At 67.4% G+C, this 52,654-nt stretch carries 42 protein-coding genes, 1 tRNA gene, 1 rRNA gene and 4 pseudogenes; 29 read left to right on the top strand and 19 right to left on the bottom strand.

The features are described from left to right. Window positions 1-1,104: Gfo/Idh/MocA family protein (locus CK240_RS15035; RefSeq protein WP_205957865.1), on the bottom strand; the 1,104-nt coding region annotated here is incomplete at its 3' end. A gap of 180 nt (window positions 1,105-1,284) precedes the next feature. Here CK240_RS15035 and CK240_RS15030 point away from each other — a divergent pair. Further along, the gene (locus CK240_RS15030) at window positions 1,285-3,156 is read left to right on the top strand and encodes a YbhB/YbcL family Raf kinase inhibitor-like protein (RefSeq protein ID WP_095641148.1); all 1,872 of its coding nucleotides are present in this window, start codon (window positions 1,285-1,287) and stop codon (window positions 3,154-3,156) included. A gap of 168 nt (window positions 3,157-3,324) precedes the next feature. Here CK240_RS15030 and CK240_RS15025 read toward each other — a convergent pair whose 3' ends face one another. From CK240_RS15025 to CK240_RS15015, 3 genes are all read right to left on the bottom strand, one after another. Beyond that, the gene (locus CK240_RS15025; RefSeq protein WP_095641147.1) at window positions 3,325-4,440 is read right to left on the bottom strand and encodes a flavodoxin family protein; all 1,116 of its coding nucleotides are present in this window, start codon (window positions 4,438-4,440) and stop codon (window positions 3,325-3,327) included. A 287-nt stretch (window positions 4,441-4,727) separates the two neighbouring features. Continuing rightward, the gene (locus CK240_RS15020) at window positions 4,728-5,060 is read right to left on the bottom strand and encodes a four-helix bundle copper-binding protein (protein WP_095641146.1); all 333 of its coding nucleotides are present in this window, start codon (window positions 5,058-5,060) and stop codon (window positions 4,728-4,730) included. A 142-nt stretch (window positions 5,061-5,202) separates the two neighbouring features. Then, window positions 5,203-7,818 (bottom strand): membrane-bound PQQ-dependent dehydrogenase, glucose/quinate/shikimate family, encoded by a 2,616-nt coding sequence (locus tag CK240_RS15015; protein WP_240517474.1) that lies wholly within the window; start codon window positions 7,816-7,818, stop codon window positions 5,203-5,205. Window positions 7,819-8,002: 184 nt separating this feature from the next. Here CK240_RS15015 and CK240_RS15010 point away from each other — a divergent pair, with 184 nt between their 5' ends. Genes CK240_RS15010 through CK240_RS15000 form a run of 3 tightly spaced genes read left to right on the top strand, consistent with a single transcriptional unit; the run spans window position 8,003 to window position 11,567 of the window. Then, entirely contained in the window at window positions 8,003-10,330 is a 2,328-nt protein-coding gene (locus tag CK240_RS15010; protein ID WP_095641145.1) for an FdhF/YdeP family oxidoreductase, read from the top strand. After that, a complete protein-coding gene (locus CK240_RS15005; RefSeq protein ID WP_095641144.1) occupies window positions 10,327-11,055 on the top strand; it encodes a cytochrome c oxidase assembly protein in 729 nt (242 codons plus the stop codon). Before CK240_RS15010 ends, CK240_RS15005 begins: the two co-directional genes overlap by 4 nt. After that, the gene (locus CK240_RS15000) at window positions 11,052-11,567 is read left to right on the top strand and encodes a CopD family protein (protein ID WP_095641143.1); all 516 of its coding nucleotides are present in this window, start codon (window positions 11,052-11,054) and stop codon (window positions 11,565-11,567) included. Before CK240_RS15005 ends, CK240_RS15000 begins: the two co-directional genes overlap by 4 nt. Here CK240_RS15000 and CK240_RS14995 read toward each other — a convergent pair. Further along, window positions 11,534-12,151: a DUF2231 domain-containing protein gene (locus CK240_RS14995; RefSeq protein ID WP_095641142.1), complete on the bottom strand. Its 618-nt coding sequence runs from the start codon at window positions 12,149-12,151 to the stop codon at window positions 11,534-11,536. The two genes, CK240_RS15000 and CK240_RS14995, sit on opposite strands and share 34 nt — an antisense overlap. A gap of 21 nt (window positions 12,152-12,172) precedes the next feature. Between CK240_RS14995 and CK240_RS14990 the strand changes: the two genes are divergently transcribed. Genes CK240_RS14990 through CK240_RS14980 form a run of 3 tightly spaced genes read left to right on the top strand, consistent with a single transcriptional unit; the run spans window position 12,173 to window position 15,659 of the window. Continuing rightward, window positions 12,173-12,847 carry a cytochrome c oxidase subunit II gene (locus CK240_RS14990; protein ID WP_095641141.1) on the top strand — a complete coding sequence of 225 codons (675 nt, stop codon included), beginning with the start codon at window positions 12,173-12,175 and terminating at the stop codon, window positions 12,845-12,847. A gap of 14 nt (window positions 12,848-12,861) precedes the next feature. Next, complete coding sequence (locus tag CK240_RS14985; protein ID WP_095641151.1) at window positions 12,862-15,342, top strand: cbb3-type cytochrome c oxidase subunit I; 2,481 nt, start codon at window positions 12,862-12,864, stop codon at window positions 15,340-15,342. After that, window positions 15,339-15,659, top strand: coding sequence for a hypothetical protein (locus CK240_RS14980; RefSeq protein WP_095641140.1), 321 nt, complete (start codon window positions 15,339-15,341; stop codon window positions 15,657-15,659). Before CK240_RS14985 ends, CK240_RS14980 begins: the two co-directional genes overlap by 4 nt. A 102-nt stretch (window positions 15,660-15,761) precedes the next feature. Here CK240_RS14980 and CK240_RS14975 read toward each other — a convergent pair whose 3' ends face one another. Both CK240_RS14975 and CK240_RS14970 read right to left on the bottom strand, forming a co-directional pair. Further along, entirely contained in the window at window positions 15,762-16,934 is a 1,173-nt protein-coding gene (locus CK240_RS14975; RefSeq protein WP_095641139.1) for an osmoprotectant NAGGN system M42 family peptidase, read from the bottom strand. 3 nt (window positions 16,935-16,937) lie between these two features. Continuing rightward, window positions 16,938-18,713, bottom strand: a complete 1,776-nt coding sequence (locus tag CK240_RS14970) for an N-acetylglutaminylglutamine amidotransferase (RefSeq protein ID WP_095641138.1) — start codon at window positions 18,711-18,713, stop codon at window positions 16,938-16,940. A 209-nt stretch (window positions 18,714-18,922) separates the two neighbouring features. On the opposite strand from CK240_RS14970, the gene ngg reads away from it, so the two are divergent. Further along, window positions 18,923-20,665, top strand: coding sequence for an N-acetylglutaminylglutamine synthetase (gene ngg, locus CK240_RS14965; RefSeq protein ID WP_240517467.1), 1,743 nt, complete (start codon window positions 18,923-18,925; stop codon window positions 20,663-20,665). A 305-nt stretch (window positions 20,666-20,970) separates the two neighbouring features. Here the strand turns inward: ngg and CK240_RS14960 are convergent, their stop codons facing one another. Next, window positions 20,971-21,639: a GntR family transcriptional regulator gene (locus CK240_RS14960; RefSeq protein WP_095641136.1), complete on the bottom strand. Its 669-nt coding sequence runs from the start codon at window positions 21,637-21,639 to the stop codon at window positions 20,971-20,973. A gap of 202 nt (window positions 21,640-21,841) precedes the next feature. On the opposite strand from CK240_RS14960, the gene CK240_RS14955 reads away from it, so the two are divergent. The 4 genes from CK240_RS14955 (at window position 21,842) to CK240_RS14940 (ending at window position 26,962) form a co-directional block, all read left to right on the top strand. Further along, window positions 21,842-22,885, top strand: a complete 1,044-nt coding sequence (locus CK240_RS14955; protein WP_420818632.1) for an ornithine cyclodeaminase — start codon at window positions 21,842-21,844, stop codon at window positions 22,883-22,885. 5 nt (window positions 22,886-22,890) lie between these two features. After that, window positions 22,891-24,048: an amidohydrolase gene (locus CK240_RS14950; RefSeq protein WP_095641135.1), complete on the top strand. Its 1,158-nt coding sequence runs from the start codon at window positions 22,891-22,893 to the stop codon at window positions 24,046-24,048. 46 nt (window positions 24,049-24,094) lie between these two features. Then, window positions 24,095-25,450: a branched-chain amino acid transport system II carrier protein gene (gene brnQ, locus CK240_RS14945; protein ID WP_095641134.1), complete on the top strand. Its 1,356-nt coding sequence runs from the start codon at window positions 24,095-24,097 to the stop codon at window positions 25,448-25,450. Window positions 25,451-25,600: 150 nt separating this feature from the next. Then, the gene (locus CK240_RS14940; protein ID WP_205957864.1) at window positions 25,601-26,962 is read left to right on the top strand and encodes a metal-dependent hydrolase family protein; all 1,362 of its coding nucleotides are present in this window, start codon (window positions 25,601-25,603) and stop codon (window positions 26,960-26,962) included. Between the two features lie 27 nt (window positions 26,963-26,989). Here CK240_RS14940 and CK240_RS19595 read toward each other — a convergent pair. Beyond that, window positions 26,990-27,289: pseudogene (locus CK240_RS19595) on the bottom strand (transposase); the annotation flags it as partial. A 187-nt stretch (window positions 27,290-27,476) separates the two neighbouring features. On the opposite strand from CK240_RS19595, the gene CK240_RS14930 reads away from it, so the two are divergent. Further along, a protein-coding gene (locus tag CK240_RS14930; protein ID WP_095641133.1) for an IS3 family transposase occupies window positions 27,477-28,831 on the top strand; the annotation gives its coding sequence in 2 pieces (ribosomal slippage) (window positions 27,477-27,816 and window positions 27,816-28,831; 1,356 coding nt in all). Window positions 28,832-28,905: 74 nt separating this feature from the next. Here the strand turns inward: CK240_RS14930 and CK240_RS14925 are convergent. Beyond that, window positions 28,906-29,160 (bottom strand): annotated as a pseudogene (locus CK240_RS14925) (transposase); the annotation flags it as partial. A gap of 391 nt (window positions 29,161-29,551) precedes the next feature. Here CK240_RS14925 and CK240_RS14920 point away from each other — a divergent pair. The 5 genes from CK240_RS14920 to CK240_RS14900 all read left to right on the top strand — a co-directional run bounded on the left by CK240_RS14920 (window position 29,552) and on the right by CK240_RS14900 (window position 33,816). Then, window positions 29,552-30,166, top strand: a complete 615-nt coding sequence (locus tag CK240_RS14920; RefSeq protein ID WP_095641132.1) for a hypothetical protein — start codon at window positions 29,552-29,554, stop codon at window positions 30,164-30,166. 222 nt (window positions 30,167-30,388) lie between these two features. Next, a complete protein-coding gene (locus tag CK240_RS14915; RefSeq protein WP_205957863.1) occupies window positions 30,389-30,859 on the top strand; it encodes a four-helix bundle copper-binding protein in 471 nt (156 codons plus the stop codon). 305 nt (window positions 30,860-31,164) lie between these two features. Next, window positions 31,165-31,524, top strand: coding sequence for a hypothetical protein (locus CK240_RS19010; protein ID WP_095641130.1), 360 nt, complete (start codon window positions 31,165-31,167; stop codon window positions 31,522-31,524). A gap of 135 nt (window positions 31,525-31,659) precedes the next feature. Continuing rightward, window positions 31,660-32,361, top strand: coding sequence for a haloacid dehalogenase type II (locus CK240_RS14905; RefSeq protein WP_095641129.1), 702 nt, complete (start codon window positions 31,660-31,662; stop codon window positions 32,359-32,361). Between the two features lie 27 nt (window positions 32,362-32,388). Beyond that, window positions 32,389-33,816, top strand: a complete 1,428-nt coding sequence (locus CK240_RS14900; protein ID WP_338048975.1) for a DUF2254 domain-containing protein — start codon at window positions 32,389-32,391, stop codon at window positions 33,814-33,816. 38 nt (window positions 33,817-33,854) lie between these two features. Here CK240_RS14900 and CK240_RS14895 read toward each other — a convergent pair whose 3' ends face one another. The 3 genes from CK240_RS14895 to CK240_RS14885 form a co-directional block, all read right to left on the bottom strand. Next, the gene (locus CK240_RS14895; protein ID WP_095641127.1) at window positions 33,855-34,298 is read right to left on the bottom strand and encodes a DUF2238 domain-containing protein; all 444 of its coding nucleotides are present in this window, start codon (window positions 34,296-34,298) and stop codon (window positions 33,855-33,857) included. Next, complete coding sequence (locus CK240_RS14890; protein WP_135058853.1) at window positions 34,295-34,864, bottom strand: DUF421 domain-containing protein; 570 nt, start codon at window positions 34,862-34,864, stop codon at window positions 34,295-34,297. The genes CK240_RS14895 and CK240_RS14890 overlap by 4 nt, the downstream gene beginning before the upstream one ends. A gap of 251 nt (window positions 34,865-35,115) precedes the next feature. Continuing rightward, window positions 35,116-35,592, bottom strand: a complete 477-nt coding sequence (locus CK240_RS14885) for an MgtC/SapB family protein (RefSeq protein WP_095641126.1) — start codon at window positions 35,590-35,592, stop codon at window positions 35,116-35,118. Between the two features lie 380 nt (window positions 35,593-35,972). Between CK240_RS14885 and CK240_RS14880 the strand changes: the two genes are divergently transcribed. Then, the gene (locus CK240_RS14880; protein WP_095641125.1) at window positions 35,973-37,982 is read left to right on the top strand and encodes a BCCT family transporter; all 2,010 of its coding nucleotides are present in this window, start codon (window positions 35,973-35,975) and stop codon (window positions 37,980-37,982) included. A gap of 257 nt (window positions 37,983-38,239) precedes the next feature. Next, window positions 38,240-39,400 (top strand): annotated as a pseudogene (locus tag CK240_RS14875) (IS3 family transposase). 331 nt (window positions 39,401-39,731) lie between these two features. Here the strand turns inward: CK240_RS14875 and CK240_RS14870 are convergent. Together CK240_RS14870 and CK240_RS14865 are read right to left on the bottom strand one after the other, a co-directional pair. Next, window positions 39,732-40,436, bottom strand: a complete 705-nt coding sequence (locus CK240_RS14870) for a GntR family transcriptional regulator (RefSeq protein WP_095641124.1) — start codon at window positions 40,434-40,436, stop codon at window positions 39,732-39,734. Continuing rightward, window positions 40,433-41,101: a GntR family transcriptional regulator gene (locus CK240_RS14865; RefSeq protein ID WP_205957862.1), complete on the bottom strand. Its 669-nt coding sequence runs from the start codon at window positions 41,099-41,101 to the stop codon at window positions 40,433-40,435. Before CK240_RS14865 ends, CK240_RS14870 begins: the two co-directional genes overlap by 4 nt. Before the next feature lie 162 nt (window positions 41,102-41,263). On the opposite strand from CK240_RS14865, the gene CK240_RS14860 reads away from it, so the two are divergent. The 7 genes from CK240_RS14860 to CK240_RS14830 all read left to right on the top strand — a co-directional run bounded on the left by CK240_RS14860 (window position 41,264) and on the right by CK240_RS14830 (window position 49,300). Beyond that, window positions 41,264-42,217, top strand: coding sequence for a tripartite tricarboxylate transporter substrate binding protein (locus tag CK240_RS14860; RefSeq protein WP_205957861.1), 954 nt, complete (start codon window positions 41,264-41,266; stop codon window positions 42,215-42,217). Window positions 42,218-42,281: 64 nt separating this feature from the next. Beyond that, on the top strand, window positions 42,282-42,854 hold the full coding sequence (locus tag CK240_RS14855) for a tripartite tricarboxylate transporter TctB family protein (RefSeq protein WP_095641121.1): 573 nt from the start codon (window positions 42,282-42,284) through the stop codon (window positions 42,852-42,854). Window positions 42,855-42,864: 10 nt separating this feature from the next. Then, window positions 42,865-44,388: a tripartite tricarboxylate transporter permease gene (locus CK240_RS14850; protein WP_095641120.1), complete on the top strand. Its 1,524-nt coding sequence runs from the start codon at window positions 42,865-42,867 to the stop codon at window positions 44,386-44,388. Further along, window positions 44,385-46,148: an L-arabinonate dehydratase gene (gene araD / locus CK240_RS14845; RefSeq protein ID WP_240517461.1), complete on the top strand. Its 1,764-nt coding sequence runs from the start codon at window positions 44,385-44,387 to the stop codon at window positions 46,146-46,148. The genes CK240_RS14850 and araD overlap by 4 nt, the downstream gene beginning before the upstream one ends. Continuing rightward, window positions 46,148-47,062, top strand: a complete 915-nt coding sequence (locus CK240_RS14840; protein ID WP_095641118.1) for a dihydrodipicolinate synthase family protein — start codon at window positions 46,148-46,150, stop codon at window positions 47,060-47,062. The genes araD and CK240_RS14840 overlap by 1 nt, the downstream gene beginning before the upstream one ends. Further along, window positions 47,059-47,784 (top strand): ribonuclease activity regulator RraA, encoded by a 726-nt coding sequence (locus tag CK240_RS14835; RefSeq protein ID WP_095641117.1) that lies wholly within the window; start codon window positions 47,059-47,061, stop codon window positions 47,782-47,784. Before CK240_RS14840 ends, CK240_RS14835 begins: the two co-directional genes overlap by 4 nt. Window position 47,785: 1 nt before the next feature. Further along, window positions 47,786-49,300 (top strand): aldehyde dehydrogenase (NADP(+)), encoded by a 1,515-nt coding sequence (locus CK240_RS14830; protein ID WP_095641116.1) that lies wholly within the window; start codon window positions 47,786-47,788, stop codon window positions 49,298-49,300. Window positions 49,301-49,486: 186 nt separating this feature from the next. On the opposite strand, the gene CK240_RS19590 is transcribed toward CK240_RS14830, so the two are convergent. Both CK240_RS19590 and CK240_RS19280 read right to left on the bottom strand, forming a co-directional pair. Then, window positions 49,487-49,684 carry a helix-turn-helix domain-containing protein gene (locus CK240_RS19590; RefSeq protein WP_420818633.1) on the bottom strand — a complete coding sequence of 66 codons (198 nt, stop codon included), beginning with the start codon at window positions 49,682-49,684 and terminating at the stop codon, window positions 49,487-49,489. A gap of 41 nt (window positions 49,685-49,725) precedes the next feature. Beyond that, a pseudogene (locus CK240_RS19280) lies at window positions 49,726-50,066 on the bottom strand (recombinase family protein); the annotation flags it as partial. Window positions 50,067-50,507: 441 nt separating this feature from the next. On the opposite strand from CK240_RS19280, the gene CK240_RS14820 reads away from it, so the two are divergent. Both CK240_RS14820 and CK240_RS18315 read left to right on the top strand, forming a co-directional pair. Beyond that, window positions 50,508-50,873: a transposase gene (locus CK240_RS14820; RefSeq protein WP_095641115.1), complete on the top strand. Its 366-nt coding sequence runs from the start codon at window positions 50,508-50,510 to the stop codon at window positions 50,871-50,873. After that, the gene (locus CK240_RS18315; protein WP_135058852.1) at window positions 50,870-52,006 is read left to right on the top strand and encodes a glycosyltransferase; all 1,137 of its coding nucleotides are present in this window, start codon (window positions 50,870-50,872) and stop codon (window positions 52,004-52,006) included. Before CK240_RS14820 ends, CK240_RS18315 begins: the two co-directional genes overlap by 4 nt. A gap of 399 nt (window positions 52,007-52,405) precedes the next feature. On the opposite strand, the gene CK240_RS14815 is transcribed toward CK240_RS18315, so the two are convergent. Beyond that, window positions 52,406-52,482: transfer RNA gene (locus CK240_RS14815), tRNA-Met, on the bottom strand. 90 nt (window positions 52,483-52,572) lie between these two features. Next, window positions 52,573-52,654: ribosomal RNA gene (gene rrf / locus CK240_RS14810) — 5S ribosomal RNA — on the bottom strand; the annotation flags it as partial.

The following is a 52,654-nucleotide window of genomic DNA, read 5'->3' as shown; positions in this document are numbered from 1 at the left end:
GCTGGGTTTCGACGGGGTGGGCATCTCGTCCCCTTCGGCGGTGCTCAGCGTCAGGCGGTTGCCGAAGTATTCGGTCGCCGGGTCCAGCACGGCCACGGCCTTCGACCCCCACAGGTCGATCCGCTTCTTGTTGGCGACATAGCCCGACGAGATGCTGGCCCGCCGCCCCGAGGGGAAGACCAGCTGCACCTGCCCGATGGCCTCGATCTCGCCGAAGCGGCCGTCGGGGGTTTCGGGCGAGAAGGTGGTGGCGACCAGGCGCTCGGGCACCTCGTCCAGAAGCCAGATCAGCCCGTTCAGCGAATAGATCCCGATGTCCATCAGCGACCCGCCGCCCGCGAGGGCGCGCACCATCCGCCACTGGTCGCGCTCGACCTCAGGGTCCAGCGGGCGGTGGTGGTCCGAGGTCGCATACCAGATGTCGCCCAGTTCGCCCTTCTGCACCATCTCCTTCAGGGCGGTGTTGTTCGGCTCGAAATGGGCGCGGTAGGCGATCATGATCCTGCGGTCGGCGGCGTTGGCCGCGTCCATCATCCGCTGCGCCGCAGCCGAGTTGTGGGCGAAGGGCTTTTCGCAGAAGACATGCTTGCCCGCCTCGAGTGCGGCGATCACGTTCTCCTCGTGGATGGCGTTGGGGGTGATGACGTAGACCACGTCCACGTCGTCGTTGTCGGCCAGCCCCTGCATCCCGTAGTCGTAGACCGAGGCTTCCGACACGCCCCAGGCCCCGGCCACCGCCAGCGCCTTGTCGCGGCTGCCCGAGATGAGCCCGGTCAGCTTGGCCTCGGCCGAGCGGCCGATGGCGGGAATGGCGTAGTTCTGCGCGAAATGCCCCAGCCCGCAGACGGCCCAGCCCACGCGCCGTTCGGGCGGCGAGGGGCGCGGGGTCGCGTCCAGTTCCGGCTCGGGCCGCCCGGCCGCCCGGCGTTCCAAGGGATCGGCGGGCGGGGTCTGCCCGCTGCCGATGGCGCGCCCGGCGGTCTCGGGCCCGGCGGTCTGGGCCAGGGCCTCCAGCCCGCCGAGGCCCAGCCCCATCCCGGCCCCGAGGCCGAGGGCCGAGGTCCGCATGAAGCCGCGGCGCGAGAAATCTGGCAGGTCGTTCATGGAAAGATCCACTTCCGCTGAGGGACCGAGAGGCAACTCGCCCTGCCGCCGAATGTTCCCGGGGCCCGAGGCTTCCACGCGCGCGCGGAACCGGACGGGGCCGCGGCGGGTTGCCCGAAGGCGCGCCCGCCGGCGTTCCGGCCCCGGGGTTGCGTCCCCTTCTGTTCCGCGAGGTTCCCTATGCCGAAGACCCGTCTGGCCGCCTCGGCTGCCGTTCTTGCCCTCGCCGCCGGGGGCGCCGCCCTGGCCCAGACGGCCGAGCCGCCGCCCCCGGTGTCCGAGCAGCTGAAGGATCCCAAGGCCGCCGACGTGACGGTCATGGGCAGCATCCTCGAACCCGCCCAGCTTGCCCCCACGCCCGAGCGGCTGGACCGCCTGTCCCTGCCCGAGGGCTTCGAAATCTCGGTCTTCGCCGAGAACCTGGTGAACCCGCGCATGATCGCCGTCGCGGATGACGGCACGCTGTACGTCTCGCGCCGCGAGGTGGGCGACCTTCTGATGCTGCGCGACACCGACGGCGACGGCCGCGCGGACCGGCAGCAGACGGTGGCCAGCCGCCCCGACCTGCATGGCGTCGCGCTGGACGGGGACACGGTCTACATCATCACCGTCACCGACATCTACCGCACGACGCGGCGCGAGGACGGCACGCTTGAACCCCTGGGCGAGCCGATCGTGGACGACCTGCCCACCGCCGGGCAGCACCCGAACCGCACGCTGGCCGTCGGGCCGGACGGGATGCTTTACGTTTCGGTCGGATCGACCTGCAACGCCTGCAACGAGCCCGACCCCCGGAACGCGACCATGATGCAGGTCGCCCCGGACGGCAGCACCTCGTCGATCTTCGCCAGCGGGCTGCGCAACACCATCGGCTTCGGCTTCGAGCCCGCGACGGGCGAGCTGTGGGGCATGGACCACGGCATCGACTGGCTGGGCGACAACGAGCAGCACGAGGAACTGAACCACATCGTCAAGGGCAACAAGTACGGCTGGCCCTATGTGTATGACGACGGCCGCTTCAACCCGCAGGACGACCCGCCCGCCGGCATCACCATGGAGGAATGGGCCGCCGAGAGCACGGCCCCCGTGGGGATGTATGTTCCCCATTCCGCGCCCATGCAGATGGCCTTCTACACCGGCGACGCCTTTCCCGAGGCGTATCGCGGCGACGCCTTTGTCGCGATGCGCGGGTCGTGGAACCGCCGCCCGCCCTCGGGCTACGAGGTGGTGCGCATCGACTTCGAGGACGGCAAGCCGGTCGGCTTCGAGCCCTTTGTCACCGGCTTCCTGATGGAGGACGCGGAAAGCCCCTCGGGCTGGGGCCACCTGGGGCGGCTCGCGGGGCTGGCGCAGGGGCCGGACGGCGCGCTCTACCTGTCGGACGACAAGAACGGCGTCATCTACCGCATCGCCCATGAGGGCGAGGGCGCGTCGGGCGGCGCCGCCGGCCTGACGCCGACCAACGGCGAGGGCGCGCAGGTCGGCACCGGGGGGCAGGACACGGCCACGGCCCCCTCGCCCGGCGAGGCGGCGCTGGCCATGGCCATCCTTGAGGCGCGGGGCGGCCCCATCGACGTGACTTCGCCCGCCTTTGCCGAGGGCCAGCCGATCCCCGACGCCCATGCGGCCGAGCACGAGAACGCCTCGCCCCCGCTCGACTGGGCTGAGGGCCCCGAGGGCACGCAAAGCTATGCCATCCTGGTCGAGGACCCGGACGTCGCCAAGGAACCGCCCTTTGTCCACTGGCTGATCTGGAACATTCCCGCCGACGTGACCGACCTGCGCGAGGGCATTCCCGGCACCCCGGCGCTGCCCCTGCCCGAGGGGGCGCGCCAGGGCGCGAACGACCAGGGCTCGACCGGCTGGTTCGGGATGCGGCCCCCGCTGGGGGACCCGGCGCATCCCTATCACTTCCAGGTGTTCGCGCTGGACACGCGGCTCGACCTGCCGGCGGGCGCGGGCAGGGCCGAGCTGCTGGGGGCGATGCAGGGCCATGTGCTGGCCGCAGGCGAGGTGGTCGGCACCTATGCGCGGCAGGCGCCCGCGCAATAAGGACGCAGGCCCGCCCGGCGAGGACAGGGCGGGCCGGACCTCCGGCAGGTTGCCTGCCGCGGCCGCGGCCTGTGCGGGAATGAACCGGAGGGCCGCGCGCCCGTCCCGGTTTCCCTGCCGCTGACCGCCGCGCAACGCGTCGAACCGCGGCGCCGCACGCCGGGCGGTCTACTTCTCGCGCGGCTCCTCCAGCCCCTCGCCGGTCGGTTGCAGGCGGCCGGCGCGGCGGGCGCGCAGGGCTTGGCACAGCGTCCGGGCGGCGTTGCGGACCTCGTCCTGCACCGCCTCGTCGCGGTCCAGTTCCTCGTGGCTGGTAGCGTAGGGCTTGAAGTAACCGATGTAGCGGTCCAGCTCGGCCTCGAAGCCCGCGCTTTCCATCTGGATCGAGCGCATCCAGTCGCTCAGGCTCCGGCGGACGTTCTCGGCCCCCTCGGCGTCGCCGTGCACCACGACCGAGAACAGCCGCCCCTTGAGATGGCGCGGATAGGACCAGCCCTTCAGTTCCTCGCGCTTGGCGGCCTTGGCGTCCTTGCCATGGGTCAGGGTCGGGTCGGGGTTGCCGCCGTCGGCGCAGACCAGCCGGTCCATCATCAGCTTCAGCCCCGAGGTCGGGCTGTACCAGTTCACGGGCGACACGATCATCACCCCGTGGGCCTCGACCCACATCGGATAGATCTCGTTCATCATGTCCTGTGTCTGCCCCAGCGAGTAGTTGGGATAGCACGAGCAGGGCCAGTGGCAGAGCGCGGCCGCCGTCGAGAAGCAGGCCTTGCAGGGATGGATGTTGCGCCCGTATTCCGAGGCGAGCCGCGACAGGTCGAGGAAGCGGACCGAGATCCCGGCCTCCTCCAGCACCTCGCGGGCAAGCTGCGCCAGCCGCCAGGATTTCGACAGCTCGCCCGGACAGGTGTGTTCCGACCGGCTGGAGCCGTTGACCAGCAGGACGCGCAGGGGGCCCGCAGGGTCGTCGTGGCGGGCCTGCGCGGCCTCGATCGCCTCGCGCGCCCCGATCCAGTCAAGCGCGAGGTCATAGTCCGGGTCGGCATAGCCGGGACCGGCCTTGCGGGTCCGGGGGCTCTTGCGCTGATGGGCATAGCCGTCCCAGGCAGCCTCCGCGATGCGGTCGAGCTCGGGGCCGAGCGCGTCGAAGGCCGGGTCCTGGAACTGGCTGCGGAAGCGGCGCTTGAACTCGGCCTCGTCGAGGCGCGGGCTGTCGGATCCGCTGCGCGGCTCGGGCGCGACGGCATTGCCGATCACGTGGCGAGCGATGTCCCTGATGCGCATGATGGCTCCTGTCCTTGGGCTACTTTCAACGCCGGAATCGTCGAACGGCTCCGTCAGCGACCCCGATCACGGGTCGGGCGCCCGCGATTCCTGCGCCATGCGCATCTCGATCTGCCCAGCACTGCCCCGCCAGACCATGCAGTGGGGCACCGCAGATGCCGGCTTGCGACGCCGGACGGCAACCTTGAATATTATCCTCAACCAAGGCCGGCCATCGCTTCCGCAGGTCCCCGTTCTGCTGGAAAGATGCCAGACGGGGCTTCTCCGGCGCAGGCGGGAAGCAGGCCTCAGGCGGCCATGTGACGGCAGCTTTCGGCACAGCGGCGGCACTGCTCGGCGCAGGCCTCCATGCCCTCGATGCCCTCGCAGCTTTCAGCGCAGGCCTCGCAGATCTCGGCACAGGCAGCACAGCTGTGCCGGTGCAGTTCCGAGCCTGTCAGCATCAGATGTGCGCTCGTGCGGCACATCTCGGCACAGGCGATCATGGTGCGGAAGTGGACGGGCTCGGTGTGCTTTCCGCCCGCCTCGAGGCAATGGTTCATCGCCTCGCCCAGGCAGGTCCGGTAGCAGGCGAGGCATTCGTCGATGCAGCTCTGCATCTCGGGTGTCATGGCGTGCATGGTCCATCCTTTCATTTGCGGCCGGTCGCGCTCGTGTGATCCGTCGGCGCCTCCCAGGGCTGGCAATGGCAGCGGAAGGACAACGGGCGGAGCGGACGGCCGTTCCCCGGCGACACGCCCGACCAGGCCGGGGCCTGCCGCGTCACTCGCGCTGCGGCAGGGTCCAGGCGATGACATGGTCGCCGATGGGTGTTTCCATGAAGTGGTGGCCACCGGCCATCATCACTAGGTATTGCCGGCCGCCCTGCTCGTAGACCATCGGGGTGGACTGCCCGCCCGCGGGCAGCACGTCCTCCCACAGCGTCTCGCCCGTCTCGATGTCGATGGCGCGGATGAGGTTGTCGGTGGTGGCGGCAATGAAGATCAGGCCCCCGGCTGTGACCACCGGGCCGCCGTTGTTGGGCGTGCCGATGGTGAAGGGCAGCATGGACGGGATGCCGAAGGGTCCGTTGCGGCGGGCCGAGCCGAGCGGCCGGTCCCACAGCGTCTCGCCGGTGGCCAGGTCGATGGCGCGGATGCCGCCATAGGGGGGCTGGGTGCAGAGGATCCCCGTCAGCGGCGCGCGCCAGCCGGCGTTGAGCTGGATCCCGTAGGGCGTGCCGACCTGCGGGTCGATGTCGTCGCGCGGCTGCCGGTCGCCCACCTGCGGCTCGTTAACGGCGGTGACGCCTTCCGCCTCGACCACCTCGCGGGGGACCAGACGGTTGTAGTTCGCGGTGTTGTTGTAATTGGCGATCAGCACGCCCCGCACGGGATCGAAGCCGAGGCTGCCCCAGTCCTGACCGCCGTTGTAGCCGGGAAACTGGATATAGGGCCGGTCGGCGGTGGGGGGCGTATAGGGCCCCTCGTAATAGGCACGGCGGAACTGGATGCGGCACCACATCTGGTCGAGGGGCGACATGCCCCACATCTGCCGCTCGGTCAGGTCGGGCATCAGCAGGCTGTGCCAGCGCGACACCGGCTGGGTGGGCGACAGGCGCTCGGGCTCGACCCCGCCCTGCGGCACCGGCACTTCCTCGACCTCGTGCAGCGGCTCGCCCGTACGGCGGTCCAGCACGAAGATGTCGCCCTGCTTGCTGGACAGGATGACGGCGGGAACGGTCCCGCCCTCGGCCGGAAAGTCCACAAGCGCGGGCTGGCTGCCCAGGTCATAGTCCCACACGTCGTAATGCACGGTCTGGAAATGCCACGCGGGGCGCCCAGTGGTCACGTCGATGGCCACCAGCGCGGTCGCGTATTCGTTTTCCGCCGCCGAGCGGTCGCCGCCCCAGTAGTCCACGGCGGAATTGCCCATGGGCAGGTAGACGAGGCCCAGATCCTCGTCGCCGGCGGCGATGGTCCACATGTTGGGGGTGCCGCGGGTGTAGGTCTCGCCCTCGGGCGGCAGGCCGGTCAGCCCGGGATTGCCGAGATCCCAGGCCCACAGCAGCTCGCCCGTGACCGCGTCATAGCCGCGGATCACGCCCGACGGCGCGTTGCGGGCCTGCCCGTCGCTGACCTGGTGCCCCATCACCGCAACACCGCGCACGATCGTGGAAGGCGAGGTCACGGCGACCCAACCCGGCACCGTGTCGCCCAGGCCGCGTTCAAGATCGACCTGCCCGTTCCGGCCGAAGCCCGTGCAGGCCTGCCCCGTCCGGGCGTCCACCGCGATCAGCCGTGCATCCAGCGTGCCGACCAGCACCCGCTCGGCGCAGAGGTCGAGGCGGTCGGCCGCCGGGTCCGCGTAATAGGCCACGCCGCGGCAGGTGGCGCTGTAGGGAATGGCGTCCTCGGACACGCCCGCCTCGAAGCGCCATTCCTGCAGCCCGGTCGCCGCGTCCACCGCGATGATGTCGCCCATCGCCGAGCAGAGCAGCAGGTCGTCGCCGATCTTCAGCGGCGTCGTCTCGGCCGCGTATTCGCCTTCGCTGTCGGCGTCGGGCATGTCGCCGGTGCGGTATTCCCACGCCCGTTCAAGCGAGGCGACGTTGTCGCGGCTGATCTGGTCGAGGGGAGAATAGCGCGTCCCGTGGATCGTGCCGCCATAGGCCGGCCAGTCGGCGCCCGTCTCCAGCATGGGCATGGCCCCAGCGGTCCCGGAGGCCGCAGCAGGCGCAGCCGCCTGTCCGGCTGCCGGTGCCTGCGCCGCGGGCGCCGCCGGCTGGCCAGCCGGTCCAACGCCGGATTCTCCGGCCGGGGCCTGCACGATGGGAGACACTTCCTCCTGGGCGATCGCGCGGTCGGGCTGGAGGAGTTGCTGCGCTCCCACGGCAGCGAGTGCAAGCCCGGCCACTGCCGCCCCACTGGCGCCGAGCGTCACGGCGGAGCCACGGTGGCGACCGGTGCGCCGCAGGACGGGGATCGTGAAGAGGACGAGGACCAGCAGCACGGTCGGGGCGACCACGCGCGGCACGAGCGGCCAGCCCTCCCAGCCGACCTCCCAGACTGCCCAGATCCAGGTTCCAAGATAGATCAGCAGATAAAGCCACAGCGCGGCCATGCGCTGCGTCATCAGCAGCACGCCCACCACAACGAGGCCCAGCCCCGCGATCAGGTAGTACCATGACCCGCCCAGCGTCATCAGCCAGACACCGCCGGCGACCAGCACCGCGCCGACCAGCAGGAAGACCACGCCGAGAATGATCGTGGCCCAACGTGCGACGGGATGGGCGCGGGGCACCGGATGCCGTGCGCCGGGGCGCTCGGCAGGGTGGATGGTGGATCGATCGTCAGGCCGGACGTGCGCCATCATCTCCTCCTCGGGACAGGTATCCATTCCCAATCGGTTCCGGGAACAGGGGTTCCCCCGAGACTGGCGTTCCACCTGGCACATGCCGCGGCATCGCGGCCATCGTCGCCAGATGCATGCTGTCGTCGGCACTGGAACCCGGCGCCGCGCGCCCGTGTTGCCGATAGGCCTGACCCGGCGCCTGCATGTCCATTGCCCAGAGGAGGAAACGATGAGCGCGGACGAGCCCACCGGAGTCGAGTCCACCCAGCAGCGGGAGGACACCCCCTATTACACCAACGCCACCGGAGGCTGGGGCTCGCTCAAGGGGGTCGCGCGCATCCTGGCCGACCAGAGGCCGACCGCGGGCGCGTTCCGCACCCTGATGCGACAGAACAAGCCGGGCGGGCACATGTGCACCTCCTGCGCCTGGACCAAGCCCGAGCATCCCCATCCCTTCGAGTTCTGCGAGAACGGCGCCAAGGCAACCATCTGGGACCTGACCCGCGACCGTTGCGGACCGGACTTCTTCGCCGAACACAGCGTGACCGAGCTGCGCGAGCTTTCCGACCATGATCTGGAAAAGACCGGCCGCCTGACCCATCCGATGCGCTATGACAGTGCGACCGACCGCTATGTCGAGACGACCTGGGACGAGGCGTTCGAGGGCATCGGGGCGCGGCTCGGGGCGCTCGATCCGAAGGCGACGGTCTTCTACACCTCGGGCCGGGCAAGCCTGGAAACATCCTATCTGTTCGCGCTGTTCGCACGCCTTTATGGGCACAACAACCTGCCCGACTCCTCGAACATGTGCCATGAGACGACCAGCGTGGGGCTGAAGAAGTTCATCGGCGTGTCGGTCGGCACCTGCGTGCTGGACGACTTCGACCACTGCGACATGATCATCTTCATGGGGCAGAACACGGGGTCGAACTCGCCCCGCTTCCTGCACACGCTGAAATCCGCGCGGGAACGGGGCTGTAGGATCGTCACCTTCAACCCGGTGCGCGAGCGCGGTCTGGTCGAGTTCACGAGCCCGCAGAACCCTGCGCAGATGACGGTGACGCCGCCGACCACGATTTCCGACCTTTACCTGCAGGTGAAGCCGGGGGGCGATGTCGCGGCGCTGGTGGGCATCTGCAAGCGCGTGATCGAGCAGGACGAACGGAACGACCGCCAGATCATCGACTATGCGTTCCTGGAAAGCCACACCACCGGCTACCAGGACTTCGCGGCCCGGATGAAGCAGATTTCCTGGGACGAGATCGAGCGGACCTCGGGACTGCGCCGCGCGGACCTGGAAACGGTCGGCGACATGTACTGCCAGGCCGAGAAGACCATCGGGATCTACGGCATGGGCCTGACCCAGCACGTCAAAGGCTGGCTGAACCTGGGGATGTATGTCAGCCTCCTGCTGCTGCGCGGGAACATCGGGCGGCAGGGGGCCGGCATCTCGCCCGTGCGCGGCCATTCCAACGTGCAGGGCCAGCGCACCGTGGGCATCACCGAGAAACCCAAGCTGGTCCCCAACGACAAGCTGCGCGAGCTGTTCGGCTTCGAGCCGCCGATGGAGGAGGGTCGCAACACCACGGCCTTGGTCGAGGGGCTGCTGGACGGTTCCGTCAAGGGCTTCATCTCGCTGGGGGGCAATCTTGCCCGCGCGATCCCCGACCGCGAAAGGGCCGAGCCCTGCTGGAGCAAGCTGGACCTGAACGTGCAGATCGCAACCAAGCTCAACCGCTCGCATCTGTTCCCGGGCCGGCACAGCTGGCTGCTGCCCTGCCTCGTGCGGTCCGAGGAGGACCGGCAGGCCACCGGGCCGCAGGCGGTGACGATGGAGGACAGCCTCAGCATGATCCACGGCTCATTCGGCAAGCGCAGTCCGGCTTCGCCGCAGCTGAAATCCGAGGTCGCCATCGTCGCGGGCATGGCCAAGGCCACGCTGCCGCCGAACCCCAAGGTGAAGTGGGACGACTGGACCGGCGACTACAGCCTGATCCGCGACCTGATCGAGGCGACCTATCCTGACAAGTTCAAGGACTTCAACGACCGGCTTTATACCCCCGGCGGCTTCCACCGCGGCAACAAGGCGCGCGAGCGGATCTGGCAGACCGACAGCGGCAAGGCCGAGTTCACCGCGCCCGAAACGCTCAGCGCGCTTGGCGCGGATGCCGCGGGCGATCAGATGACGATGGTCACACTGCGGTCGAACGACCAGTTCAACACAACCATCTACGGCTTCTCGGACCGTCTGCGGGGGCTGGCGGGGCGCGAGATCGTGCTGATCAACCCCGAGGAGATGTCGCGCCTGGGCCTTGCGGAAGGGCAACCCGTCAAGCTGGAATGCGCGATCAAGGATGGCCATGAACGGGTGGTCCGGGGCCTGCGCGTTGTCGGCTATGACCTGCCGGACGGCTGCGTGGCGGCCTATTACCCGGAAGTGAACCCGCTGGTCCCGGTCCACTATCGCGACGAGCTGTCCCACACCCCTGCCTACAAGGGCGTTCCCGTCCGCATCCGGCCCGACGACGCCGCCGGCGAGGCGAGGGCCGCCGAATGATCCCCGACGCGCTGATCGCGGGCAGCCTCGCGGGGCTCTACTGCGGACCGGCCCCCGATCCGGGCGCGATCTGGGGGCGCTGGAACCTCGATCCGCTGCTGCTTGCGGCGCTGGCCGCGCTGGCGCTGGGGATCGGCCGCTCATGGGCGGGGCTGGCGGCGGTCGCGGCGCTGGCCGCGGCCTTTGTCTCGCCGCTTTGTGCGCTGTCGGCGGCGCTGTTTTCGGCGCGGGTGGTCCATCACCTGCTGCTGGTGGCGCTCGCCGCGCCGCTGATCGCGCTCGCCTTGCCGGCAAAGGTGCCGCGAGGGGCCACGCCGCTGTTCCTGATCGCCACGGCGGTGCTGTGGGCCTGGCATCTGCCGCAGGCCTATGACGCGGCGATGGCGAACATGGGCCTTTACTGGGTCATGCAGGTGACGCTGCTGGGGACCGCCACCGCCTTCTGGCGGGCGGTGCTGGCGCCCGGGCAGCCGACCGGGCAGGCGGGGCTGGCGATCCTGGGGGCCTACATGCAGATGGGCCTGCTGGGGGCGCTGCTGACCTTTGCGCCCGATCCGCTGTATGCGATCCACCAGTGGGCGCCGCTGTCCTGGGGGTTCACGCCGCTTTCGGACCAGCAGCTGGGCGGGATCATCATGTGGGTGCCGGCGGGCATCCCCTATGCCGCTTTCGGCGCGCTGGTGGCGCTGCGGGCCTGGCGACGGCTGCAGGGGCGGCCGGCATGATCGGGTGGCTCGAGCCGGTCATCCCCCACCTCAAGGCCCTGCACGTCATCGCGCTGGCGCTGTGGGTCGGCGGCCTGTTCGGCCTGCCGGTCATGCTGGCGCGCCATGACCCGGCCATCGGGCAGGCCGACTTCACCCGGATCCGGCTGGCCTCGCACATCAGCTATGTCTGGGTCATCACGCCCGCGGCGGTGACGGCCATCGTCGCCGGCACCTGGCTGATCTTCCTGCGCGAGGTGTTCGTCCCCTGGATGTTCGCCAAGCTGGTCTTCGTGGCGCTGCTGATCGGCTTTCACGCCTGGATCGGCCACCACATCGTCAAGGTCGGCGAAACCGACGGCCGGCACGAGCCGCCGGGACCGCGCCTGCCGCTGCTGCTTCTGCTGGTGCCCGTCCTGACCATCCTGACGCTGGTCCTGCTGAAACCCGAGCTGGGGGAAATCCCCCTGCCCGGCTGGCTGACCGAGCCCCGCGGCCGTCAGCTGCCGGTTTCGGACGTGCCCAGATGGTAGTCGAAGACGAGCTTGCCGCCATGCCACCCGGTCGCGCCCACCATGAAAACGCTGAAGCCCGACAGCAGGATGCCGTAGGGCAGCACCGCCTCCTCGTAGCCGTAAAGCCGATAGCCCCAGTTCGCGCCCAGGATCGACAGCAGCACGACCGCGATCCCGGCATGGGTCCAGGCCGCGGCCCGCGCCCGGATGCCGGGCACGAACAGCAGCTCCAGCGTGCCCGTGAAGGCCGCGGCCACGCCGATCAGGAAGGCCATGCCCGCCGCCCACAGTGCCGCCCGCGCCCAGAAGCTGTCGCCCGTCCACCAGTAGAACAGGTCGGCGCCGAAGGTGCAGAAGGTCAGCGCGATGGGAAAGGCCACGCTCATCGCATGAAGCGGATGGCCCGCGATCGCGATGGTGGAGGATGTCTGGTGAAAGCCGGGCAGGTCGGCGATCGGGTCCTCGTAAGGGCCCTCCTGCTCCTTGCCGTGGCCCTGCTTTCCGCCCTGATCGACGCCGGGCGCCGCGTCGTCGCCCTTGTTTTGCGCCTGGCCTTCCTGCTGCGGTTGGTCGTCCTGCGTCTCGTTCTTGTCCTTGGCCATCGGCGCCTTCCCCTCAGGATCATGGTCGGGGGGTCAACGCCCCTTGTGCTCGCCGGTTGCGAGGAGCGGCTGTCCGCCGTCCATCCGGCCGGTCCCGCGGCCGACATCATCGCCACCCTCTGGTGGGTCATGCTGGGTGGCGCAGCGGCGATCTTCCTGCTGGTCGTGGTCCTGCTGGCGCTGGCCTTCCGCCGGGACGAGGGGCCTTCGGGCGAGACCGCGGACAAGCGGCGCGAGACGGTCTGGATCAAGGGGCTGGGCCTTGGCTTTACGATGACGGTGCTGGCCGCCCTGACCGCCTGGGGGCTGTTGATCGGAGAGCGGCTGCTGCCCCGCCCCGGCCCCGACATCGTCACGGTCGAGGCCGAGGGGCGGCAATGGGCCTGGCGCTTTTCCTATCCCGACCAGCCGGGCCGCGTGACCGAGGATGTGCTGCACATCCCTGCAGGCCGCCCCGTCGATGTCAGGATTACCAGCACCGACGTGATCCACAGCTTCTGGGTGCCGCGGCTGGCGGGCAAGCTCGACGCGATCCCAGGCCATGTGAACGTCCTGCGCCTTGAGGCGTGGGAGCCGGGCGAATACGCCGGCGTCAGCGCCGAGTTCAGCGGCGCGGGCTACCGCAGCCACGGCTTCACCGTGATTGCCCATGACGCTGCCGCCTGGGATGCATTTCTGGCCGAGGAGTTGCCGTGACCGAGAAGAAACGCATGACCGCGCTGCGCCTGCACAAGGCGCTGTATCCGATCTGGCGGAACGATCCCGGCTGGAAGGGCGTGCTCACCACGGTCAACAACAACACCATCGGCAACATGTTCATCCTGGGCGCAACCGGCATGTTCCTGGCCGGCGGCATTCTCGCCATGCTGATCCGCGCGCAGTTGGCCTCGCCTCGGTCCGCCTTCATGGGTCCCGAGATCTACAACCAGATCTTCACGATGCACGGGACCATCATGATGTTCCTGTTCGCCATCCCCTTCTTCGAGGCGCTGACCGTCTTCCTGCTGCCGGGGATGCTGGGGACGCGCGACCTGGCCTTCCCGCGCCTCAGTTCCTACGGCTTCTGGTGCTACATGATCGGCAGCACGATCATGATCGTCGCCCTTGTGGCGGGGGTCGCGCCCGATGGGGGCTGGTTCATGTATCCGCCGCTGTCCTCCAGCGCCTATTCTTCCGGCATCAACACCGACATCTGGCTTCTGGGGATCAGCTTCATCGAGATCTCGGCCATCGGCGCCGCGGTCGAGGTCGTCGTCACCGTGCTGCGCTATCGCGCCGTCGGCATGTCGCTGGACAAGCTGCCGATCTTCGCCTGGTACATGCTGGTCGTGGCGGTGATGATCCTGACCGCCTTCCCGCCGATGATCCTCGGCTCGCTGATCCTGGAGCTGGAGCGGGCCTTCGACATGCCCTTCTTCCAGGCCGAGCACGGCGGCGACAGCCTGCTGTGGCAGCACCTGTTCTGGCTGTTCGGCCACCCCGAGGTCTACATCATCTTCCTGCCCGCCGCGGGCGTGATCTCGATGGTCCTTCCCGTCATGGCGCGCACCACGCTGCTGGGCTATGGCTGGGTGGTGGCGGCGGCGATCTCGCTGGCGGTCCTCAGCTTCGGGCTGTGGGTCCACCACATGTTCACCACCGGCATCCCGCACATGGGGCTGGCCTTCTTCTCGGCGGTCTCGACGCTGGTCGCGGTGCCCACGGGCGTGCAGATCTTCGCCTGGATCGGCACGCTGTGGAAGGGCCGCCCCGAGATGCACCTGCCGATGCTGTGGATCCTCGGCTTCTTCGTCACCTTCGTGATGGGCGGGCTGACCGGGGTCATGGTGGCCATGGTGCCCTTCGACTGGCAGGCGCATGACAGCTATTTCGTCGTCGCGCACCTGCATTACGTCCTGATCGGCGGCTATGTTTTCCCGATGATCGCCGGCATCTATTACTGGATGCCGGTCCTGACCGGGCGCAAGCGCTTCTTCCGCATGGGCGAGACCGCCTTCTGGCTGGTCATGGTGGGGTTCCACGGAACCTTTCTGCTGCTGCACTGGGCGGGCCTTCTGGGGATGCGGCGGCGGATCGACACCGTCGAGGCAGGGTCGGGGTGGGAGTCCATCAACCTGCTCGCCTCGATCAGCGGCTTCGTCCTGGCGATCGGCTTCGGTCTGGTGATCCTGGACGTGGCGGTGAACGCCTTTGTCGCGGTGCGCGGCCCCCGCAACCCGTGGAAGGCGGGGACGCTGGAATGGGCGACGCCGATCCCCGGCCCCTCCTACAACGTCGCCTCGATCCCGGTCATCAGCAGCCGCTATCCGCTGCACGACAATCCCGACCTGCCGGTGCAGATCGCCCGCGGCGAGGGCTTCCTGGCCTGGCCCGACCGCAACCGGCGCGAGACGCTGGCGGTCAGCATTTCGCGCGGCGAGCCCGAGTTCATCTCGGTGTTCCCCAAGAACACGATCGTGCCCTTCGTGATGGCCGTCGTCACCAGCGTCATGTTCATGGCGCCGGTGTTCAAATGGTACTGGCTCATGTTCATCGCGGCCGCAGGGGTGACGGTGCTGGCACTTGTCTGGGCCTGGGCGAACGGCTCGCGCCGGGACGAGGGGCTGCTGGACGCCGGCCGGGGTGTGTCCCTGCCCCCTCATACCGAGGTCGCCTATAAGCCCGGCTGGTGGGGGTCGCTGTTCCTGCTGCTGGCGGACTCGGTGCTGTTCGGCTCGCTGCTGTTCGGCTATGCCTTCCTGTGGACGGTTGCCCCGAACTGGCCGCCGCCCCGGATCCTGCAGCCCGGCATCCTGGGACCGGTCCTGGCGCTTGCCGGGGTGGCGCTTGCCAGCAGCGGCATCCGCCTGGGCGACCGCGCGATCCGCGAGGACGGCGCGCCCTGGAGGGGCCTGCTGGCCAGCCTTGCAGGGCTTGCCGCCTTGGGGGCCGCCGCCGCGACGGTGTTCGCCGGGACGACCTACAACGCCCATGCCTATGACGCGACGCTGTGGGTGATCGCAGGCTATGTCATCTTCCACGCCGGTCTGGCGGGGCTGATGGTGCTGTTCCTGCTGTGCCGCATCGGCACGGGCTATGTCTCGGCCCGGCGCTTCGGCGATGCGCGCGTGGTGCGGCTCTGGATCGACTATGCCGTGCTGACCGCGGCCCTGGGCCTTGGCGCGGCCTGGCTGCCGGGAGTGCTGCCATGACCGACATCCTGCGCATCTCGGTCCCCATCACCGTCTGGATCGCCGCCTTCAGCGCGGTCTACGGGCTCGAGGGCGTCATCTGCTCGGACCTGTGGCGTGGCGCGGGGCTGAGCCTCGGCCAAGGACGCGGCGCGCTGGTCGCGACCTGGGTCGCCGCCATCGCGCTGCAGGTCGCCCTGCTGGTAGCGCTGCGCAGCCGGCGCTTTGCCTCGCCCCACCCTTGGGTGCAGCGGCTCGCCACGATCCTGGGCTGCGTCGCGTTGGTCGCCACGGTGTGGAGCCTCATGCCGGTGGCGACCACCTCGCTCTGCCTGTGAGGCGGGCGGAGCAAGAGAAAGGTCCGCCCCAGGGGCCGCGACCAAGAAACCTTTCTCGAAGTCCCCACGCGCAGCGGGATACTGCTTCGCGGGACCATACACCTATCGCTTGCGGGGCGGCGGCGGCTTGTGGGCCGTCAACGCCTGACCTGCCGGTTCTGAGGATTGCTTTGTAAATCCCTCCAACGGGCCGACAGGCTCGAAATCCCGGGTGATCTCTACCTCGCTCAGGGCATAGGCTGTCAGCAGTTCCGCAACTGACCGCAGAGAATGCATGTGGATCCGCTCATATCCGTGGCTCGCATCGATGCCAAAGGTGACAAGCGCGGTCCGCACATCCGCGCCCGCCTCGATTGCCGAGGCGCTGTCCGAGCGGTAATAGCGGAAGATGTCCTTGCGAAAGCGGATGTCGTTTGCCCGGCACAGGTTCACCAGCTTCTGCGTCAGGTGGTAATCGAACGGACCCGTCATGTCGGCCATGGAGATCGTGACGCCGAATTCCGACGAATTCTGCCCCGGCGCCGAAGTGCCATTGTCCACCGCCACCATCGAAGCCACGTCCGGCAGAAGGATCGACGCGGCGCCATGGCCCACCTCTTCCGAAATGGTGAACAGCCAGTAGACGTCCACCGGCGGCTCAGGCCCGTCCTTCATCGCCTTCAGCGCGGCCAGCATCAGCGCCACGCCCGCCTTGTTGTCCAGGTGCCGCGACACGATGAAGCCGTTCCCGAGGAACTCCGGCTGCGGGTCGATGGCCACGATATCCCCCACGTCGATTCCCAGCCGAACGAGGTCATCGTGTGTCTGGGCACGGGCATCGACGCGCAGTTCCACATGGGGCCAGCCGGTGGGCTGGGTGTCGATTTCGTCGGCATAGGTGTGGCCCGAAGCCTTCAGGGGCAGGATCGTTCCCCGGTAGGTGCCGCGCTCGCAGAAGATGGTCGTGCGTGCCCCCTCGGCGAAGCGAGCCGACCATGAACCAATGGGGACCAGTTCAAGGCGCCCGTTGGCCTTGAGCGCCTTCACCTGTGCACCCAGCGTATCGACATGGCCCACGATGGCCCGTGCGCCCTTCGGCTGCGCTCCCTTCATGTGGGCGCGGATTGCCCCGCGCCGTGTCAGGACGTAGTCGAAGCCCAGCGATTCCAGTTCGTGGCAGACATGGCGCACCACGCTGTCGGTATAGCCGGTAGGGCTTGGTATCTGCAGAAGCGCGGCAAGCTGCGCCCCAAGATAGTCGATGTCGATGGCCAGCCGCGGTGTTGCCTCGGTCATCGCTCAGGCCCCGATGTCCTGCAGCCACATCTCCAGCACCGCCGCCTGCCACAGTTCCGAGCCGCGCAGCCGGGTGATGTGATCGGCGGGCGCGGCGAACAGCTGCTCCAGCCAATCCTCGCGGAAGATCCCGCGCTCGCGTGCGGCGGGCGCGGTCAGGGCGTCGCGCACCATGTCGAGATACGGCCCCTCGATGTATTTCAGCGCGGGCACCGGGAAATAGCCCTTGGGCCGGTCGATCACCTCGGAGGGGATGACAAGCCGCGCCGCTTCTTTCAGGACGCCCTTGCCACCCTGCGCCAGCTTGTGCCAGGCGGGAATGCGGCCCGCCAGTTCCACCAGCTCGTGGTCGAGGAAGGGCACCCGCGCCTCGAGGCCCCAGGACATGGTCATGTTGTCCACCCGCTTCACCGGGTCGTCCACCAGCATCACGTTGGTATCGAGGCGCAGGGCCTTGTCGACGGGATCATCGGCACCGGCTTGCGCGAAATGCGCCTGCACGAAACCCAGGCTCTCGTCCCGGTCGGCCATGTAGTCGGGCGACAGTTGCATCGACAGCCGCTGGTGCGAGCGGTCGAAGAAGGCGGCGGCATAGTCCGCCACCGGGTCCGAGGACCCCGCAAGCGGCGGATACCAGTCGTAGCCGCCGAAGACCTCGTCCGCGCCCTGTCCCGACTGCACCACCTTGATCGTCTTCGAGACCTCGCGCGACAGCAGATAGAACCCGATGTTGTCATAAGACACCATCGGCTCGGACATGGCCCCGATGGCGCCGGGCAGGTTCTCGCGCATCTCCTCGCTGGGGATGAAGATCTTGTGGTGATTGGTGCCGTAGTGCCTTGCGATCAGGTCGGAATAGACGAACTCGTCGCCCTTCTCGCCCTTCGCCTCCTCGAAACCGATGGAATAGGTGGCAAGGTTGCGCTGCCCTTCCTCGGCCAGAAGCCCGACGATCAGCGAACTGTCCACGCCCCCCGACAGCAGCACGCCCACCGGCACGTCCGACACCATCCGCCGGCGCACGGACACCCGCAGCGCCTCCAGCACCATGTCGCGCCATTCCTCTGCCGGGCGGGCCTCGTCCTCGGCCGAGCGGGTGAAGTCGGGCTGCCAGAAGACGCGGTCGCTGTGCCGGCCATCCGCCTCGTAGGTGCGGATCGTCGCGGCAGGCAGCTTGCGCACCCCCGCCAGGATCGTCCGGGGCGCCGGAACCACGGCGTGCCAGGTCATGTAGTGATGCAGGGCGACGCGGTCGATGCTGCGGTCCACGTCGCCCGCCGCCAGCAGCGCCCGCAGCGTCGAGGCGAAGCGCAGGCCCCCCGGCACTTCAGCGTAATAAAGCGGCTTGATCCCGAAACGGTCGCGCACCAGCGTCACGGACCCGCTTTTCCAGTCATGCACGGCAAAGGCGAACATGCCGATCAGCCGATCGACCGTGGCCGGACCCCATTGCGACCAGGCCCGCAGGATGACCTCGGTGTCCGAGGTGGAACGGAAGCTGTGGCCCAGTTCCTGCAGTTCCCGCCGCAACTGCGGATAGTTGTAGATGCAGCCGTTGAACACCAGCGACAGCCCAAGCTCCCCGATCACGAAGGGTTGGGCCCCGGCCTCTGTCGGGTCGATCACCATGAGGCGGCGGTGCCCGAAGCCCACGGGGCCGCGAACGAAGATCCCCGACCCGTCCGGCCCCCGCCGGGCCATCGTCTCGGTCATGGCCTGCAGGCGGCGCTCCGACGCCTTGTTGTCGGAGAAGAAGATCTCGCCGCAAATGCCGCACATGAGAGAGGGTTCCTTTCAGTACTTCCAATAGTGGGCAACCCAGTCAGCTACCTGCCGGGTCCACTGGCGGGACCAACAGCCACCTCCGGGATTGGTTCCGCCCTCGGCCTTCTGGAACAAAGCGGCCCCTCCCCTGTTCCTATGGGGCATCGGCGAACAGATGCGGACTGAAAGCGGGCGCCCAAGAGCATGGGCCAACGGAGAGCGTAGTGGCAGACAGACTTACCCTGATGCAGCAAGAAGCGGACACGCCGGCGCGCGGCGAAAAAGAGAACGCCTTCGTGGATTGCGGATGGGGCCGGCTGATCTTCGCGAACACCTTCCGCGACACGGCCACGCTCGTCTCGACCCTCCGGTCCGAGCAGGACGGCCAGCGCGACATCGCCTTCTACGTCGACGAACCGCAGATGGTGCTTGCCGGCGCGCCGCAGTCCTTGTTCCTCGACCCGTCGCTTTGCTATCGGCTCGACCTTTCGGACCACGCTCCGCTTTCCACCGATGGCCTGCCCTTCCACATCCGCCCCCTCAAGGACGAGGCCGATGCCCAGGGCGCCAGCAATGTCTATGCCGCGCGGGGCATGATCCCCCTGCCCTCCAGCTTCAACGGCAGCGACGGCCCCGTGACCCTTCTCGTGGCCGAGGACAACAACAGCGGCGAGATCCTCGGCGCAGTGATGGGGGTGGATCATGTCGAGGCCTTCGGCAATGCCACGGGCGGCGCCTCGCTCTGGAGCCTGGCCGTCGCGCCTTCGGCCCCGCATGGGAAAGTCGGCGAATATCTCGTGCGCGCGCTTGCCGACCGCTTCCGCGCTCTGGGCCGCGCCTATCTCGACCTGACGGTGATGCAGGACAATGCCGAGGCGAGCGCCCTTTACGAAAAGCTGGGTTTCGTCCGCGTCCCGGTGTTCTCGGTGAAATGCAGGAACCGCATCAACGAAAGGCTTTATGCCGGCACAAATCCGGCCGCCGACCTGAATCCCTATGGCCGTATCATCGTCGAGGAGGCCCTGCGCCGCGGCATCCATACCGAGGTGATCGACGCCGAGGGCGGCTTCTTCAAGCTCACCTACGGCGGCCGCACCGTCGCCTGCCGGGAATCGCTGAGCGAGTTCACCTCTGCCGTGGCCATGTCGATCTGCGACGACAAGCGCGTCACCCGCCGGATCGTCGAGGCCGCAGGCGTCCGCGTGCCGCGCCAGATCATCCAGGCCGACCCCGAAGCGATCCGCGCCTTCCTGAAGGACGCCCGCAAGGTCGTGGTCAAGCCGGCGCGCGGCGAACAGGGCAACGGCGTTTCTGTCGGCCTTTCCACCCCCGAACAGGTGCAGGAGGCCATTGCCCGCGCCCGCACCTACTGCGCCGATGTCGTGGTCGAAGAGTTCCACGAAGGCGAGGACCTGCGCCTGGTGGTGATCGACTACCGCGTGGTTGCTGCCGCCCTGCGCCGCCCCCCGCGCGTGGTGGGCAATGGCCGCGACACCATCTACGAGTTGATCAAGGCGCAAAGCCGCCGCCGCAGCGCCGCCACCGGAGGCGAAAGCACCATCCCCGTCGATGCCGAGACCGAGGCCTGCCTTGCCGAGAACGGCCACACCCTCGACGACATCCTGCCCGAGGGAGCAGAGGTCATGGTGCGCAAGGCGGCCAACCTGCACACCGGCGGCACGATCCATGATGTCACCGACCAGACCCATCCCCAGCTGATCGAGGCCGCCATCCGCGCCGCGCGCGCCATCGACATCCCCGTCACCGGCATTGACCTGATCGTGAAATCCCCGACCCAGCCCGACTACGTGTTCATCGAGGCAAACGAGCGCCCGGGCCTGGCCAATCATGAACCCCAGCCAACAGCGGAGCGCTTCATCGACCTGCTGTTTCCGCTCTCGATCCCCGCACCGAAAGATGCAGCACGGGATGGTCTTCCCGCTGAAAAGTGGTCGTCCCTGAAGTAGGCTTTCAACCGGCTGGAGGACTTCACCAATCTTCGGTCGTCGTGTGCCTGGCAGGGGATCACGGAAGCTGCTTCGAAAAGAAGACTGCGCGTGAGACGGTCACCGCATTTCGAGGTGCATTTACCGACGTCGAATCTGCCCGATTCATACCGAGGCTGTTGAAAAAACTCCCTTTGGCTCGGCTGAGGTCCTGAGGTCGTCACTTGTCTGCCCTGCGTCGTCGCCAAGGCACGCCGGCCGTGGCCGTCGCGCGCGCGGGCTGCACGTCATCCAAGGGTGGGCCTGCGCACGGCTGTGGCCCGGGCTCAGCCCATGCAGGCAACGAAGCGCGCGGGAAGGTCGCGGGTCCAGTAGGCCGTGTCTTCTTCCGCGATCCGCCGCGCGTCCTCGGCCTCGCCCGCCACAAGCGCCGACCAGAAGCCGCGCAGCGTGGCGATGATGCGGTCGATGCGCTCGGCCTCGTCGGGAACGTCGATCAGGGCGGTCACGATGTAGAACTTGCGATACAGCGACAGCGCGTGCTCGGCCAGGTAACGGTTGTGGATCCGCTCGACGACTTGCCCGCGGAACTCGAAAAGCGAGCGTGAGAACGGCAGCTTGGCCGAGCGGTCGATCAGGTCGATCCCGGCAAGCGTCGCCTGGCGCGCCTCGTCCGGCCAGTAACGGATCACGTCCTGGATCAGCGCCCGGTCGATCCAGATCTTGATCTCGTAAAGATCGACGATCTCGGTTGCGCTGAAGTCTGCGACATAGAAGCCCAGCCGAGGGCGGCTGACGATCAGCCCCTGTCCTTCCAGTTCGCGCGCGGCCTCGCGGATGGGGCCGCGGCTCACGCCCAGCCGCTCGGCCAAGTGGACCTCGTTCAGGCGCTGCCCTGGCTTCAGCAAGCCCGTCACGATCAGGCGGACAAGCTCCTCGCGGACGGTGTCCGACAGACTCGGATGGTGCAGCCTGATCATGCCTGTGTCGTTCATGTCTCTGGTTCTTTGCCCTCGTGCGAGCGCGAGTCTGCACGTGAAAACAGGAAAAGGCGAGAAATTAAACTGTCAACAGTTGTCAGAAAAGGAATTCTGCTGTACATGAAGGATATGTGACAGCGGATGGTTGCGGCTTTTCTGGCTTGGCGCCCTTCGCGAAGGAGGGAAAGCCATGATGAATGCGTCGCAACCGGGTCCCATGAGCCTGGTACCCTTTGTCAGCGTCGACGACATGATGCGGCTTGTTCTCGGCATCGGTGTCGAGACCGTGCTGACCGAGCTTGGCGGCTATATCGAGGAAGACTTCCGCCGCTGGGAAAGCTTCGACAAGACGCCGCGGGTCGCCGCCCATTCGGACGAGGGCGTGATCGAGTTGATGCCCACCTCGGACGGCAAGGCCTACGGCTTCAAATACGTGAACGGCCATCCCAAGAACTTCCAGGGCGGCCGCCAGACCGTCACCGCCTTCGGCGTACTGGCCGATGTCGATACCGGCTATCCCGTCCTGCTGACCGAGATGACCATCCTGACCGCGCTGCGCACGGCGGCGACCTCGGCTGTGGTGGCGAAATACCTCGCGCCCAAGGGGGGGCGCACCATGGCGATGATCGGCAACGGCGCGCAGTCCGAGTTCCAGTGCCTCGCCTTCAAGACCATCTGCGGCATCGACACCGTGCGTCTTTACGACATCGACCCGCAGGCGACCGCCAAGGCGGCCCGCAACCTTGCCGGCAAGGGGCTGACCGTGATCCCCTGCGCCTCGGCGCAGGAAGCCGTGCAGGGCGCCGAGATCATCACCACCTGCACCGCCGATAAGCAGTATGCGACGATCCTGACCGACAACATGGTCGGCGCCGGCGTCCACATCAACGCCATCGGCGGCGACTGCCCCGGCAAGACGGAACTGCACAAGGACATCCTGCTGCGCTCGGACGTCTTCGTGGAATACCCGCCCCAGACCCGGATCGAAGGCGAAATCCAGCAGATGCCCGAGGACTTCCCCGTGACCGAGATCTGGCGGGTGATGACGGGCCAAGCTCCGGGCCGCACTGACGACCGCCAGATCACGCTGTTCGACAGCGTGGGCTTCGCCACCGAGGACTTCAGCGCGCTGCGCTATGTGCATGACAAGATCCGCGGCACGAATCTTTACCAGAACCTCGACCTGCTGGCCGACCCGGACGATCCGCGCGACCTGTTCGGGATGCTGGACCGCCGGTCGGCCTCGCTGAAGGTCGCCTGAACGGCATGGAGGGGACCTTTCTGACCAACCGCGAGATCGCCGATCTGACCGGGTTCCGGCACCTGCTGCACCAGACACCCGAGGTTTCGGGGCAGGAACGCGAGACCGCCGCCAGGGTGGCCGCCAAGCTGCGCGAGATCGGCGCGGACCGGGTCGTGACCGACCTTGGCGGGCATGGCGTGGCCGGCATCTTCGACGGGGCCGCGCCCGGCCCCACGGTCATGCTGCGGGCGGAACTGGACGCGCTGCCGATCGAGGAAACGGGCGACGTGCCCCATGCCTCGACCATCCCGGAGCGCGGGCACATGTGCGGTCACGACGGGCACGCGGCCTCGCTTCTGGGCTGCGCCTATGCCTTTGCCCGGCAGCGGCCCGCGCGCGGGCGCGTGGTGCTGATGTTCCAGCCGGCCGAGGAGGACGGCTCGGGCGCGGCGGCGGTGATCGCCGACCCGCGCTTTGCCGAGCTGCGCCCCGACATGGCCTTTTCCTGGCACAACATGCCCGGCATCCCCCTGGGCGAGGCGCGACTCCGCGAGGGACCGATGTTCTGCGCCTCGGTGGGCGTGCGGGTGCAGTTGGACGGGCGCACCGCCCATGCCTCGCAGCCCGAGACGGGGAACTCGCCCGCGCAACCGCTGGCCGCGCTGATCGGGCGCATCGCCGCGCTGGGGCCGGGCGGCTCGATGGACGAGGATTTCGCCCTTGTCACCGTGACCCATGCCCGCTTGGGCGAGCCGAGCTACGGCATCGCGCCGGGCCGGGCCGAGCTGCAGGCGACGCTGCGCGCGCTGATGCCCGAGCGGATGGCGCGGCTGCGCGCCGAGGCCGAGGCGCTGGCGCGCGGGATCGCGCGGGATGCGGGGCTGAAGGTCACGCTGGACTGGCATGATGACTTCGCCTGCACCGCCAACGACGCCGAGCCGACGGCCATCATGCGCCGCGTCCTCGACGCCCGGCAGGTCCGCCGGGAAGAAATGCCCGAACCCTATCGCGGGTCCGAGGACTTCGGCCGCTTCGGCGAGACCGCGCAAACGGCCATGATCCTGCTGGGGGCGGGCACCGGGGTCAGCGCGCTGCACAACCCCGATTATGACTTCCCGGACGATCTAATCCCGATCGGGGCGGAAATCCTGACCGGCGCCGCGCGCGAGATCCTGGGCTGACCGCGCGCCCACTGAACATTCTGATGCCAATGGGGAGGAGCAGAGGATGACAATGATGAAAAGCCCGCGGATGTGGCGCGACATGCTGGTCGTGGGCTTCGCCATGTTTGCGGTGTTCTTCGGCGCCGGAAACCTGATCTTCCCGCCGCAGGTGGGCTTTCAGACCGGCGCCGACTGGGAATGGGGCCTGCTGGGCCTGCTGGTCACGGGGATGCTGCTACCCACCTTCGGGGTCGTGGCCGTGGGCCTGCGCGGCGGCACCTTCGAGCGGCTGACCCGGCCCATCGCGCCTTGGTTCGGGACGCTGCTTCTGGTGGTCTCGATGACGCTGGTGGCCTGGCTTGTCACCATCCCGCGCACGGGCGCGGTCGCCTTTGAGACGGGGCTGGCGCAACTGGTGCCGGCGGCTTCGGGCGTGGCCGGCAAGACTGCGTTCCTGATCCTTTATTTCGCGATCTCGCTGTTCTTCGCGATCGACCGCAGCAGCGTCATCGACAAGATCGGCAAGTATCTGACCCCGGCGCTTCTGGTCCTTCTGGTCGGCATCGTCGCCTGGGCCTTCGTCGCCCCCCTGGGCGAGCCGGTCCCCTCGCGGCAGGCGAGCCCGTTCCACTACGGCTTCATCACCGGCTACCAGACCGGCGACGTGCTGACCGGCCTGCTGTTCGGCGTCATCTTCATCGACGCGATCAGGGCCAAGAACCACGACAACCCGCGCGCCTTCGTGCCGATGCTGATCGGCGCGGCCGCCATCACCTTTGCCGGGCTGCTCATCGTCTATGGCGGGCTGGAATACCTCGGCGCGACCGGCAGCGGCCTGTTTCCCGAGGACACCGCCCAATCGGCGCTTCTGACCGGCCTCGTGGCCCGGCTGGCGGGAAACCTGGGCGCCGCAGCGCTGGCCGTCGCCGTGGTCCTCGCCTGCCTGACCACGGCGGTGGGCGCCACGGCCGTCATGGCCTCCTATATCGCGAAATGGACCCGTGACCGCGTGAGCTATCGCACCGGCGCCATCGTCACCACGGTCGTGGCGCTGTTCCAGGCCTTCGGCGGCGTCGATTACATCATCTGGATGGCCGGGCCTATCTTCATGCTGATCTATCCCGTGGCGATCGGCATCGCGATCCTCGGCCTCTTTCCTCGCCGCCTCGTCAATGACGGGGTCTGGAAGGGCATGGCCGTCGCCACCGTGGCGATCGGGATCTACGACTCGCTCAGCCTGTCGGGGTCGATGCTGGGCTTCACGCTGCCGCAATGGCTGCAGCACGCCCATGCCGCGATCCCGCTGGCCGGGCAGGGCTTCGCCTGGGTCATCCCCGCCGTCGTCGGGATGCTGATCGGTGGCGCGATCTGGTCGGCGACCGGCCGCGCCGGCGTCGATCACCAGCCCGAGGCGGGCTGAACGCATGTCCCGCCCCGGCCCGTGCGACGGCACGCATGGGCCGGTCAGAAAAACACGGCAGGGGCGAGCGGCCGGCGCTGCCGGAGAGTTGACCAAGGCTGAAGGCAACGGCGGCGCACCGCGACCCGCCATGAACAACAGGAGTCGGCCATGACCACCAGTCCGATGACCCGCAGATCGACGCTGCTCGCGCTCGGGGGCGCCATCACCACGGCGCTCCTGACCGGGGGGCGGCCTGCGGCGGCGCAAACGGCCGCGCCGGAACCGGCGACCCTGCTCAGCAACGTGCGCATCTTCGACGGGCTGAACGACCAGCTTCGTCCGGGGCACCTGCTGATCCTGGGCGACAAGATCGCCGAGGTTTCCGAGGGCCAGATTCAGCCGCCTGAGGGCGCACAGGTGATCGACGGGGCCGGGCGCGTGCTGATGCCGGGACTGACCGACGCCCACTGGCACATGGTCTTCGCCCCCAACAGCATGGCCAACATGGTGGCCGCAGATACCGGCTTGATGTACGCCTATGCCGTGGCCGAGGCCGAGCGTACGCTGATGCGCGGCTTCACCACCATCCGCGACACCGGCGGCCCGACCTTCGGCCTCAAGCAGGCGATCGATCAGGGCGGCATCCCCGGCCCGCGGGTCTATCCCAGCGGCGCGCTGATCTCGCAGACCGCTGGGCATGGCGACTTCACCGCGGCCTACGAAAACACCGCGACCCTGGGCGGCGCGCGCTCGCGCTACGAGGACATCGGCGCCTTCCTGATCGCCAACGGCCCGGCCGAGGTCGCCGCGGCCGTCCGCCAGCAGTTCCGGCGCGGGGCGAGCCAGGTCAAGATCTCGCTCGGCGGCGGCGTGATCTCGGATTCCGACCCGATCGACACCCTGCAATACACCCCGGAAGAAATCCGCGCCGCCGTGCAGGCGGCCACCGACTGGGGCACCTATGTCTGCGCCCATGTCTATACGGTGGACGGCATCCGGCGCGCGATCGAGGGGGGCGTGCGCTCGATCGAGCACGGCCATATCGCCGACGAGGACACCGTCCGCCTGATGGCCGAGCGCGACGTCTGGCTGAGCATCCAGCCCTTCGAGGAGGGCGACAACCCCCTGACCCCCGAGCAGATCGCCAAGGCCGAGCCCACGAGCCACTGGGACCGCGTGGTGGAATGGGCGCGCCTGCACGGGACGCGTGTCGCCTTTGGGACGGACATGCTGTTCCAGCCCAATGGAACCTACAAGCAGTCCGAACTGCTGACCCGCTTCGCCCGTGTCTTCGGCAACGCCGGCGCCCTGCGGATTGCCACCTCAGGCAACTGTGAGCTGTTCGCCCTCAGCGGCCGCCGCAATCCCTATGGCGAGGCACGGCTGGGGGTGCTGGAACGCGGTGCTTGGGCCGACATGCTGCTGGTCGAGGGCGATCCCACGCAGGACATCAACCTGCTGACGGACCCCGACCGCAATCTTGCGGTCATCATCAAGGGCGGCCAAGTGCACAAGAACCTGCTCGGCTGAAGGCCATGCCCGAAGCGCACCGTGGTCGCGCATGAAAGCCAGAAAGGGGGCGCTGCCGTAGGCGCCGTCGGCTGCGACGCGCTTCGGGCGGTAGCCGAACCGCTCTAGAGCCCGCCTCAGCATGTCACGTCCGGCATCCACCTCGGACGCGAAGCGGGCAGGGCTGGCCTGCACGTCGAGCGCGACTCCGCTTGGAGTGTCGATCAGGAGATTGAGCGCGTAGCCGAATCGGCCGCAGGCCGTGCGCGCCGGCCAGGCGGCGGCGGAATCGGTGCGCGACAGCGCCGCCGGCGATCCTCGCTTTTGCCCGGTGTCCGTCGGGACCACCGCCGCCTGATCGGCCAACCACTCCCGCACCGGCCGAGCCAAGGATGCCGCCTCGGGGCACTGTCAGAGCAACCGGCTGGCGGCGGGCAACTGACCGCCACATGTCCCGGATCAGCGCCCATGAGACAGACCGGGGCATTTCATGAGAGGAGGATGACTGGTTCATCGTAGCCGCCAAGGAGCGAAGATGAAGCAGACATCCGGGGCAACGAAGAAGGCGCCCGCAGGGGCCGTCCTGAAGGACATCCGGCGCGCGACGCGCCGCCAGTTCTCCGCCGGGGAAAAGATCCGCATCGTGCTGGAAGGCCTGCGCGGCGAGGACAGCATCGCCGAGCTGTGCCGGCGCGAAGGCATCAGCAGCTCGATGTACTACGGCTGGTCCAAGCAGTTCCTGGAGGCTGGCAAGCGCCGCCTGGCGGGCGACACCGCCCGGGCGGCCACGTCGGACGAGGTGAAGGAACTGCGCCGCGAGGCCAGCGCGCTCAAGAAGGTCGTGGCGGATCTCACCCTGGAGAACCGCCTGCTCAAAAAAAGCATGAGCGGGGCTGGGGACGACGACGCATGAGGTCCCCCGCAGCCGACAAGGCCGAGATCATCCGCCTCGTGGAGCAGTCCCGCCTGCCGGTCCGGCGCACCCTGGAGAAGCTCGGGATCCCGGGAGCGACCTTCTACAGGTGGTACGACCTCTACCAGAGGGGCGGACCCGAGGCGCTGGAGGACCACCCCTCCCGGCCAAGCCGGATCTGGAACCCCATCCCGGACGAGGTCCGGGCCAGGGTCATCGCACTGGCTCTGGAGCAGCCGGAGCTCTCGCCCCGCGAGTTGGCCGTGCGCTTCACCGACGAGCAGCGGTACTTCGTCTCCGAGGCGTCGGTGTACCGCCTCCTGAAGGCCCAGGACCTGATCACCAGCCCGGCCTGCATCGTCGTGAAGGCCGCCGACGAATTCACCGACAAGACCACGGCCCCGAACCAGCTCCGGCAGACGGACTTCACCTATCTCAAGATTGCCGGCTGGGGCTGGTACCACCTGTCCACCGTGCTCGACGACTTCTCCCGCTTCGTGGTGGCCTGGAGGCTCTGCTCCACGATGAAGGCCGAGGATGTCACTGCCACCCTGAATCCGGCACTGACCGCCTCGGGGCTCGACCGGGTGAGGGTGCGGCACCGTCCGCGCCTCCTGAGCGACAACGGCGCGAGCTGCATCGCAGGTGAGCTGGCGGAGTGGCTTGAAGACCAGGGCATGACCCACATCCGGGGTGCCCCCCGGCACCCCCGGACCCAAGGCAAGATCGAGCGCCGGCACCAGACGCTGAAGAACCGCATCCTGCTCGAGCACTCCTACCTTCCCGGCGCCCTCGAGGAGCAGGTCTCAGCCTTTGTCGAACACTGCAACCACCGCCGCGCCCACGAGAGCCTGGGTAACCTCACCGCGGCCGACGTCCACTTCGGCCGCGGCGAGGCCATCCTGGCCGAGCGGGCGCGGATCAAGCGAAAGACCCTCACCCAACGGCGCTTGCAGCATCACGCCGCAACAGCCTAACCTCACCCCCAGATGGACCAGACCCTCCGATCCTGAGCGACGCCGGCAGTCTCAAATCATCTGACAACGGACAAGCGCAGGATCAGCTTCTCCAGCGTGAGATCAGAGACCGCCTTCCGCAGCCGCTCGTTCTCCTTCTCCAGCTCCTTCAACCGCTTGACCTGGTCGCTCTTCAGCCCGCCATGCTCCTTGCGCCACCGGTAATCGGTGAACTGGGTCACGCCGATCGAGCGCACCGCCTCGGCCACCGACTGGCCCTGCGACACCAGCACGTCCACTTGCCGGAGCTTCGCGACGATCTCCTCGGGCTTGTGCTTCTTCTGGGACATTCCTTCGTCCTCCATCTGGCCCGAAAGCCTACTTCAGGGAGGACCGCTTTTCAGGGGGCAGACCAAACGCCGGCGACACCGACATCGCGGCCCATGCAGCCACCTGGAACGCGGAAAACCGCGCAACCGTGGACGGCTGGCTGGAACAGGCCCGCGCAGCAGCCCGTTGAGACCTTGCGAGTTGCCTGTCAGGAACGGGCGCCAGGCAGCTGGCGCCCGCTCCTGAATCGAGAACATACAAACGTTTCTTGCGCAGTTCGAACGCTGTCTGCGGCTCGTCGAGCTGCCCGTGACCGCCTTGCCGGTGACAGCGCCCGAGCATGATCCGGGGACGACGCCGCGCGGATGGGCGGGGTGGCCTCTGCAGTGTGGCGACAGCCGGGAGAAGAACATGCAGTGGATTGCAGAACACCGCGACACCATCACCACCCTGACCAGCATCGGAACGCTGCTCGTCTGGGTGGTTTATCTGCAGGTCTTCGTGAACAGCTATCGCCGCCAGTTGCGCGCCACCCTGCTGATCACGCGCGGAGCGGGCGACGGGCTGGACGCCCGCTGCTTCCTGACCAACATGAGTTCGGGAGCCGTCTATGTCGCAAGCGTCCTGGTCACGCTGCAGACGCCGTCACAAACGACCGTCAGAGCCGTGACCGACATCCGCGACGGTGGCGGGAGGATCGTGGAGGATGCCGGCCGCTGGACGCGTCAGGGACCACTGGCAAGCGGCGAAAGCCGGGATCTGGGATCATTCGGCAGCCTGGCGGGACAGGCCCTGTCCCGGACGTCCGCCGCAGGCGATCCGTCCGACCTGCCGTTGCGGTCGATCACCATCGAGGTCATCGGCATCTACGGCTCCGAAGACCTTCCCGTCGGCGCCCGCAGAACCTTTGTTCTGCACGAGCGTGACGGCGATTGGCAGATCGCGGGACAGGAGCTGAGCACCCGGCAGATCAGAAGCAGGCGCGGGCGGCGCAAGCTGGTCACCGATCTCGAAAGGGACCGCTGACCGGAAGACCGCAGGCGGCCGTCAGGATGAGCCGGCCGAAACCTTGCCTCTTGGTCAGGACGCATGAAACCCGACGACTGACCCTTGGCCTTCCAGGCCAGGGGTCCGAAGCCTTGCCAGTCGGGCAATGCCGCGAAGCGCCACGATTCCTTCCGAGTCGCGCAGGACCGGCCTGGCGGCTCAATGGCCCCTGCCCCTCTGCAACCCGGCCTTTTTCGGAACATGGCGGCACTGCAGGGGTTGGGCTGGCTCAAGGGGTTCTTGCGCCTCTCCAGTCAGAAGGAGACCGACATGCACATCCAGCAGATGATCGCCACCCATCCCGAGGTGAAGGGCCACACGGCCGGCAGGCTCCTGCGCTGCATCGAGGAATGCCACGACTGTGCCGCGGTCTGCACCTCCTGCGCCGATGCCTGCCTGGCCGAGCCCATGGTCGAGCAGCTTCGGCAGTGCATCCGCCTCAACCTGGACTGCGCCGACATCTGCGCGACCGCAGGCGCGATCGCAAGCCGCCGCACCGGTTCTAATATCGAAGTCATCCGGGCGGTGATCGACGCTTGCGGCACCGCCTGCCGGGCCTGTGGCGAGGAATGCCGCAAGCACGCCGGCATGCACGAGCATTGCCGCATCTGCGCCGAATCCTGCATGCGGTGCGCCGAAGCCTGCCGCGATGCCTTGGGCGATCTGCACTGACGGCTGGCCGGGGCAGCCGCCCGGGCCACCGGGCGGCGATCCCGACGCCTCGGAAGACTGACGCGGATGCCGAACTTCGTTCCCGCGTCCTGGCGGCATTGGTTCTTCTCGTCCTCGTCCATGTCGCAACGCCCTCCCTCAAGTTCCTCGAGGGGACGCCGCGGACCCTCTGGCTGTCGGTCGCGGGCGGCGTCTCGGTGGGGCTATGTGTCCGTGCATTCCCTGCCTGATCTCGCTGCCAGCCAGGCGGCCGTCGCGGCGGCGGCGGGCGAGCTGACGGGCGGCCTGGCCCTGGCCGGCGACATATGCTCCTGATCGCCCTTGCCGGGCTTCTCGCCTTCTACGGGCGTGGCCTGCTGGCCAAGATCTCCCGCGCGCGCCGGCAGGGCGCGCCGGTGCCCGCAGGCCGCGCCCCGGAGGACGGGACAGCGGCACCCACGAGTCCGCGGGTATTCTGGATTCACATGGCCTCGTTCGCGGGCGGCTGGATCCTCGGGCTTGTCACGGGACTGCCCGAGGCCGGGGTGGCGGCGCTGACCGCCTTTCTGGGCGGCGGCGTGGTGCTCAACGTGCTCAAGGAGGAGGTTCCGAGCCAGCGGCAGAGCCGCTTCTGGGCCTTCGCCGGCGGCGCGGCCGGTTACGCCGCCCTTCTGCCGGCCTTATGAGAGGGGGCGGCCGCATCGCGTTCCAGAAGTCTGCCGGGGATGGAACCGGACCCCCGCGGTCAGCCTGTATCTGCAAGGCAGGCCTGCAGTGCCACCCGCTGCTCGGCACCACGTTCACCGGGGGGAAAATCCTGAATGGCGATACGGCTGTTCGTCTTCGATGCCTATGGCACCTTGTTCGATGTGACCGCCGCCGCCCGCCGTGCCGCGGCCGAGCCCGGCGCCGAGGCCTGGGCCGACCGCTGGACAGCCCTTGCCGGCCAGTGGCGGCGCAAGCAGCTGGAATACAGCTGGATCCGGGCGGTCGCCGGGGCCCATGCCGATTTCTGGCAGGTCACGCAGGACGCGCTTGACTGGACGCTGGAGGTAGAAGCGCTGGCTGATCCGCAGCTTCGGCAGCGCCTGCTGGATCTTTACTTCGAGCTTCCTGCCTTTCCCGAAGTCCCTGAAGTGCTGGGCAGGCTCAAAGATCGGGGCTTCGCGCTGGCGATCCTGTCGAACGGCTCGCCCGCGATGCTGCAGGCAGCGGTGGCCTCGGCCGGGATCGCGCCCCTGCTGGATGCGGTCCTGTCTGTCGAGGAGGTGGGCGTCTTCAAGCCCGATCCCGCGGTCTACGCGATGGTGGGCGCCCGCTTCGGCACCGCGCCTGCCGAAACGGGCTTCGTGTCGTCGAACGGCTGGGACGCCTGCGCGGCGGCGGCTTTCGGCTTCCGGTCGATATGGGTGAACCGCGAGGGTGCACCCATGGACCGTCTGCATGGCCGGCCCGCGCAGGAGTTGTCGGACCTGCAGGCGCTGCCGAGTCTGGCCCATGAAATGGAGAACGGCAAAGCCTGATCCGCTGACTGCGTTTCCTTGCGTTCTGTGGTGCCTGTCGGGACGAAGTCGGACCGGAACAGTGACAGGGCCATTCTCCAGTTCCGGCATCATCTGCCTTGGGAGGCTTCCATTCTCGGCAATTTCTCGGCTTCCGGTCTTCTGCAGCTTCTGGAGCGTCTTCGGGCGAGCTTCTGGTTTCTGCCCTCTGTCATGGCAGCAGGCGCGATCGTGCTGTCCTTCGTCATGGTCGAGGTCGATGTCTGGATCGGCATCGACCTGCGCACGAAGCCGGGCTGGTTCCTGACCTTCGGCTCCGAGGGCGCCCGCGCCATCCTGGGGGCCATCGCCTCGTCCATGATCACGGTCGCGGGCCTGACCTTCTCGCTGACCATGCTGACGCTCCAGCTTGCGTCGTCGCAGTTCGGGCCGCGGCTCCTGCGCAGCTTCCTGCGCGACCGCGGCAACCAGATCGTGCTGGGCACCTTCATCAGTACCTTCGTCTACTGCCTGCTGGTGCTGCGGACAGTGCGCGGCACCGACGAGGCAAGCTTCGTCCCCCATCTTTCGGTCGCGACGGGCTTTGCCCTGGCCATCGCCAGCCTGGCGGTGCTGATCTTCTTCATCCATCACACTGCCCATGCCATCCGGCTGGAGTCGGTGCTGTCCGGGCTTGCTGCGGAAACACGCGACGCGATCGACCGCCTTTATCCCGCGCGGATCGGCGAGGGGGCGTCGCGCGCGCCTGGGTATGCGCGATCAGCCGCGGCGCAGCTTCCCGACTTTGACCGGAATGGCCAGGCAGTGCCGGCAGGCCAGGGCGGCTACGTGCAGGCCATGGATGACGAGGCGCTTCTTGCCGTTGCCGCCCGCCACGGAGTCGTGGTGCGGGTAGAGGCCCGGCCGGGCTGCTTCGTGTGCGAGGGAGACGCGCTCCTTACTGTCGCGCCGCTCGTCCAGGTATCCGACGCTCTGGTGGACGAATTGCAGGCGGCCGTGGCCTTGGGCGAGGACCGAACGCCGCGGCAGGACCTCGCCTTCTCGCTGTGGCGGATCGTCGAGATCGCGCAGCGCGCCCTGTCGCCCGGGATCAACGATCCCACGACGGCCTGCTATTGCATCGATCGGCTGGAAGAGGCGCTTTGCCATCTGGCGGGACGCGAGACTCCCTCGGCCATCCGCTGCGACAAGACGGGCGCGGCGCGTGTTGTGGCAAGGGGGCGCGGGCTGGACGAACTTGCCTTGCCGATTTTTCGGGCAGTGGCACGCTATGGGGTCGGCGACGCCGACGTGGTTCGCCGTCTTGTGTCCGCCATGGAGGCAGTGGCCGCCCGCGCCCCGGACGAGCGGGCCACGCTTCTGGAACTGGTCCGGGCGATCCGGGCCGAAGCGCGGGCCAGGGCCGCAATCTTCGATGCGGCGGACATCGATGCCTCTGCCGGCCCTCGGGCCCAAGGCCGGGACCGCGGTGACTGATCCGGGCAATCTGGCCGGGCGGCGGCCCGGCCCGCCGTTCACGCGGCCGGCCGCCGACGCAGGCAGGGCATGGCGAGGGCTGCCCCTGCCAGCGCGCCCGCCGTGTCCATGATCAGGTCGATGATGGTGTCGTGCTTGCCCTTGATCACGTCACCGGGCAGGACAAGATCGGCGCCCCACTCGGCCACCTCCCACAGCGCCCCAATCGCGATGCCTACGCAGGCCAGCAGCAACACGGCCACGAGATCGCGGCCATAGCTGGGATGCAGGCGGCGGGCGCAGAAGAAAAGACCGAGCCAGAAGGTGATCGCAAGGATCGTGCCCCCGTGCAGCACGCGGTCGAACCACCAGAAGCGCTGGTAAAGATCCAGGGCGTAACCGGCCAGGTTGGCGACAAGCATCACGGCCGCCAGCGCCCACGCCAGGGCACGGCCCCAGGCAGTCGGCTCCAGCACGGGATCTGCGGCGGGAAGGCTGGTCATGGCTGATTGCCCGGTTGGCTGGGGAAACGGGCGTCCAGGTCCAGGCCCGAGGCGCCGGCGGGTCGCTGCACATTGAGCAGCGTTTCGCCCGCCCCGCTGTCGGGGAAATCCAGGACGCTGAACGATCCGTCCGTTTCAAGCACCACGGCATATGCCGTAGAAAGCGTGGCCTTGCCGCTTGCGCGCAGGGCGGCCAGGATCTCCTCCTTGGTGACGCGCTCGCGCCGCAGCGCGTCGGGAAGCAGGGTGCCCTGCCAGGCCAGAAGCGCCGGTTCGGACTTGACGAGGTGCTGGACGCGCCGCGATCGCACGGACAGGAAGGTGATGGCGAACTGCAGCCCGCACAGCAATGCAAAGGCCAGCAGCGCCTCGGACAGCGACACGTCGCTGCTCAGCACCGCCGAGGCCAGGGTGGAACCCAGGGCCACCGTGACGACGAAGTCGAAGGCGTTCATCTTGGACAAGGTGCGCTTGCCGGTGGTGCGCAGGATCAGCACCAGCCCGGCGTAGGCGCACAGGCCCACGACCAGGATGCGCAGAAGGTCGGACCAACCGTCAAAGAACATCACGCACTCCCTTCGGATTGCCGCGCAGCGCCCCGGCGCATCGCCACCTGCCTGGTCAGGTCAAGGATGGCTGCTTCGACATCGGGTCCTGGCGTGGGCTTCGTCATGTCTCCCGGATTGCCTCCTGTTCCCAAGCCATGCCTTGCAGCTTGCGCGGGCAAGGTGATCCTGTGGCTCATCACGATCGCCCCTGAAGTTCTGCGCCCTCCGGGCCGCCTGTTCAGCGCCTGGGCCTGCATGCCGGCAGGTGCCTATCCCTCGTCGTTGTTGCCGATGGTGTAGTCCCCGGTGAACGGCCGGCTGACGATCAGAAGGACAAGCAGCACAAGGGCGAGGATCGCCGCCAGCCACAGATAGCCCAGGCCGCAGATCAGCCCGATCGCCCCCGACGCCCAGATCGAGGCCGCCGAGCCCGCGCCATAAACGGTCTTGTCCTCCCGGAACAGGGCGCCGGCCCCGATGAAGCCGATCCCGCTCATGACGCCGCTGAGCACCCTGCCGGGGTCAATGGACATCGTCTCGTCCTTTGTCCCGTAGGCGAACTCGATGATGCCCACCGAAAGCGCGCAGGAGGCGACAGAGATGATGACGAATGGGCGGAAGTCGATCGGCTTCCTGCGCAGGAAGCGCTCAAGCCCCAACACCAGCGACAGGACCAGTGCGCCTGCGATCCGCAGGAAAACGTCGAGCCATGCCAGGTGGACAGGATGAAACGCGCCAGTCTCCATGACGGCCGAACGCCTTGGTCTTGCACGCAGTTCCGGTGAGCCGATGCATTGAGCCCACCCGATGGCACGACCTGCGAACACCGCCCCCTGCCGGCCCGGATGTGGTCCTTCTTGCCATTTGCTGCAAGCATGACGTCAGCGGCGGTTCGGTCAGGGATCATGGACGTCAACGTGAGACGTCAACGTGACGTCCATGATCCCTGAGCAGCCGGCGTCTCGAACCTGCTACGAATACGCACCACGTTGGCACCGTTTCAGGCACCCTTTCCGGCAAGCTGCAGCGCCGTGATGCGGCACCTGATCTGTTTTCCGAGAACCGATACCGACTGCGTGTTGTTGTATAGCGCGACCCTGCTCCCACATTTGAAGGCTTCAATTTGATGCGCGGTTTCGTAATCAATCGTCCTGTGTTCATCGGCTCCGTCGCGATCACGGGAATGTTCGTCGCAATCGGGGCCTTCCTTCCGGCACGCGCCGAAACGATCTTCGGTGCCGTGCAGGGCTGGACCCTGGCGTCGTTCGGTTGGCTTTTCCTGCTCGCGGTGGCGATCTTCCTCGGCGCGGTCGTCTTCTTCGCCGCCAGCCGGTTCGGGAATCTCAAGCTGGGGCCTGACGACTCGACGCCGGACTTCAGGTTCCTGTCCTGGGTTGCGATGCTGTTCGCGGCGGGCATGGGCATCGGGCTGATGTATTTCGGCGTGGGCGAGCCGCTGACGCATTACGCCGCCCCGCCCGATGCCGAGCCGATGACCATCGCCGCCCAGAGGCAGGCGATGACCGTGACCTTCTTCCATTACGGCGTCCATGCCTGGGCGATCTATGCCGTGGTCGGGCTGTCGCTGGCCTATTTCGGCCACCGCTACAACCTGCCGCTGACAATCCGCTCAGGGCTCTATCCGCTGCTGAAGGAGCGCATCCATGGTCCGATCGGCCATGCGGTGGACATCTTCGCTATCTGCGGGACGATCTTCGGGGTTGCGACCTCGATGGGCTTCGGCGTGCTGCAGATCAACGCCGGGCTGACGCATCTGATCGGTCTTCCGAACACGGCGCTGGTGCAGCTGACCCTCATCGCCGTCGTGACCGGGGCCGCCACGATCTCGGTCGTCACCGGCGTGGACAAGGGCGTGCGCATTCTCAGCGAACTGAACCTGGCCACCGCGGTCCTGCTGATGCTGTTCGTGCTGGCGGTCGGGCCCACCGCGCTGTTGATGCGCGATTTCGTCCAGAACATCGGCTTCTACCTCGACGGCTTCCTGCTGCGGACCTTCAACATCTATGCCTATGAGCCGCGGCCCTGGATCGACGCCTGGACCCTTTTCTACTGGTCCTGGTGGATCTCCTGGTCGCCGTTCGTCGGCATGTTCATTGCCCGGATCTCGCGCGGGCGAACGGTGCGCGAATTCGTGATCGCGGTGCTCTGCGTGCCGGCGGGCTTCACCTTCCTTTGGATGACCGTCTTCGGCAACACCGCGCTCTTTCTCGACACCACGGTTGCGGAAGGGGCCTTGTCGGCCGCGGTCGCCGCCGACATGTCCGTGGCGCTGTTCCAGTTCTTCGAATACCTGCCGCTGCCGGCCGTCACCTCGACCCTGGCGGTGGCGCTGATCGGGGTGTTCTTCGTGACCTCGGCCGACTCGGGATCTCTGGTCGTGGATACGATCGCCGCGGGCGGACGGACCGATACCACGACGGCGCAACGGGTCTTCTGGTGTTCGCTGGAAGGTGTGGTTGCGGGGGTGCTGCTGGCCGCGGGGGGGTTGGGGGCACTGCAATCAGCGACGATCGCGACGGCGCTGCCCTTCACCTTCATCATGCTGGTGCTGATCTGGGCCTTGGCCAAGGGCATGCAGGCCGATCTGGCGCAACAGCGGGCCGGGTTCGCGGCCCCGCAGGCCCATCCCGCGGCCGGCGCCCCCCTGCAGAGGAGGCTGTCGCTTCTTCTGAATCCGCCGGATGAACGCGACGTCAAGGAACATATCATGGCTGCGGTAACGCCGGCCCTTCGAAAGGTAGCGGCGCTTTTCAAGGAGCGAGGCATGGCGGCAACCGTGTCCGAGGGCGGTGAAGAGTCATCGACAGCCCTCAAGGTTCCTTCGGAAGGCGGGCGCGACTTCATCTATGGCGTGCAGCCCGCATCGCGGCGGCTTGCGGCCTTCTCTCCCCTCGAAGCCGCACAGCCCGAGATGCGGTTCGAGGCCCGGACTTTCTTCAGCGATGGCAGCCAGGGCTACGACGTGATGCCATTGACGCAGGATCAGATCGTCGCCGACGTCCTGGTGCAATTCGAGCGCTACCTGAAGCTCGTCCAGTCGCCCGAGACTGCGCTGCTCGTGGGCGCGCCGGAGCATGAACCCGAGGCGGGCCTCGATGGGGGAAGTGCCACCTGAAGCCCGGCGGCAGCGGGGCATGTGGATGCAGTGGATCGCAGATCACCGCGAGGTCATCACGACCCTGACCAGCATCGGGACATTGCTGGGCTGGGTCGTCTGTTTCAAGTTGCTTGCCAACAGCTATCGTCGGCAACTGTGAGAGACGCTGCTCATCCCGCGGGGTGCAGGGGACGGGTGGTCCCTTCCCGAAAGATCGGGCCGCTCTGAGCGAGAGTTGTCCGGCTACGATGGGCCACCCTGGAGGGCCGTAGCCGATGAAGAAATCGAAGTTCACCGACCAGCATGTTGCCTTTGCCTTGCAGCAGGCCGAGACGGGGACGCCAGTGGAAGAGGTGTGCCGCAAGATGGGCGTGAGCCAGGCCACGTTCTACCGCTGGAAGAAGGTCTATGGCGGGCTGATGCCCTCCGAGGACCGCAGGTTGAGGCAACTTGAGGAGTGAGCCTGCGAACGCCACTGGTCCGAGAGAGCAGGCGAACAATGCGTGCCTGCGCCGGTTGGTCGCCGATCTGAGCCTCGACAAGGAAATGCTGACGGAGGTGATCCGAAAAAAGATCTAGTACCGACCCGGTGTCGCGAGATGATCGACTTCGTGAAGACGGTGTTCGGGGTGTCCGTCCGACGGGCGTGCCAGACGGTGCCGGCGCCGCGCTCGACCTGTCATTACGCCTCGAAGCGGCCGCCGCAGGACGTTCTGAGAAAGCGCATCCGCGAGCTGGCCGAAACCCATGTGCGCTACGGCTGCCGCCGCATTCACATCCTGCTGCAAAGGGAGGGCTGGCCGGTGAACATCAAGCGGGTCAGGCGGTCATACAACCTTGAAGGGCTGCAGATGCGGCTGAAGCCGCCGCGGCGGCGGGTGATGGCGAAGCTTCGCAGCGATCGCAGTGAGGCCACCGGACCCGATCAGGTCTGGGCCATGGACTGGATGTTCGACGAGACGTTCGAGGGCAAGCGGCTCTGGGTGCTGACTGTGATCGACACCTGGAGCCGAGTGTGCCCGGTGATGCGCGTCTGCCGGTCTGCCACGGCAATGGAGGTGATCGCCGCGCTTGACGAGGCCTGCCGAACATACGGGCACCCGAAGGCGATCCGCGTGGATCAGGGATGCCAGTTCACCTCGAAGGAACTCGACCTCTGGGCTTACGGCAAGGGCGTTGTGCTGGACTTCAGTCGGCCGGGCAAACCCACCGACAACGCCTGTGCCGAAAGCTTCAACGCCATCGTGCGGATGAAACGCCTGGGCCAGCACTGGTTCCCGGATCTCTCCGATGCGCAGGAAAAGGTCGAGAACTGGCGCCGCCACTACAACGAAGTGAGACCCCATGGCGCAATCGGTGACAGGTCACCGCAGACCATGATATCAAGGCTCGAGGCGCCGCCCCGAGCCGCCAACCCGCCGGAGGTTCTCATCTGATCCGGTCCAAGCTCCGGGGTGGGACCAGCCCGTCATGCACTAAGATCAGAAATGGACTACCTCAGTGGGGCAGGCCACACCCTTGACGTCATGAAGCAGTGTAGCTTCGATCAATCACGCCCTGAGAGAGGCACAAATCACGCTCCAAAGTCGCTGCACCAAGCCTGCAATGCTCAGCATGTACGGTGCGATAGTTGATCGGCTCCAACTAGGGGCGGATCCGCGTCTGGTCGCTCGCCGCAGCGCACGCCTATGCCACAGGCCACCTTTGGCCCACGAGCGGACCTTGTGGGTCTGCGATTATCAAAAAAAGTCTTCGGTGCAGGTAGTGTTAGGCAGCCGAGTCAGGACGGCGGTCACTCGGCTGAACATTGTGGCTGAAGTATTCCGGCCGGGCTTCGCGCAGCTTCTCGCTGATGAGGATCGACTGAGACAGATGGTGCCGTATTGCGGTGCGGGCCGCGGCCTCATCGCCCGCCGCGATGGCGTTGCGGACGGCCGTGTGGTCCGCAACGATCTGCACCGTCTTTTCCGGCTGCATCAGGTGCAGCGCCCGCAGCCGGTCGATGTGGCCGGACTCGCGGCGCAGCACGCGCCGAACCTTTTCCAGCTGCGCATGCCGGAAGATGGTGTCGTGAAAGGCGTGATCCAGTCGGGTGAAGGCGGCAAGGTCGCCGTTCTGGGCAGCATCGACCTGCAGCTCGATGATCTGGGACAGCTCGCGCGGCAGGGCCGGGTCGTGCAGGCGGGCCGCCACGGCCGCCGCCTCCTGTTCGCAGGCGTTCCGCATGACGTGGATCTGCCGTGCATGGTCCAGGTCGATCAGGCTGACCATGGTCCGCGACTGAGGGTGGATCTCGACCAGCCCCTCGGCCTGGAGCTGCAGAAGCGCGTCGCGGAGCGGGGTCGAGCTGACGCCGTAATCCTCCATCAGCTGCGCGCGCGACAGCGCCGCGCCCGGCGGCAGTTCGAGCATGCAGATGCGGCGTCGCAAATCCGCCTCTATCCCGTTCTGGATGTCGCCGGGCCAGTTCATGATCCGACCGCCGCGCTTTGGGCGTCAGTCTCGGACTGCAATTCCTCAAGATAGGCAAGAGGGGCGGCGACATGGTCCCGCGCGCAGCGGACGGCCGCTTGGGTATCGCCGATCTCGATGGCGTTCAGGATCTGCTCGTGCTGGGCAATGGCTGTTGCGAACCCGCGGCGCTGTTCCTGCCCAAAGGCAATCCGGTCTAGGTGCGCCTTCTTGGCACGGATCACGTCCCAAACCTCGGGTAGTCCCGCCGCGTCGAACAGCGCCTGGTGGAACCGATCATCCAGCAGGATGAATGCCGCGCTGTCGTCGCGCGCCTCGGCCAGCTTCTGTTCGATGATTGTGGCGCGCGCGGCGCGCAGGTCGGGGGTGCCCTGCGCGGCAAGTTGCGAGATCACAGGGAGTTCGAGGTTCTCTCGCAGGAAATGGGCAAGCCGCACCATCCTAGGAGACAGGGACGCGACAAACGTGCCGTGCTGTGGGGCAACCGTCACCAGCCCGTGGCCAGCCAACCGCAGGACTGCCTCGCGGAGCGGTGTGCGGCTGGCCGAGAACAAGGTGCAGAGATCTCGTTCCACCAACGCCGCACCGGGCGGCAGCTGGGCCGTGACGATCATCTGGCGCAGGGCGTCATAGATCTCGTCGCTGCGCGACCGGCGCTGTCTCATGGCGGTGTTCATGCGCTCCATTCTAGCGAAACCGGGCTCCCGGACTCCATGGATAGAAGAGGTGGCGGCCGCAAGCGCATACAAGCATTGCGTCATTTGCACAAATATATTAGAGCATATCTGTGGAGGAGGCCGCAAGACGGCCGAGATGGAGGAAATTCCTTGAAAAGACCGATTCTTGCCGCGCTGCTTGCGGGCCTGTGTATCCTGCCCGCGGTATCCTCGGCCGAGACCGCTTGGCCCGAGCGCACCATCAACGTCATCATCGGTGCGAGCCCCGGGGGCGACACCGACTTCAACGCCCGCACGATGGCCAAGTACTTCGAGCAGGTGACCGGCAGCACCATGGTCATCACCAACATGCCGGGCGGCGGGGCGACCATCGCGACCTCGGCGGTCAAGGATGCCGCGCCCGACGGCTACACCATGCTGTTCGGCCACACCGGCCACCTGATCGTGGCCGAGGTGTCGGGCCTTGCGAACTACGGCATCGCCGATTTCGAGATCTGCTGCATCGCCGCCGTGGACCAAGGCGCCGTCTTCGTCACCAGCGAGAAATCGGGCCTGAAGACAGTCGCCGACGTCAAGGCGGCAGAAGCTGGAAGCCTGACCTTCGGCACCGAACTCGGCGGCTATTCGCACCTGCAGGGCCTGATCTTCCAAGACGCGACCGGGGTCGAGATGAATGTCGTGGACACCGGCTCGGCGTCGGAAAAGATCGCCAGCCTTCTTGGTGGGCGCATCGACGTCGCGGGCATCGCATATGGCGCCGTTCAGGATTACGTCACCTCGGGTCAGATGACCGTGCTGGGCCAGCCCAACGCCGAGCGCAACCCGCTCTTGGGCGAGATCCCGACTTTCGCCGAGCAGGGCGTCGACATGGTTATGAACAACCCCTACATCGTCGCCTTTCCCAAAGGGACCGATCCCGAGATCGTCGCCAAGATGGGCTCGGTTATGCAGGAAATCGCGCAGATGCCGGAATACGCGGCCGATCTGGAGCAAGGGTTCAAGCAGCCGGTCGTCTTCCTGCCCAAGGACCAGGCACTCACCCGCCTGAACGAAATCCGCGACGCCTACATGCCCTATCGCGAGGCGCTGCAAGGCAACCGCTGACCGCTCGGCGGCGCCGCGCAGGCGCCGCCGTTCCTCATGGTGGGTCGAGCTGGAGGAGGAACCCATGCGCCACAAGGAGCTGATCGTCGCAAGCGCCATGCTGATGACGGGCATCGTCTACATGGGTATGTCGATGGGCGTACCGAAGCGGGACGGGGTCGATGCCTCGACCGTGCCGGTGATACTTGCCGGCATGATGATCGTACTGGGCGGGGTCGAGCTTGTCGCAGTGCTGCGCAGGTGGTGGGCGCCCCTGCAGAACACCACCGTGGTCTTGGGCGATCCGGCAGAGCCCGTCGCCGCCGGCCACGGTCCTCTTGGGGACGAGGCCGTGCGCACTGAGGCCCAGGCTGAGGCCGCCATTCCGGCGGCGGCGAAATCCGACATGGCGACCGTCGGGATCACCTTGGCGCTGATCGCGGGTTATGTCGCCCTGCTGGGCTCTCTGGGTTTCCCGGTCGCGACCGCCGTCTACCTGTTCGTCCAGTTCATCGTCCTGACCCCGCGCAGCATCCGCCCGGCCCTGCCGGCCTACGCGCTGATCGCGGCGGCCGCCGCGGCCGTGATCTTTGTCACCTTCCGCTATGGTTTCGGCCTGCTTTTGCCTGCGGGTCCGCTGACCCCGTTGCTGCCGTAAGGAGGCCGCGATGTTCGATCTTCTTCTCACCGGCTTCGCGAATGTTCTGTCGCCCTTCGTCCTGATGCTGATCTTTATCGGCGTGGCCGTGGGCATCGTCTTCGGCGCGGTGCCGGGGCTGACCGCGGTCATGGCCATTGCGCTGTGTCTGCCGATGACCTACGGGCTCGAGCCCGGGACCGGCATGGCGCTGCTGATCGCATTGTTCGTCGGCGCAACCTCGGGGGGTCTGATCTCGGCGATCCTGCTCAAGATCCCCGGCACGCCAGCCTCGATCGCCACCACCTTCGACGGCGGCCCGATGATGGAAAAGGGTGAGGGCGGCAAGGCTCTGGGCGCCGGCATCGTCTTCTCGTTCATCGGCACCATGATCTCGATCGCGGCGCTGATGTTCATCGCGCCGTGGCTGGCGCAGGTCGCGCTGTCCTTCGGCCCGCACGAATACTTTGCCATCGCCGTCTTCTCGCTGACGCTGATCGCTACGCTGTCCTCGGGCTCGATGGCCAAGGGCGTGTTCGCGGGGGTGCTGGGCTTCGCCGTCTCGACCGTGGGGATCGCGCCGGTCGACGCGACCACCCGCTTCACCTTCGGCCGGGTCGAGTTGAATGCCGGCTTCTCCATCCTAACCGTGCTGGTCGGCATGTTCGCCGTGGCCGAGATCATCAAGGTCGCCGAAAGCGCCAAGACCTCCAACCCCGAGGACAGCCGCGCCAAGCCCGTCGCGGTCAAGGGCTTCGGCTTCAGCATGGCGGAATTCATCGGCCAGCTGCCGAACGCCTTTCGCTCGGCCATGATCGGTCTCGGGATCGGCATCCTGCCGGGAATCGGGGCCGGAACCTCGAACATCATCGCCTATATCGCCGCCAAGAAGCGGTCCAAGACGCCCGAGCGGTTCGGCAAGGGCACCATCGAGGGCGTTGTCGCGAGCGAGACCGCCAACAACGCCGGCATCGGCGGGGCCATGGTGCCGCTGCTGACGCTGGGCATCCCCGGCGACGCGGTCACCGCCATCCTCTTGGGCGGGCTGATGATCCACGGCATCCAGCCGGGACCCATGTTGTTCATGTCGCAGGGTCCGCTGGTGTATACCATCTTCGCCGCGCTGATCGTGTCCACCTTCGTCATGCTCGCGCTGGAATTCTGGGGCCTGCGGATCTTCATCCGCCTGCTGGCGATCCCCAAGCACATCCTGCTGCCGGTGATCTTGGTGCTCTGCGCCGTGGGGGCCTTCGGGCTGGCCAGCCGGGTGTTCGACATCTGGACGATCCTCGCCTTCGGGGTGCTGGGCTTTGCCTTTGTCAAGGCGGGCATTCCCACCGCGCCCTTCATCATCGGCTTCATCCTGGGGCCGATGGCCGAGACCAGCTTCCGCCGCGGGCTGCAGCTGTCGCGGGGCGACTACACCGGGTTCCTGACCAACCCGATCTCGGGCGCCTTCCTTGCGCTCGCGGCGCTGTCGATCGCCTGGCAGCTGTGGACTGAATTCCGCCCGCGTCAGGGCGCCAACCTGTTGAAAGCCGGAGCCGAAGAATGAACGCGCCCATGAAGGAAGCCGCCGTGCCGGCCCGAAAGACCCCCGCCGAGCTGCGCAGCGCCCGCTGGTTCGCGCCCGACGACCTGCGCAGCTTCGGGCACCGCTCGCGGATGATGCAGCTGGGCTATTCCGAGGCCGACTTCATGGGCCGGCCGATCATCGGCATCCTGAACACCTGGTCCGAGCTGAACTCGTGCCACGCGCATTTCCGCGAACGGGCGGGCGACGTGAAGCGTGGGGTTCTCGCGGCCGGGGGCTTTCCGGTCGAACTGCCCTCGCTGTCGGTGGACGAAAGCTTCACCAAGCCGACCTCGATGCTGTATCGCAACCTGCTGGCGATCGAAACCGAGGAGCAGATCCGCAGCCACCCGCTGGACGGGGTCGTGCTGATGGGCGGCTGCGACAAGACCACCCCCGGCCTCGTCATGGGGGCGCTGACGGCGGGCGTGCCGATGATCTACCTGCCCGCCGGCCCGATGCTGCGCGGCAACTATGCCGGGCAGAAGCTCGGCTCGGGCTCGGACGCCTGGAAATACTGGGACGAGCGCCGCGCGGGCAACATCACCGACGAAGAGTGGCAGGGCCTTCAGGGCGGCATCGCGCGCTCGCCCGGCGTCTGCATGACAATGGGCACCGCCAGCACCATGACGGCGATCACCGACGCAATGGGGCTGACCCTGCCCGGCGCCTCGTCGGTCCCGGCGGTGGACAGCGGGCACCAGCGCATGGCCGCTGATTGCGGCCGCCGCATCGTCGACATGGTGTGGGAGGACCTGACCCCCGACCGGATCGTCACCCCGGCGTCCGTCCGCAATGCCGCCATCGTCGCCATGGCCACGGGCTGCTCGACCAACGCCGTCGTCCACCTGATCGCCATGGCGCGGCGGGCGGGCGTGGACCTGACGCTGGACGACCTCGACGCGCTTGGCCGCACTACCCCGCTGATCGCCAATGTCCGTCCCTCGGGCAAGGACTACCTGATGGAGGACTTCTTCTACGCGGGCGGCCTGCGGGCGCTGATGAAGCAGATCGGGGACCGGCTGGACCTGTCGGCGCTGACCGTCACCGGCCGGACCATGGGCGAGAACCTCGAAGGGGCGCAGGTCTTCAACGACGACGTGATCCGGCCCCTGTCGAACCCGGTCTATCACGAGGGCTCGCTGGCGGTGCTGCGCGGCAACCTCTGCCCCGACGGCGCGGTCATCAAGCCCGCCGCCTGCGACCCGAAATACCACGTCCACGAGGGTCCGGCGCTGGTCTTCGACAGCTATCCCGAGATGAAGGCGGCGGTTGACGACGAGAACCTGGAGGTCACGCCCGACACGGTGATGGTGCTGCGCAACGCAGGCCCCCTTGGCGGTCCGGGCTTTCCCGAATGGGGGATGCTGCCCATTCCCAAGGCGCTGATCAGGCAGGGTCACCGCGACATGCTGCGGATCTCGGATGCGCGGATGTCGGGCACCTCCTACGGGGCCTGCGTGCTGCATGTGGCGCCTGAAAGCCACGTCGGCGGGCCGCTGGCGCTGCTGCGGACGGGCGACATCGTGCGGCTGGACCTGCCGGCGCGCCGCCTTGACATGCTGGTGTCTGAGGACGAGATCGCCGCCCGCCGCGCCGCATGGGTGGCGCCGCCACCGCGCTATGACCGGGGCTGGGGCTGGATGTTCTCGCGCCACGTCACCCAGGCCGACAAGGGTTGCGACTTCGACTTCCTTGAACGCGGCTTCGGTTCCGCCGCCGGCGAGCCGGAGATCTTCTGATGGCCCTGACGCTGGACCAGGCTCTGACGGGCATCTCGGGCATCCTGGTGACGCCCTATGACGCGGCGGGCGAGATCGCGCCGCAGCGGCTTGTCCCCATCATCGACCGCGCGCTTGGCGCCGGGATGCACATGCCGGTGGTGAACGGCAACACGGGCGAGTTCTATGCCCTGACCACCGACGAGGCCTGCGCCATGGCGACCGAGGTTGCCGGGATCATCGCCGGCCGCGCGCCGCTGCTGGCCGGCGTCGGCCGCGGCATACGCGACGCACAAAGATTGGCGCGCGCCTCGGCCGATGCCGGGGCGGCGGCGCTGATGGTTCACCAGCCGCCCGACCCCTTCGTCGCCCCGCGGGGCGTGGTCGATTACCTTCATGCCGTCGCTGACGCCTCGGACGGCTTGCCGATGATGCTCTACCTGCGCAACGACGCCATCGGCATCCGCGCCATTGCGGACCTTTGCGCGGTGCCGGGGGTCCGGGGCGTGAAATGGGCCACGCCCAACCCGCAGAAGCTGGCCGAGGCGAAGGCCGCCTGCGATCCCGGCATCGTCTGGGTCGGCGGACTGGCCGAGGTCTGGGCGCCTACCTTCTATGCCGTAGGTGCGCGGGGCTTCACCTCGGGGCTCATCAACGTCTGGCCTGAGCGCTCGGTCGCCATCCACGCGGCGCTGGAGGCGGGCGACTACCACGGCGCCAACGCGCTGATCGCCGGGATGCGCGCCTTTGAGGACATCCGGGCCGAGGAAATGAACGGCACCAACGTCACCGGCGTCAAGGCGGCGCTGATCGCGCAGGGGCTCGACTGCGGCCCGACCCGCCCGCCCTCGGCCTGGCCGCTGACGGCGGCCCAGCAGGACAAGCTTGACCGCTTCATGGCCGCCAACAACCTTTGCCTGGAGGAAACCGTATGACCGACTACGTCTTGTCCGACGCTACGCGCGAAAAGCTGAAAAAGGTGTCGACCGCCTCCGTGGCCACGGCGCTCTTCAAGCGCGGGTTGCGCAACCAGTTCGTCCAAGGCGTTGTGCCGGTCGAACGCAAGCCGGTCACCATGGTGGGGCAAGCCTTCACGCTGCGCTACATCCCGGCGCGCGAGGACCGCAACCCCCTGACGGTTTTCCGCAATCGCGACCATAAGCAGCGCGTCGCCGTGGAAACCTGCCCCGAGGGTCATGTCCTCGTCATGGACGCCCGCAAGGATGCCCGCGCCGCAACCGCCGGTTCGATCCTGATCACGCGGCTGGCGTTGCGCGGCGCCGCGGGCGTTGTCTCTGACGGCGGGGTGCGGGATGCCGCAGGCATCGCTGCGCTCGACATGCCGGCCTATTTTGCGCGCCCCTCGGCGCCTACCAACCTGACGCTGCACGAGGCCATCGAGATCAACGTGCCCATCTCCTGCGGCGACGCACCGGTCTTTCCGGGCGACGTTATGCTGGGCGACGGCGATGGGGTCATGGTCATTCCCGCCCATCTGGCCGACGAGATCGCGGATGAATGTACGGGTATGGAGTCCTACGAGGACTTTGTCCTGGAACAGGTGCAGGCAGGTGCTGGCATCATCGGCCTTTATCCGGCAACGGATGAGGACAATCTGACGAAATACGCCGAATGGCGTGAACGGTCAGGACGCTGACATGACCTATATACCCCATGGTGATCACCTGATTGCCGGCGAAAAGATCCGGACGGAAGGGCGCTTCTCCTCGGCGCCGGTCGAGGGCACGGCCCATGAGTTCTCGGCGGGCACTCCCGAGATGGTTGCGCGGGCCTGCGCCGCCGCCCATGCCGCCTTCGAAGAGTTCTCGGCCACCACGCGCGAGGAGCGCGCGAAGCTTCTGGAAGCCATTGCCGAGGAGATCGAAACCCGCGGCGAGGCCATTACCGCCATCGGCAGCGCCGAGACCGGCCTGCCACAGGCGCGCCTGCAGGGCGAACGGGGCCGCACCATCGGTCAGCTGCGCCTCTTTGCCGAGCACATCCGCAAGGGCGACTACCTCGACCGCCGCCACGACAAAGCGCTGCCCGACCGCCAGCCGCTGCCGCGCCCCGACCTGCGCATGATGCAGCGCCCCATTGGCCCGGTGGCGGTCTTTGGCGCCTCGAACTTCCCGCTGGCCTTCTCGGTCGCAGGCGGCGACACGGCCGCGGCTCTGGCCGCGGGCTGCACGGTTGTCGTCAAGGGCCACAGCGCCCATCCCGGCACCGGAGAGATCGTGGCCGACGCGGTTGTGGCGGCCATTGCGCGGTGCGGCCTGAACCCCGGCATCTTCAGCCTGGTGCAGGGCGGCAAGCGCGACGTGGGCGAGGCGCTGGTCACCGACCCGCGCATCAAGGCGGTGGGCTTTACCGGCTCCTTGGGTGGCGGTCGCGCGCTCTACAACCTGTGCGCCGCCCGCCCCGAGCCGATCCCCTTCTTTGGCGAACTGGGCAGCGTAAACCCGATGTTTGTGCTGCCGGAGGCAGCTTCGGCGCGCGGAGCCGAGATCGGTCAAGGCTGGGCGGCCAGCCTGACCATGGGCGCGGGCCAGTTCTGCACCAACCCCGGCATTACCGTGGTGGTCGACGGGCCGGAGGCGGACACTTTCGCCGGGGCCGCCAAGGAGGCGCTGTCCGCCATTGCGCCCCAGACCATGCTGACCGACGGCATGGCCGAGGCCTACCGCAGCGGCGCAGCACGTGTGGAAGCCGGCAAAGGGGTCCGCTCGCTCCTGACCGCGACCTGCGCCGCGCGCAACGCCTCGCCTTACCTGTTCGAGGTTGCGGCCGATGACTGGCTGGAGAACCACGAGCTGGCCGAAGAGGTCTTTGGTCCCTTGGGCCTGATTATTCGCGTTCGCGACTCAGCGCAGATGGAGGAGGTGGCGCGCAGCTTCGTGGGCCAGCTGACAGCGACGCTGCAATTGGACGAGGGCGACACAGATCTGGCCCGTCGCCTGATGCCGGTCCTCGAGCGGATGGCTGGGCGCGTCCTGGCAAATGGCTTCCCCACGGGCGTCGAAGTGGCCGACAGCATGGTTCATGGTGGCCCCTATCCCGCCAGCACCAACTTCGGCGCCACCTCCGTCGGCACGCTCTCCATCCGCCGCTTCCTGCGGCCCGTCTGCTACCAGAACCTGCCCGACACACTGCTGCCGAGGGATCTGCGCTGAGAGTTGATAATTTAGCATGATACCGGATCTGACATATCCTGAGTCTCAGCTGCCCCGCTCGTATTACGGCAGCTGAGATAAGAGCCCGAACTCGAGGCGAAGGATGCGCCAGTGGAAGGCGCTCAAGCGCACGGGGGGAGAGGGTGGACCCACAGATTGCCGGGTGGTAGCTGGCTTCTCTCCAAGCTAAGCTTTTGTGCTTTGTTGTGAGCCTGCCTGATCTGTCGCCGGCAGAAACCTGTAGACCGACGACCGCGCGATCCCGAGCCGCCGGGCGATGGCAGTTGGACTGAGCCCTTCTTTCCCGTGCAGCTGGCGGACCTCGTCCGGGTCGATCTTCGGCTTGCGCCCCTTGCAGGCGCCGCGCGCCTTCGCTGCGGCAATCCCCCCATCTGCCGCTCGCGGCGCAGGTTGGTCTCGAACTCGGCGACGATCCCAGCATGTCGAAGAAAGCCTTTGCCGGCTGCGGTCGAGGTGTCCACCGGTTGCTCGATGGCCTTCAGCGTAACTCCCTTTGCTGTCAGTTCGTGGACGATGTCCTGCAGGTTCTTAAGGGAGCGCGCCAGCCGGTCAATGCGAATGACGACAAGAGGTCGCCCGGGCGCAGGAACTGCAGCAGGATGTCGAGCTCGGCGCGGCCGTGCCATGAGGTGCCGGTCTTCTTTTCGGCCCGGACCACCTGGCAGCCGGCAACCCGCAGCGCAGCCTCCTGCAGCGAGAGATCTTGGTCGGTACTGGACACGCGGGCGTAGCCGTAGAGGGCCATGGGAAATCGTTTCTGTCCGGCTGGGGACTAGACCCGGTTACGCTACTGTCCGAAATCTTACGGAAGTTGGGCTCACGAGAGTCGTCCGCAACACGAAAGTTGCAGGAAATCTCCCCCAGCACGACGACATGAAACCGTCGGATCGGGCGGGAGGACAGAATTTCCGGTTTTTCGCCCCGGGAAACCGAACCCATTCTTCTTGGACAGGTCACGTCCTTCAAGCTGGTGTAATTTCCCGGATCGCCCGGGGGCATGATCAGGCGTGCCAACGGCCGTCTGGAGACGGTGCCGGAACGCTGGTCCGCCCTCTGAAAAGCTCTCTAATCACTCTGGTTGTTGATTTCCACCCGGAACTGACCCGGGTCTGGAGTGAACCACTTGGGCTGGACCCCAAGACCCTGAGAAACTGATACGCTGGAGGGCCTTGATCGGAGAAGGCTCATGACATCACGAGGTCCCTACCGTCGGCATGCGACACCGTTCAAGCTGCAGCTCTGCCAGGACATCCGCGCCGGTGTCCCCATGCGGCGAGATGCGCAGCGCAGCCACAATCTCTCCGCCAACCTCATCCAACTGAGGCTGACACAGTTCAACCGAGGCAAGTTGAATGACGAGGGGGCCGAGGCAAGCGTCATTGCTGAATACGAAGCCCGCATCGCCGCGCTCGAGCGGAAGGTGGGTCAGCTCACGATGGAGCTGGATCTTGCCAAAAAAGCACCGCGGATTCCGACCGCGAACGGCAGCGCGAGATCCTTCGTGATCAGCGGCCCCCAAGCTGCTCCATCAGACGGGGGTGCAAAGCCATGAGTCTGCCGCGCACGCCCTTCCTGACCGCCGTCCCCGAGGACTGGTCACAACTGACCGAAAGCGCAGCGGCGGCCGAGCCGGTGGCCAGCCGCCGGGCCTATGCGCATAACCTCATCCGCCAGCAGTGGAGGCTTCAGCAGGCGCGCGCCCCCCGTCGGGCCGCCACGCTGATCGACCAGGCCGTTGGCAGGGGGGACCGGCCGCCGCCTCCGGCCGCCCGACTGGTCCCGGCGCTGAGCCATTGCGCACCCGTGCCGGTCATCAACGTGGTCTGCGAGAACCGACGATGGCTGTTCGAGGATTGGAAGCACGCGCTTGTGGCGGCCGGGCAGCCGGGCTTTCAGGTCTTGGTGAGTTCGCAGCCGCTGCCCACCGCCGCCGCTTGGATCTTCCTGCGCGCGGCCGAGGTGGCAAGAACGCCAGATCCGCAGCGCACGGGTGTGCAGATCCACGACCTTGCCGGCGGCGCTCTTTATCGTCCCGGCGGCGCGCGCCGGCGTGGCCGCCGACGCGGCGCTTTCGCTGACCCATCCCGCCCAGATCGAGCTTCTGGAGGAAAACGGGATCGCCGTTCGGCATCGTCGCTGGACCATGCAGCCGGTGGGATGGCGCGAGACCGCTCCGTCAGAACCCGTGGCCAGTGCGCGCCCGAAGGTCGCATGGTCGGCCGGCCCACGCGCCGCGACGGAACTGAGATCAGCAGTCTCGATCCGCTTGTGTCCGCCGCCTGCCGCTGGGCGCGCGTCGCCGAGGTCGTGCTGATCGGCGAACAGCTCGGAGGGACCGCAATGGCGGGCAGGCGCGGCGGGGCCGTCTGCCGAACCCTGCGCCTTGCGCAGTGCCCATTCACTCATGCGCCCGCTTGGCTGTCGAGCTTCGACGTGATCGTACTGACCAGCGATGCTGATTTCGGTCCTTGGCCGATCTTCGATGCGCTGCATGCTGGCGTACCACTGGTCGCGCTACCGGCCGGTTGGGCAAAGGGGTTGCTGGCCAGTGGCAAATGCGGGCGGCTGGCCGCGAACGCCGGCGAGCTTGCGGAAGCAGTCATACAGGTGATCGCCGAACAATCAGTCTGGCGGCGACGTACTCGACTATATGCGCGCGGAGTCGGGCAGAGCTTCACAGCATAGTTGCGTGCCAACTTGGGGCTGGCCGCTGAGCTTGCAGGGGCGGGTCAGCGGCAGGCGCTCCAGCCCTGAAGGGGAATACCGCCAGACTCGGGCATTCGTGTTCGGCCAGCCAACTTTCGACGTACAACAGGTGTCACGCCCGCGCCGGTGAGGGCCTTGGGTGGCCAGCGTCCGACTGCACAAGGAGCTGGCGCTTTCAGCTCCGCGCCTCCCCTTGTGGGAGTCCGGTGGACTGACTCACCATGTCGATAGTCGCGACGACCGCGGTGGCGCACTGGGGCGCGCCTCATTCCCTGCCCCCCGGCGCCTGTGTTTTGCTGACACTGTGTTGACACGTTTGCGGAACGCAGAAAGCGCCCTGTGGGGCGCTGCGTAGGAAGCTGATAGTGTTAGTAGAAGTGGTTGCGGGGGCAGGATTTGAACCTGCGGCCTTCAGGTTATGAGCCTGACGAGCTACCGGGCTGCTCTACCCCGCGTCCGAGCTGCGTTTGCGCAGCGGGTTCCCCGCGGGTTTTTGGGTGCGGGGGTTGTGTGATCGTTTCGGAGAGGTTTGCGTTTCTTTCCAGGTCTGGCGGTGACCTACTCTCCCACGTCTTGAGACGCAGTACCATTGGCGCGACGGCGCTTAACGGCCGAGTTCGGGATGGG

It is taken from the genome of Paracoccus salipaludis (assembly GCF_002287065.1).
Lineage (GTDB): Bacteria > Pseudomonadota > Alphaproteobacteria > Rhodobacterales > Rhodobacteraceae > Paracoccus > Paracoccus salipaludis.
This window is presented reverse-complemented; position numbering and strand designations above follow the sequence as displayed.

Bases quoted from the DNA above. Each gene is read 5' to 3' on its own strand.
- CK240_RS14885 (WP_095641126.1), bottom strand. From the start codon at position 35,592: ATGGAGACTGGCGCGTTTCATCCTGTCCACCTGGCATGGCTCGACGTT.
- CK240_RS15030 (WP_095641148.1), top strand. From the start codon at position 1,285: ATGCCGAAGACCCGTCTGGCCGCCTCGGCTGCCGTTCTTGCCCTCGCC.
- CK240_RS14980 (WP_095641140.1), top strand. From the start codon at position 15,339: ATGACCGACATCCTGCGCATCTCGGTCCCCATCACCGTCTGGATCGCC.
- CK240_RS14865 (WP_205957862.1), bottom strand. From the start codon at position 41,101: ATGAGACAGCGCCGGTCGCGCAGCGACGAGATCTATGACGCCCTGCGC.
- CK240_RS14950 (WP_095641135.1), top strand. From the start codon at position 22,891: ATGGAGGGGACCTTTCTGACCAACCGCGAGATCGCCGATCTGACCGGG.
- CK240_RS14890 (WP_135058853.1), bottom strand. From the start codon at position 34,864: ATGTTCTTTGACGGTTGGTCCGACCTTCTGCGCATCCTGGTCGTGGGC.
- CK240_RS14835 (WP_095641117.1), top strand. From the start codon at position 47,059: ATGACCGACTACGTCTTGTCCGACGCTACGCGCGAAAAGCTGAAAAAG.
- araD (WP_240517461.1), top strand. From the start codon at position 44,385: ATGAACGCGCCCATGAAGGAAGCCGCCGTGCCGGCCCGAAAGACCCCC.
- CK240_RS14870 (WP_095641124.1), bottom strand. From the start codon at position 40,436: ATGAACTGGCCCGGCGACATCCAGAACGGGATAGAGGCGGATTTGCGA.
- CK240_RS14985 (WP_095641151.1), top strand. From the start codon at position 12,862: ATGACCGCGCTGCGCCTGCACAAGGCGCTGTATCCGATCTGGCGGAAC.
- CK240_RS15005 (WP_095641144.1), top strand. From the start codon at position 10,327: ATGATCCCCGACGCGCTGATCGCGGGCAGCCTCGCGGGGCTCTACTGC.
- CK240_RS18315 (WP_135058852.1), top strand. From the start codon at position 50,870: ATGAGTCTGCCGCGCACGCCCTTCCTGACCGCCGTCCCCGAGGACTGG.
- CK240_RS14895 (WP_095641127.1), bottom strand. From the start codon at position 34,298: ATGACCAGCCTTCCCGCCGCAGATCCCGTGCTGGAGCCGACTGCCTGG.
- CK240_RS14840 (WP_095641118.1), top strand. From the start codon at position 46,148: ATGGCCCTGACGCTGGACCAGGCTCTGACGGGCATCTCGGGCATCCTG.
- CK240_RS14820 (WP_095641115.1), top strand. From the start codon at position 50,508: ATGACATCACGAGGTCCCTACCGTCGGCATGCGACACCGTTCAAGCTG.
- CK240_RS14915 (WP_205957863.1), top strand. From the start codon at position 30,389: ATGGCGGCACTGCAGGGGTTGGGCTGGCTCAAGGGGTTCTTGCGCCTC.
- CK240_RS14995 (WP_095641142.1), bottom strand. From the start codon at position 12,151: ATGGCCAAGGACAAGAACGAGACGCAGGACGACCAACCGCAGCAGGAA.
- brnQ (WP_095641134.1), top strand. From the start codon at position 24,095: ATGACAATGATGAAAAGCCCGCGGATGTGGCGCGACATGCTGGTCGTG.
- CK240_RS14920 (WP_095641132.1), top strand. From the start codon at position 29,552: ATGCAGTGGATTGCAGAACACCGCGACACCATCACCACCCTGACCAGC.
- CK240_RS14855 (WP_095641121.1), top strand. From the start codon at position 42,282: ATGCGCCACAAGGAGCTGATCGTCGCAAGCGCCATGCTGATGACGGGC.
- CK240_RS14960 (WP_095641136.1), bottom strand. From the start codon at position 21,639: ATGAACGACACAGGCATGATCAGGCTGCACCATCCGAGTCTGTCGGAC.
- CK240_RS14970 (WP_095641138.1), bottom strand. From the start codon at position 18,713: ATGTGCGGCATTTGCGGCGAGATCTTCTTCTCCGACAACAAGGCGTCG.
- CK240_RS15000 (WP_095641143.1), top strand. From the start codon at position 11,052: ATGATCGGGTGGCTCGAGCCGGTCATCCCCCACCTCAAGGCCCTGCAC.
- CK240_RS14975 (WP_095641139.1), bottom strand. From the start codon at position 16,934: ATGACCGAGGCAACACCGCGGCTGGCCATCGACATCGACTATCTTGGG.
- CK240_RS14905 (WP_095641129.1), top strand. From the start codon at position 31,660: ATGGCGATACGGCTGTTCGTCTTCGATGCCTATGGCACCTTGTTCGAT.
- CK240_RS14940 (WP_205957864.1), top strand. From the start codon at position 25,601: ATGACCACCAGTCCGATGACCCGCAGATCGACGCTGCTCGCGCTCGGG.
- CK240_RS14990 (WP_095641141.1), top strand. From the start codon at position 12,173: ATGGTCGGGGGGTCAACGCCCCTTGTGCTCGCCGGTTGCGAGGAGCGG.
- CK240_RS15025 (WP_095641147.1), bottom strand. From the start codon at position 4,440: ATGCGCATCAGGGACATCGCTCGCCACGTGATCGGCAATGCCGTCGCG.
- CK240_RS14830 (WP_095641116.1), top strand. From the start codon at position 47,786: ATGACCTATATACCCCATGGTGATCACCTGATTGCCGGCGAAAAGATC.
- CK240_RS19010 (WP_095641130.1), top strand. From the start codon at position 31,165: ATGCTCCTGATCGCCCTTGCCGGGCTTCTCGCCTTCTACGGGCGTGGC.
- CK240_RS15015 (WP_240517474.1), bottom strand. From the start codon at position 7,818: ATGGATACCTGTCCCGAGGAGGAGATGATGGCGCACGTCCGGCCTGAC.
- CK240_RS15010 (WP_095641145.1), top strand. From the start codon at position 8,003: ATGAGCGCGGACGAGCCCACCGGAGTCGAGTCCACCCAGCAGCGGGAG.
- CK240_RS15020 (WP_095641146.1), bottom strand. From the start codon at position 5,060: ATGCACGCCATGACACCCGAGATGCAGAGCTGCATCGACGAATGCCTC.
- CK240_RS14880 (WP_095641125.1), top strand. From the start codon at position 35,973: ATGCGCGGTTTCGTAATCAATCGTCCTGTGTTCATCGGCTCCGTCGCG.
- CK240_RS14955 (WP_420818632.1), top strand. From the start codon at position 21,842: ATGAGCCTGGTACCCTTTGTCAGCGTCGACGACATGATGCGGCTTGTT.
- CK240_RS14850 (WP_095641120.1), top strand. From the start codon at position 42,865: ATGTTCGATCTTCTTCTCACCGGCTTCGCGAATGTTCTGTCGCCCTTC.